Consider the following 57,137-nt stretch of genomic DNA (forward strand, 5'->3'; position numbering starts at 1 on the left):
TTCTGGAAGCTCTGCACCTGCATGTACTCGTACCCGATGTTCACCAGAGCCACCAGGAAGCCCAGGGCCACCAGCAGGGCGGCGATACGCGTCAGCCGCCGGGGCAGCCCGGGCAGGGCGTCGACCACGAAGGTCACGGCGATATGCCGCCCGCGCCGAAAGGCCAGGGTGGCGGCGAGGAAGGTGATCCAGATCAGCAGGAAACGGGCGACCTCCTCGGTCCAGCCCACCGCAGTGAAGAAGACCCGCGAGACGACCTGTAGGGTGATCACACCGATCAACGCCGCCATCGCCGTGAAGACCACGGGGGCGATGACGGCGTCGAGGGCGCGCTCACTCCACCGCAGCGGTCGCAGCAGGGAATGGGCGAGCGGGGACACTTACTCGAGCGCCTCCTGGATGCGCGGCAGGGTGTCGCCGAACTGCTCGCCGTACTTCTCGTAGACTGGCGCCACGGCCTCCTGGAAGGCGGCGATGTCGGGCTCCTCGACGATCTGCATGCCCGCCTCGCGAAGCTCGGCCAGCTGCTCGGCCTCCATCTCGGCGTTGACCTGGCGCTCGTGCTCGGCGGCCTCCTGGGCGGCCTGCTCGATCACCGCCTGGGCGGCTTCCGGCAGCGTGTTCCAGACCGGCATGCCCATCACGAAGAGTGCCGGCGCGTAGGTATGGCGCGACAGCGTCATGTGATCCTGGGTCTCGTAGAGCTTGAAGGAGTGGATGACGTTGACCGGGTTCTCCTGGCCGTCGATGGTGCCCTGCTGCATGGCGGTGAGGGCCTCGGTCCAGGCCATCGGCACCGCGTTGGCGCCGAGCTCCCGGAAGGTGTCGACGTAGACCGGGTTCTCCATCACGCGGATGCGCAGGCCGTCGATATCCGCCGGCGTCTCCACCGGACGCTCGCTGTTGGTGAGGTTGCGGAAGCCGCGCTCGGCGTAGGCCAGGCCCTTGAGGTTGACCTCGGCGAGGCGGTCCAGCAGCTCCTGGCCGATCGGGCCATCGAGTACCTCGTAGGCGGCCTCCGGGGAGGGGAAGAGGAAGGGCAGCTCGAAGACCGCCATCTCCTCGAGGAAGTTGGCCACCGGCCCGTTGGTGATCACGCCCATGTCCACGGTGCCGATCTGCATGCCCTCGAGCAGGGTGCGCTCGTCGCCGAGGCTGGCGTTGGGGTAGAGCTCGATGTCCACCTTGCCCTCGGTGCGCTCTTCCACCAGTTCCTCGAACTTCTCGGCGGCGATATGGAAGCCGTCCTGCTCGTTGACCACGTGGGCCAGGCGCAGGGTGACGGGATCCACGTCGGCGAACTCGGAGGCGTTGGCGCCGGCGGTCATGGCCAGCGAGACGGCGAGTGCCAGCGTGCTGCGTGAAAAACCTTTCATTGTCATTTTTCCTTCGGTGAGTCAGTTACTTGGTGAGCATGCCCGAGGCCGGTGCCGGGGGTCAAACGGCACGCCGGCGCGCCTCACAGCAGTCGGTACATCACATGGGCGTCCGTCAGGCCCAGCGCCGGGTGACGGAAGGCCCGGGGGAGGGTGCCGATGATCGTGAAGCCGTGCTTCTGCCACCGCCGGATGGCCACCTCGTTGCTGGCGACCACCAGGTTGTACTGCATGGCGACGAAGCCCAGCTCCCGGGCCAGGGCCAGGGAGTGCTCGCACATCTCGCCGGCGATGCCCTGGCCGCGGGCGTGGTCGGCGACCAGGTAGCCACAGTTGCAGACATGGTCGCCGGGACCGGGCTGGTTGGCCTTGAGGGTGTAGGTGCCGGTGACCTGGCCCGCGTCATCGACGGCCACGCGCACGGCGCGGGGCAGCTCGATCCACATGCGATGGGCGTCCTGCTCGCTGATGTCACGGGGTACCGCATAGGTCTCGCCGGCACGGAAGACCGGTTCGAGAATGGCCCACAGGGCTGGCCAGTCGTCGGGCTGGTAGGGGCGGATGCGGATCATGCGGTGGCTCCTTGCCGTAAGGGAAATCTGGGTCAGGCGGCCTGCTGCGCACGCAGCCAGGCGATCTCGTCGGCCCAGATCGTCGGGTCGATGGTCTCGAGGATCAGGGGCATCCCGTCGAGGCGCGGGTCGCGCATCAGTGTGGTGAAGGCGTCGAGCCCGATATTGCCCTGGCCCAGGCTGTGGTGGCGGTCCACCCGGCTGCCGAGTTCACTCTTGGCGTCGTTGAGGTGCATGCCGCGCAGGAAGTCGCAGCCGACCACCCGGTCGAACTCGTCCAGGGTGGCGGTGGTGGCCTCGGGCGTGCGCAGGTCGTAGCCGGCCGCGAAGGCGTGGCAGGTGTCGAGGCACACCCCGACCCGGGACTTGTCCTCCACCTGCTCGATGATCTCGGCGAGGTGCTCGAAGCGCCAGCCCAGGTTGCTCCCCTGGCCGGCGGTGTTCTCGATCACGGCGGTGACGCCGCGGGTCTCGGCGAGCGCCTCGTTGATCGACTCGGCGATACGCGAGAGGCAGTCCGTTTCGCTGGTCTTCTTCAGATGGCTGCCGGGATGAAAGTTGAGGCGGTCGATGCCCAGCTGCTCGCAGCGCTGGAGCTCGTCGAGGAAGGCGGCCCGGGACTTGGCGAGTCCCTCCGCCTCGGGATGGCCCAGGTTGATCAGGTAGCTGTCGTGGGGAAGGATCTGTCCCGGCCCGAAGCCGTGCTCGTGGCAGGCGGCGCGGAAGGCCTCGATGACCGCGTCGGATAGCGGCTTGGCCTGCCATTGGCGCTGGTTCTTGGTGAACAGCGCGAAGGCGTTGGCACCGATCTCCACGGCGCGCCGCACTGCCTGGTCGACACCGCCTGCCGCGCTCACGTGGGCACCGAGGTATTTCATGGCCGTCTCCCGCCGGGTAGATCAGTGATTCATGGTGCAGGGAAGTCTACACCAGCGTGGCGAGAGCGTGTGATGGCTGAGGCGACGAGGACGCCGATCCCGGCCCCTGTCGTCGACTAGCCCTGGTCGCTGGAGGGCGGGGCTGTGCCGTCCTCGTGATGGATCACGAGGGTGGTCTTCTGGTTGAAGCTGACCTTCCGGCCATAGGCCTCGGCCGCCTTCTTGGTGGCGAAGTGCCGGGTGGCTCGCCCGGAACTGCCCCTGTGCAAGCTCCAGCCCCCCTTGGCATTCGGCACTACATGGTGCGTCGACCGATTCATCGTCGTCCCTCCTGTGCGGTGGACGCTAGCGGGATGGTGCATTCTGTATTATAGCGTTCCCGTCGGGTGGCGAGGCGGTTTCGCCGCGGCGCATGACCCCGGTCATGCCATGGCGATCTCGCCTGGAAGAATGGCCAACGACGAGGGGACGGGGACGCGGCTACACGAACTCGGGATCCTCCGTCCTGACGGTGATCGCCTCCTCCTCACCGGGCACCATCACGGCGAACTCGCCCCCGCCGAGGTGGGTGACCGAGTGGCCCTCCCGGGTCCGGAAGCTAGGGAGGCCGCTGCGGGTCGCGCCGGCGTGCTGCAGGTCGCTGAGATCCCGGACGCTGACGAACATGTCGATGAAATACTCGTTGCCGGCCTGGTCGAAGGCCAGGATGGTTCTCTCGTTTCTGGACACGGGGGACACCTCGGATGGACAAGCCTGGGGTTCATTCTAGCCGTGGCCGGCGGGCGCCTTCCATTGCCCCGTGCCAGGGTGGTGATCCTCCCGGTGACAGCGGGTATCCTCACGGCGATGAATCGGGATGCGGCCGTCGCGCGCCGGCCCGATGCCGGGGAGCGGAGTGATCGGCCGCGGATTGGGATGGAGGAGATGCGCCTTGCGCCTGGACTATCAGGGGCTGCTGCCCGAAGCCGTGGGGTTCCTGTTGCTGCCGCGTTTCTCGATGATGGCGTTCTTCTCGGCGGTGGAGCCGCTGAGGATCGCCAACCGGATCACGGGGCGTGCGCTGTTCGAGTGGACGCTGATCAGCGAGGACGGTGAGCCGGTCACCGCCTCCAACGGCATGACGCTGCTGGCCGACCGTGCCATCGGGGAGGTGCATCGGCTGCCCTCGCTGGCGGTCTGCAGCGGCTTCGGTCCCGAGGACAGCCTGAGCCGTCCCCTGATGGCCTGGCTGCATCGCCTGGACCAGTCCGGCTGCGTACTTGGCGGGCTCGACACCGGCGGCTTCCTGCTGGCGGAGGCGGGCTTGCTGGAGGGCGAGCGCGTCACCCTGCACTGGGAGAGCCTGCCGGCCTTCCAGGAGCGCTTCCCGGGCATCGAGACCTCCGACGAGCTCTTCGAACTGGGGCGGCGGCGCTTCTCCTGTGCCGGTGGCACGGCGGCGATGGACATGGCCCTGGAGGTGATCGCCCGTCGCCATGGGTCGCGACTGGCGGTCGATGTCTCGGAGCAGCTGATCCACGAGCGGATCCGCACCCGCCGTGACCAGCAGCGCATGTCGCTGGCAAGGCGACTTGGCATCCATAACCGCCGCCTGGTGGAGGCCATCTCCCTGATGGAGCGCCACCAGCAGGTGCCCCTCTCGCTGGAAGCGGTGGCGAGCCGCAGCGGTGTCTCCCCGCGTCAGCTGCAACGCCTCTTCGAGCAGCATCTCGGCACGTCCCCCCGGGCCTGGTACCTGAATCTGAGGCTGGCGCGTGCCCGCCACCTGCTTGCCGAGACGGACAGGGATGTCCTATCGGTAGCGCTGGCCTGCGGTTTCACCTCGGGCTCCGCCTTCTCGCGAGCCTTCAAGGCCCGCTATGGCCTGTCGCCGCGGGAGTCGAGGCGCCGGCAAGGAGAGGCCGAGGCACTGTCGAACAAGCCCACGTCGGGCGAGCGCGGGTGATGGTTGTCCCCCGGCAACCAGATGTCGTGGGGCACGCGTTTTCGACGCCACTCATGGCGAACTGGCGGTCTCCGTCAGCGGGTCGAGCGCCATGACGGCCCGATGGAGTTCGGCCTTGCGTGCCTCCAACGAGTCGAGCCAGCCGAGGCATTCCTTTCGCGCGCTTCCTGAAGGACCGGCATCGGACAGCGCCTCGACGCATGCCCGGATCCAAGCCTGCTGGGTGCAGAGATCCTGAAACTCCCCGAGCAGCGTCTGGCGCCGTTTAAGGCCGGCGAGGAAGGCGCGGTATCGCCGGGGAGCCAGCTCCGCCAGGTAGCGAATGCGCTTGACGGCCTTGCGCAGTTCATGGAGTGACGTGTCGGGCGAATCGTCGGCAAGGGCCGCCAGGGCGGCGTCATGCTGCAGGATCCGCTCGGCCAGCACCGCCCCTACCTCACCCGGCGTCAGTGCCCGAAGCGCCTGGCGGAAATGCTTGTCCGAGAGCAAGCGCTGCCACCTCGCCATGTCGTGCGCGTAGGCCGGCTGTGCCATGGCGTGGGAGAGGGCCGCGTGACGCTCCCGGCCCTGATGCTCCAGCCAGTCATGGACCGCCGTGAGGGTCTGCTTCGATACCGACGGTGGCTGCTGGTCCAGGGTCTCGAGGAACACGTCGAGGTCCCGGAGATCGCTGGTGGCCCGGGCACGCTGTTTCAGGCGCTTGAGGACCCTCTTGAGGCCGGGCACCCGGCCGATGGCCCGCACGGACTCCCCGATGGCGCGGCTGCGCCGCAGGTTGACGCGGTACTGGTGCAGGAACTCCGGGTCGAAGCCGGCAGTCACGCCGGGTTCCAGGGCCCTCACCATGCGGTATTGATGGGTGAGCAGGCCGAGGACCCGCTTGTCCATGCTGGCCAGGTCGAGGTCGGGTGGCCGGGGAGCCTGTTTCCTGAACAGCGCGTGGCTCGTCTCGGTCGGCGTCAAGCGAGAGACCCGTTCCCCCTGGTGTTTCCTGAGTTCCTGCCAGCTGTCCACGGGAAGGGAGAGACCGAGCAGTCCCCCGGTGGGCAACTCAGTGGGCGCCTGCTTGAAGAGCCAGCGGGCGAAGCCGAGCAGGGCCGGGTTGTGACCGATCAGGATGATCCTGTCGCAGCCCGGTGGAAGGGCAGTGATCCATGTCCGTAGCGACTTCCAGTCGAAGGTGTGAAGCTCATGCGGGTACCGGGCCCGACCGGCGAGAGATGACGCAGGCAACTGCTCATCGAGGGCCAGCAGGGTCTGGCGGGTGCGGGTCGTCGTGCTGACGTGGATCTCGCCCTCCAGGGCACCCAGGCGTTGCAGGGGCCCTGCCATGGCCGCCATCTGGCGTTGTCCGCGTCGGCTCAGGGGGCGGTGACAATCCTGCATGCCGCCGCTGGCGCGCTTTGCCTTGGCGTGACGCAGCAGGTACAGCTCTTTCATTGGCGCCTCCCCGGCAATGGCCTTCATGGCTCAGCCTAGGCGAAGGTCGCGGCGCAGGCGTTACTCGTCTTTCAGATGACGCGGTCGTGGACGCTGAGCTTCCCTGTCACGACGCCGTTGGCGGGCCAGGGCGTTGCCGTTGGCCAACTGCACCAGGAACTCGATTTCATCGTGGCTGAGTGGCCGACGCCTTTGCGCGGACATGACATACCCTCCCCGGCAGGATGCCTCTGATCGAGGCTAGCGTCGGAAGATGTCAGTCAGATGACGTCCAGGGGTCAGCTTGATGACACGCAACGAAAAACCGCCACCCGGCGTGACCAGTAAATGGCTTTTTCTCATGATGTTTCTGGTCGGAGCGACAGGATTCGAACCTGCGACCTTTGCAACCAAGTTGCCAGAGCGGATCGCGGAGCAGCGTGGTGGTGTTGCCGAGATCGATCCAGCCCATGACCCGTTGTAACACCACGGTGCGGAGTTGACTGGCCAATCTGTGGCAGACGCGATCCGAGGGCGCGCTGGTCGACCAGATGATCCTTGAGGGCGGCGATCATCCCGCTGCTGTCGAGTGCTTCGCGCAGCAGCAACGCACTGCTGTCGCTGGTGGTGCGCTGGCCGTCAAGCTCAACGCGGATGGACCCGTGAAAGGTTTTCACCCATGGCCAGTAGTCCTGTTGAATCGTTTTCTGGCAAGAACATCTTGATGCTACAAGAGAAACTGCTCGCCATCTCCTTTTATACCTCAGCCCGGTGAATGAGGAGGGGTAACTCTACTGCTTAGTTTGCGGGGCATTACACTAGGTAAGTGTCTCGTATGAATTGCGGCGGCGGTTAAACCTCCTACACTTCTGAAACGGTTCGTCACGGGCAGCGGAACCGACCGTCTGCGCAAGATGTTGTCTGTCGCTAAAGGTGGTCCGATGTCCGATTTCACTTCTGTGATGTCCGGTTTCATCTCTGTCGATGTTTCCTGTTCGGTGCGCTGGACATCAGGATCGACGGGTAACCGAACGGTGACGCGCCTGGAGGCCCGACAGAGCGCGGCGCAACCTGCCCGCGAGTCGTGGCGCATCCGGCCATGATCCCCGGCTGAATGACTGTGCCCATACAGGGCGCAGAATCCGCGGTCCGGCCGATTCGCGAGCGCCGGGGAGGGGGCCCGGCCAGCAAAAGGCGAGGAGAAACCGGCATGTCCAACTACATGCATCCGGGCGTCTATATCGAACATGTGCCATCAGGCCTTCTGGCCATCGAGGCGGCCTCGACCTCCGTCGCGGCCTTCATCGGTCGGGTAAATCGCGGGGCCCTGGTGACCGACGACAAGGAGGACGGCAAGCCGGTCTTCGTCACCAGCCAGGCGCAATTCGCCAGTCTCTTCGGCGAGTTGGACGGTGCGGCGGGAGGCTTGCGCAACATGGGCAGCGCCCCGGACAGTTTCGGTTTCGCGGTGCAGTCCTTCTTCGCCAATGGCGGGGCCAAGGCCTATATCGTGCCGGTCGGCGACGGCAATGGCGAGGCCTCCAGCGCCGCCTTCACCGACCCGGTCAATGCGGGGATGGGGTTCTATTTCACCGCCCGTTCCGAGGGCGTCTGGGCCGACGGCATGGTGCTGAGGATCAGCCGCGCGGTGGAGGATACCAACCCGCTTCTGGCGACCTATGATGTCGAGATTGGCGTGCCGGACGGGCAGGGCAGACTCGACCCGATGCTGGAAACGCATACCGACATGACGCTGGACCCGGCCAGCGGGCAGTTCCTCGCCGCGACCATCGACCAGGCCAGCATGCTGGTCTCCGCCCGGCATGAAACCGTGGCCTCTGCTGGTGGTGGCGCCATCGAGGGGTTCGAGAGCGGCGATCTGTCGGGGCTCGACCCCACAGCGATCTCCAACGGCGACACGATCGAGCTGAGCTTTACCGGCGATACGGTGAGCGGCCAGCCGGTCGTCGTGACCTTCCCGGGCGGCGCGGCGACGCTGGCCGATCTCGCTGCCGCAATCCAGACGCAGGCCCGCGGCGCCTCGACTGTGAGTGCCCGTGCCAATTTCGTCGCCGCCGTGACGCGAGACAACACGATTCTGCTTCTGCCCGGGCAGAGCGCGACCGCCGGGACCGTGAATACCGTCACGGTTTCGGGCGGCTCGGCGGAGACGGCGCTGGCCTTCGATACCGGATCGGCAGTGCCGTACCCGTCGCCCTGGCCCGCCCACCCTGCGGCGCTGCTGGACATCAGTTTCGCGGGCGGAGTCGATCATGGCGCGCCGGCCAATGCCGATTACACCAACGCGCTGATCCATCTGCGCGACTACCGCGACATCTCCATCCTCATGCTGCCCGGCAAGGTCTGGACCTCCGGCGGCGACAACGGCGCCCTCGAGGCCGCCATCACCCATGCGGAGTTCATGCAGAATCGCATGGTCCTGATCGATCCCCCCGACCCCGTGGGGGCCGCGCGCCTGCAGAGCCCCACCAACGTCAAGGACCTGGGCGCGCCGACGTCGCCCTACACGGTGCTCTACTACCCGTGGATGGAGGTGGCGAACCCCTATTACGACCCCGATACAGCGGCCAACCTGCCCAAGACATTCCGCGTTCCGCCGGGGCCCTTCGCCGCCGGTGTCTGGGCGCGGATCGATTCCCGCCGGGGCGTGTGGAAGGCCCCGGCGGGGCTCGAGGCGACGATACGCGGCGCCGTGGGCCCGACCATCGATATCGGCGCGGACCTGCAGGACAACCTCAACGAGTTCGGGGTCAACTGCTTCCGGGCGATCATCGGGCCGACGGTGGTCTGGGGCGCACGCACGCGAGCGACCAAAACCAAGCCTGAATACCGCTACGTCCCCGTCCGCCGCACGCAGAACATGATCGGCGAGAGCCTCTATGGCGCGCTTCAGGCAGTGGTTTTCGAACCCAACGACCACAAGCTCTGGTCGAGCCTGAGAGCCAATGTCGGCGCGTTCATGGATACGCTGCATCGTGCGGGCGCCTTCCAGGGCGAGAAAGCCTCTGACGCCTACTACGTGAAGTGTGGACTGGGATCGACGATGACACAGGCCGATATCGACGCGGGCGTCGTGCGTGTGGTGGTGGGCTTCGCAGCTCTGAAGCCCGCCGAGTTCGTCGTCGTCCAGATCAAGCAGATCGTCGGTCAGTCCCGCTGAGGCCTGACCCGCCGCAACCAGATAGCAGGAGGGCCCAATGCCTGCCCCAACCTTTCCCGCGAATGCGCATCGCTATGATCCGTATCGCACCTTCAAGTTCCAGATCGTCATCAACGGCAAGACCGTCGCCGGTCTGACCAAGATGGGCGCGCTGAAACGCACCACCGAGGCGGTAAAGTGGCGCTCCGCAGGAGATCCCTCCTACCAGAGAGTGATCCCGGGCGGGTCGAGCTTCGAGGCCGTTGCGTTGGAACAGGGCCTGACCCACGATCCCATCTTCGAGGAGTGGGCCAATGCCGTGAACAACGTTCGAGACGGTGACGCGGGGATGAGCCTCGTGAACTACCGCCGCGACGTCGTGATCAACGTGCTGAACCTGCAGGGCGTGCCGGCGATCAGCTACCAGCTGCGCCGCGCCTGGGTGTCCGAGTTCCAGGCGCTGCCCGAGTTCGATGCCAACAACATGAACACCGTGGGTATCCAGACCATCACGTTGCAGCATGAAGGTTTCGTCCGGGACGAGGCCGTGGCCGAGCCGTCAGAGACCTGATCCGTCATGGACCGGGCCCCCGAAACCCTGGCCAGGGCATATCCGCCAGCGCGCTATCGCGCGCTGGACGGGCATGCCGAACTTGCCGTGGCCGAGGCGGCGGGCAGCGCAGGTTCGCGACCGGCGCGGGTCACGACGATCCTGGCGGCGCTCTGTGCCGGGTTCGGGGAGGTCTCCGCGGATCGGGGAACGGCGAGGCGGGTCTCAGCGGCGGGGCGGGAATGGCTGCTCCAGCGCGCGGCCCTGAGGTTCCATGGCCAGTGGGAATGGTATGAAGCACCGTGCGAGGCCTGCGGTGCGCGTTTCGACCTGCGTCTTTCCCTGACCGACACCCCGCGCGCCGATGCGGGACCGGGTTTCCCCGTCGCGGAGGTTTCCACGAGTCTCGGGCACCGCCGTTTCGAGGCCCCGAATGGCGGCCACGAGGAGGCGCTGGCGGGCATGCGCGACGTCGAAGATCCGCGTCGGGTCTTTGCTGCGCTCTGTGGGCTGTCGGAGGCGGCAGAGGCCGAGGCGATCCGGTTCGACCTTCACGACCTTGCACGGATCGACGCAGCACTGGAGGCGGTCTCGCCCGATGTCGCGGACAGCGTCGACGCGGTTTGTCCCTATTGCGGGGCGGCCAGTCACGCCCGGATCGATCCGCTGACCTTCGCGTTTCCAGGTGTCGAGACGCCCCTGCGCGAGGTTCACTTGATCGCGTCCGCCTATCGCTGGACTGAACCCGAGATCCTTGATCTTCCGGTTGCCCGCCGCCGCGCCTATGCCGAGCTGATCCGCGCCGAACGGGGTACGCCGCCGTCACGAGGGAGGCGGGTCTCATGAGCTTCCTGGCCCGCCTTGCTGCACGGTCCGCGCCGTCCCGCACCGGCATTGCGCCGAAGGGCATCGTTCGCCGTGCGGCGACCGCGGAGACCGAGCAGGACGCTGAACGTCAGGCGGTTCGCCGCCAGCCGCAGGAGGAAGAGGACAAGATGCAGGCCCTGCGGCGGCAGCCGGAGGAAGAGGATGAGAGGCACGCCCTCCGACGTCGGGCGGAGGAGGAAGATGAGCCCGTGCAGATGCTCCGCTGCGCGGAGCGAGAGGAGGAGCGAGACGCTCGCCCCCTGCGTCGTCAGGCCGAGGAAGAAGAGGAGGAAATGCAGGCCCTGCGCCGGCAGCCCGAGGACGAGGAGGAGATGCAGGCCCTGCGCCGGGAGTCGGAGGACGAGGAGGAGATGCAGGCCCTGCGCCGGGAGTCGGAGGACGAGGAGGAGATGCAGGCCCTGCGCCGGGAGTCGGAAGAAGAGGACGAAATGCTAGCCCTCCGGCGCCAGACGGAGGAGGAAGAGGGGCCCGTTCAGATGCTCCGCCGTGCCGGATCGCGGCTTGGACTTGACCCGGAGACTGCGCCCTTCCCCGAGGAGATGCGCGAGGAGGAGGAGCCTTCCACCCTTACCGCGCTGCGCCGTGAGGATGCGGTGGCGGACGGGACGCCGCCGGCGCTGCCACCGGCCTTCGATCCCGTCGCGATGCCGGGAACGCCGCCGATCGAGCCACCGCACGGTGACCGCTTCAAACGCCCCGATGTCCATATCGACCAGCTCGACGTGCTGATCCACGAACCCGCCGCCGCGCCCGGCGCGGGGCGGAATGCCGACCGCAGCCGCGCCATCCGCGCGCGTTACCTCAGGAGGCTCTGACCCGATGCCGGTTCCAGTCTCGTCCCTCTCGGTCGCGGTGCAGGGCATCGCCGATTTTCTCGACAGCCATTTCGGGGAGGAGGTGACGATCACGGTGGCGCATCCGCAGCGCGCCTCGGAGATCGCGCGCGGGGCAGGGGTGACGGCCCATGTCCTGAACATCTTCGCCTATCGGGTGGCGCCCTCGGGCTTCCACGCCGATCTCGGTGCCGACCAGACTCAGTTCATCCGTATCAACACGCTGCTGACACCGTTCCCGGCGGATATCGACAACGCCACCGACGATGCCGACATGCGGATCCTCGGCCATGCCATCCGGGCCCTGCAAAGCCATCCCGTCCTGCCGATCGCCACCGAGGAGCCGCTGCCCGGCGCGGCGATCACCGAGCCGCCCGACCGCAAGGAGTATCGGCTCGAGGCGATCATGCAGGCCCCGCCGATGGAGGAGATCAACCATATCTGGACGACGCAGGGGGGCGAGCTGGCTTATCGGCTGTCGGCGGTCTACGAGTTCGCCCTGATCCCGATCGAGCCGCTGGAGCCCAGGGACATGGCCGCGCCGCCCGAGACGCTGATCATCGACACCCTGCCGAACTTAGCGAGGGCGCGGGCGGGTTTCCAGGATATGGGGCCCGATAGCCACGCCGCGCCAGTGGGCGATGGCGTGACGCCACCGCCGGTGAATTGGACGCCGGTGCAGATGTTCGTCGTGGGGGGCACGCTCATCAACGCGATCTCGGTGCCGGGAACGGCGACCGACGCGACCGTGGCCGTGGCGGGACCGGCTGGGGGCGAGGCGGCGCTGCAGGTGATCTGGCGACTGGGTGACGACAGCGAGAGCCCGCAGGCAGTGCAGATCATTCCCGTCGGCGCTCCCCTGCTCGACGACCCGGACGCACAGGCGGTGCTGACGCTAGCGGTCCCGGCCAGCGCGGTCACCGGGACAGTGCGGGCACAGCCGGCGGCCAGCGGGGCGCCCGTGCCGGATAGTCCCTTCGGTAACGCCCTGACCCTGACCGTGACATGAGGTGGCGATGACCTGTCAGCAGGAAAGCACGGACTTCGACCTTCGCGGCCTCGACATGGAATGGGCCCGGATCGGCATGATGCTGACGCTGGCGGAGGCGATGCGCAACGGGGCCGAGATCGGCGAGGCGTTCTCGAAGGGGTTCGCCGAGGCCGGCACGGCCGTGGCGGAGAACCGCGGACGCGGCGTCTGGGCCGGTCTTGCCTCGCTGGTCGACCCCGGCCTGCTGCGTGGATTCCTGCAGTTCGACCTCGATCTCCTGGCGCTGGCGCTGGCCCCGGTGGCGCGCCCGGCTTACGGTCCCCGCCTGCAATCGCTGCAGCCGCAGGTGAACGCGCCCTGGCCGAGCCTTGCCCTGGCCCAGGAACTGCTGATGCTCGATGACGGGGCCGAGATTGGCGTGCTCTACAACCGGCTGGACGCGACCGCGCCGCTCGTCGCCGCGGGGCTCGTGCGTGTCACCGGCGAGGGTCCCTATCAGATGATCCAGCCGACGCCCGTCGCGCAGCGTGCCGTGCTGACACGCTCGGGCGAGGTCACCGCGCCGCCGGGGGCCAATCTGGAAACCCGCAGGGGGCGATGGCCGGATCTTGTCCTTCCCGACAAGACGATGCGGTCCTTGCGCGACTTCACCGCCTGGCTGAAGCGGCGCGACCAGATCGCCGACTGGGGAGGACGTGGAGTGGGCGGGCCGCTGGCGCTGTTTTCCGGCGCGTCGGGGACGGGCAAGAGCTTCGCCGCCGTGGTCATCGCCGGGGAACTTGCCGAGGCGACGGGCAGACCCTGGGCGCTCTACACGCTCGACCTGGGCCGGATCATGTCGAAATATGTGGGCGAGACGGAGGAGAACCTGAACCGCCTGCTCGACGCGCTGGACGGCAAGTGCGCGATCCTGCAGATCGACGAGGCCGACGGGCTGCTGGGCAAGCGCGGCGAGGTCACCGATGCCCGCGACCGGTACGCCAACCTGGAGGTCAGCCACCTGCTGTCGCGCCTCGAGCGGCATGCGGGGCCGGTAATCCTGACGACCAACCTGCGCGCCAATATCGATCCGGCCTTCCTGCGCCGCTTCCAGATGGTGATCGACTTCCCGTCGCCGGATGCGGACGCGCGTGCGGCGCTGTGGTCCACCCTGCTGCCGCCGGGCGCGCCGCGCTGCGCGACGCTGGACGTGGAGATGCTGGCGGGGGCCACGCGGCTGTCGGGCGGCGCGATCCTCAACGCGGCGCACTATGCCGCCGTCCTGGCCGCCGAGCAGGACGCGCCCATCGCCCCCTGTCACCTCGCCCGAGCCATCTGGGCAGAATTGGGCAAGGAGAATCGCCAGATCCGCCGCAGCGAGATCGGCGCGCTGGCCACACACCTGGAGGAGGACGCATGACCCGCATCCGCCGCATGACCGTCACCCTGCCGCCGCGCCTGCGCCACCTGGCGGAACACGAGGCACGGCGCATCGCGCGCGAGGCGGCTGCGCAACTGGGTGACGAGGCGCCGCGCCGCCTGTCGGTCACGGTCGAGGGGCGCGGCACCTCGGGCTACGGGCTCGCCGCCGCCGTCGGGCGGGGCGTTGCCACCAGCACGAGGGGGAGGGGCTGATGGCGGTGGCGACCAAGGGCGTGCTATTCGAATACGGGCTGTCGATCCCTCCGCTGGCGCTGGTCTTCGACTTCAACCCGCAGTCGATCTCGCGTTCGCGCACGGTGACGATCAAGACCGGCGACGCACCCGGCAACCGCACCGGCTACGACTTTCTTTCTCCGCTGGAGACCACACGCGTTGCGCAGGGCGTCGAACTGGCCGCCGAGGGGTTTTCCATCGATATCCTCCTCGATGCCACCGACAGGATGGCCGCGGGCAACGATGTGGCCGCGATGTTCGGGGTGCAGCCGCAGATCGACACGCTACGCTCGATGGTGGAGCCGAAATCGCAAGGACCTGGGGGCCTGCAGACCCTGTCCAGCCTCGGGATCGGCGGCGCGCGCGCCTTCGAGCGGCAGGAAACGGCCTCGGTCCTGATCTTCGCCTGGGGGTTACAACTGCTGCCGGTCTTCCTGACCGGGGTGACCCAGAAGGAGGCGCTGCACCTGCCGAACCTGATGCCCTACCGCGCGGAGATGGGCCTGACGATGCAGGTCATCGAGAGTAACAATCCCTTCACCATGGCCGACAAGGTGCGTCAGACCGCGATGACTGCCCTGAACGCCGCGACTGGGTTCTGATGGAGGCGGGGAATGGCTTTCTTCAAGGGATCGGACTACGAGTTCACCCCGCTATTCGAGCGGTCGGAAACAGCTGCGGAGGTCTTCCGCGGCCTGCGCGCCCGACGCATACGACATCCCGATCCGGTCCTGGAACATACCGTGTCGCTGAAGGAGCGGCTCGATAGCGTGGCGCATGAGTATTACTCGGAAAGCCGGGATTGGCGCTGGCTGGTGGAGGCAAACCCCGACATCCTGTTTCCCGAGGACCTTCTGTGGGACACGCGCCCGCGGGCCTATGACGAGGACGGCGACATGACCGATCGTGGCACGATGGATGAGAACGGCCGCGAACGTATCGGCCACGTCATCATCGTGCCCAGGCGCGGGGAGGCGGGCTGATGCTTTCGCTCTCTGCCATCGGCGGGCTTCTGGACCCGGGCTTCCGCAACCCGGCCTCCTGCCTGATCGAGGCGGGGGCGGGCTATCAGAACATCGGCGCCATCGCGCCCCTAGTGGCGACGGTCGATCTGCAGATGAGCCGCGAAGAGGCCGGGACAGGCACCATCGTCATCGAGGACCGGCGCGGCAGCGACGGCAAATGGGTGGCGGCCGATAGCGGGCTATTTACCCGCTGGGCGCCGGTCCGAATCAGCGCCGATTTCGGCACGCGCCAGGACGTGATCCTCACCGGCTACATCCTGCGGTTGAGCCCCGAATATCCCGGCAACGCCGCGGAGGCCAAGCTGACATTGGAGGTGCAGGACGAAAGCGCGATCCTGTCACGCGAACAGATGCGCCGGGTCTGGGGCGAGGACACGCCCATGCCTGACCTCGAGATCCTGCGCGAGCTGGCCTCGGGCGTCGATCTGGCCGTCGATCCGATGTCGGGGCAGGGGCAGTCCAGCCGCGCGCTGTCGCAGGAGGGAACCCCGATCCAGTTCCTGCGCGAACGCGCCCGGGCGAACGGGTATGAACTGATCTTCCGCGAAGGCCAGGTCTATTTCGGCCCCAAGCGGCTGGATGGCACGCCCCAGGCGCCGATCATGGTCTATGCCGGACGGGACACGAATTGCCGGACCTTCAACCTTGGCGATGCCGGGGATAGTCCCGACCGGGTCCGTGCCGACCAGGCTCCGCGCGAGGAAGGCTCGACGCCCGAGGTCATCACGCTGATCCCGGACGAGCCGGTCCTGGGCACGACGCCCGCCGGGGCGGAGGGCGCCGGTCTGGGCGCGCCGTCGGTCTGGCGGGTGGGGGCGGAAGGCGACGAGACGGTCGAGGAACGCACCGCCCGCGCCCGGGCGCTGGTCAACGAGCATGCCTTCAAGCTGCGCGGCTCGGGCGAGTTGGACGGCTCGCTCTATGGCCATGTCCTTCTGCCCGGCGCGCTGGTGACCATTGACGGGCCGGGGAGGCGATACGGCGGCCTCTATTACGTCGACAAGGTGTCCCATGCCTTCAACACCGAAGGCTATACCCAGACGTTCGACGTGATGCGGAACGCCACCGGCGAAAGCGCCGCGCCAACCAGCCCGCTGAGCGGCGCGGCCTCGGCCCTGGGTGGCCTGTTCTGAGGAGAGTGCGATGGACGAATTTCAGCTTCTCGAAGATGTCGCTCGCCGGCAGGCCACGAAATACTGGGGCAAGTACCGTGGCTTCGTGACGAATACCGACGATCCGGAAAACCGGGGCCGGGTGAAGGTGACGGTGCCGTCCGTGCTGGGCGAGAGTGAATCGCAATGGGCCGAACCGGCCTTCCCCTATGGCGGGGGCGCGGCCTTCGGCTTCGTCGCGGTGCCGCCGGTCGACAGCGCGGTCCTGGTCGAATTTCTCGAAGGCGACGCCTCGGCGCCGATCTGGACAGGGGCGCTGTGGCGCACGGCCGCCGAGGTACCCGAAGAACATGCCGGTCAGGAAACCAAGGTCTGGAAGACAGAAAGCGGCCATCGGCTGGTCTTTGATGATACGGACGGAGCGGAGAAGGTCACGCTCCATTCCGCCGCCGATGCGGTGGTCGAGTTGAACCACGAGGGATCCTTGGCCCTGACCGACGCCTCAGGCGCCCATGTCACCATCGACACGGCGGCGGGCGAGATCGTCATCGAGGATGCCAACGGCAACTCGATCACGCTGTCATCGTCGGGCATCGCCTGCGCCGACGCGGCCGGGAACGAGATCGTCACGACCGCGGGCGGCGTCGAGGTCAAGGGCACCACCGTCAAGATCGAGGGACAGTCGGTCAGCCTGGGCGGGGCGGGTGGCGAGCCGCTGATCAAGGGGCAGACCTTCATGGCGATGTTCAATTCGCACACGCATCCCTGCACGGCGCCCGGTTCACCCTCGGGCCCGCCGCTGGTGCCGCTGACGCCTGCCGCGCTGACCATCAAGACGGGGGCGTCATGACGGTGCAGCACGACACCCGGCTGCCGCGCGTGGCCTACATGAAGTTCCCATTCCGGCTGGAGCGCGCGGGCCCGGCCACATCCACGCGGATGGACCATATCCGTGAGCAGGTGATGCAGGTGTTGTTCACCAGTCCCGGCGAGCGTGTCTTCCGCCCCGAATTCGGCTTCGGCGCGCGCAGGCATGTGTTCGAACCCAACGCTGCGCCTTTGTGGGAGCTGGCGCGCAACCGGTTGTTCGGATCGCTGGCCGAGGCGCTGGCGGGCGAAGTCGATCCCAAGACGTTGAAGGTGGAGGTTGGGCCGGGTCCGAACGAGCCCGAGGTCCTTCTGGTCAGCATCACCTACACCCTCGCAGCGTTGCAGAAGGAGGAGAGCCTCAGCTTCACCTTGTGAAGCGGGCATCAAGATCATGGCAGAGCTTCCCCCCCCCAAGCTCGAATTCGATCGCGGTTGCCCCGATTGCGGCGAGCGTCGCGCTGTGCTTCCGCCGCCGCTGCCCGGTGTTCCGGACGATTTCGACTGGAAGGCCCGCGACTACGACAGCCTGCGGCTTTTCCTGATGCAAGAACTGGCGCATCGCTTCCCGGCCCGCCGCCGCTGGACGCCGGCCGACATGGAAGTGGTCATCGTCGAGCTTCTGGCCGCCGCCTTCGACCGCGCCTCGCACGCGCTGGATGCGGTGCAGGGCGAAAGGTACTTGGCCACGGCGCGGCGCCCGCCATCGGTCCGCAGGCTGCTGAAGCTGATCGGCTACGACGCCGCCGAACGGGTGCGCGACGAGGTGCTGGACCGCCTGCCGCCCCCGCCCGAGGGGGTGACCGAGACACGCGAGGAACAGGTAGAACGTCTGTGGCGGCTGGAGCCGGGAGTGATGGAGGCCGCGCGCGCCGAAGGTCCGCGCCTGATCGCCGAACAGCGCCGGATGGTGACGCTCGATGACCATGAGACAGCGATGTCCGCCCATCCGCTCGTCGCCCGTGCGCAGGCGCGACTTGTCTGGACGGGGGCGTGGAACACCATCCTCGTCTCCGCCCTGCTGGAGGCCGACCGTAGCCTGGACGAGCCGCTGCCGCTTCCGGAGGAGGGCGGGGAGGCCGACCTCGTCTGGCGGCGGATCGAGGATTTTCACCACGACCAGAATATCCCTCTGCCGACTGCCGGCGGGCCCGTCACGCCCCGGCATCTCCTGAGGTCGCTGATCGAATTGCGCAGGATGATCGGGGCGGAGGTGGTGCTGGAGGATGCGAAGCCTGCCGCCATCACCTTCACCCTCTCTATACGCGCCAAGCCCGGCTACTTCCGCTCGGAGATGAAGCAGGCGCTGGCCGATGTCTTTTCCGCAGATGAAGGCGGCTTCTTCGAGCCCGGGCGGCTCGATTTCGGCGACGACCTGTTTGCCTCCGACATCATCGAGGTGGCCATGGCCGTCGATGGCGTTGCGGTGGCCTGTCTCAACCGGTTCAAGCGTGTGGGCTCCGGCTGGCCAGGCCGCAGCGCGCAGGGCTTCATACCGGTCGAGGCCGATGAATACGTCCGCTGCCTGAACATCCGCGGTGAGCCGGAGAAGGGCTATTTCCGCCTGATCGTCAATGGGGGAGAGACCGGATGAACGACAACCCGGACCGCCTGGACAAGCTTGCGGATCTCACACGCTGGAACAGGGCGGGGCTACCGCGGTTCGAGTATGTCGATGGGGACGCGGCGGTCTGGCTCGAAGAACTCCGGATCGCCATGATGGGGCTGGTCGCCCGTGGCGCGGAGATGGAGGAGCGCCTCCCCGAAACCTGGCGCGGTCGCTTCTCCCTGGACATGGACCAATGGCCGGATCCGGCAGAACGAGAGGCCTTCGTAGAGGCGCTTCTCTGGAAAACCCTGGCCCGTGCGTTCCCCGACCGGCCCGAGACTGCGCGGCGGCGCAATGCCCGGCTACTGGACCAATATGCGTTGAACAGCGGTGACTACGGCTGGGAGATCATGCGCGCGGCGGCACGGGCGTCCCATGTGCTGCTCGGTCATCTGAACGCATACGCGAACGAGGGGTATCTGCGGACCGCGAGCCAGTGGGAGAACCTCGTGAGGCTGACCTCGATGGTCAATTACCAGCCGGCGCCGCCGACCTCGGCCGTGACTACGGTGGGATTGATCGTCGAGCCGACGGATGACGGAAAACCCGTGGAAATCGGCGGCGGGCTGGCGATGAAATACACGCCGCCCGAGGGCGGCGCACCCGTCCTCTTCGAGACGCTGCAGCCGATCAAGGTTCACCCCGATCTGAACGCTGCCCGGGCGATCGGGTGGAACAGCGATCCCGATACGCTGCAGAACAGGGATGACTGGATCGATGACTCCGAGGCCGATATCGCGCCCGGCTCGGTGGCAGTGCTGGCCGGTTCCGGCGCCTCACAGGCGGTGGCGGTCATGCGCGCCGAGCGAAACGAGGAGACCGGAGTCGCGGATATCACGCTGGACGCGGCAGGACCGATGCCGACCCGGGGCAGTGCCCTCCTGCATCTCGGCGCGAAGGCCGTGACACGGGGCTCACCGAGGTCCACGAAGGGTGTCCTCGTCGTGAAGCTCGAAACGTCATCGAATTATCCGATTGCGTCGATCATCAGGCTGCATGACGGAACGAACTCGATCAAATGCCCGGTCCTAGGCAATGCCGATGGCCATCTGAAGCTCGACGTGGCGGACGACTATGTCCTGGCGCATGGGGCCAAGGTCATCATCGAGACCCTCGTCCCGGCTGGTCGGGCAGGTCCGGGCGTGCTGGTACCAGTCTTCCTCGGTCTCTGGTTCAACTACCTGACAGAGGACGGTGAGTTGAAGCATGCCAAGGGCAGCTACGAATACGCGAAGAATGAGGATGGCGACGAGCTGAACAGGGTTCTCGGCGTCGATGTCAGCAACATCACGGATGCGGTTGGAAACCTGTTCGCCGATTCGACCCAGGACAGCGAAGGGTCCAAGCGCGAGGCCGCGATCGTGGTCGCGATGCCCCCGCCGGTCCTGGAGGACGACGATCCGCAGGCGGCCCCGGTCAGCTTCCTCGGGAAGCCGCCGAAATCGCTGGCTGTGGGAGCGGTATACTACCGGCGGGCCCGGAAGAGGACGGGCGATCCGGAAGATCACGGAGTATCCGGGTTCGACGCGCCGCTGACGGTTGCCGGTGTCGCAGTGACGGCCGACGGCTACACGGTCCAGTTCTCGGACCTGGTGGCGGACGATCTCGATCTTTTCCGACCAGATGCGCATGACTTTCACGGCCCGATGATGCGCAGCCTTCGCCCCGTGGACCACGATCGTAACCCAACCCCGGCCTTCGACGGATCCGAGATCATGCTCCTGCCCATGGCCGCCCCCGCACGGGAACTGATCCGGCTGGGAAAACCCTGCCTTGTGGAGGACGAGCGCGACCTGATTCCGCCGGTTCGCGCCGTCCTGGTCGAAGCGGTGGAGGTCTCGGGGGCGTTGCAACTGTTGTTCGAGCCCGCCGACGGCCTGTCAGGTTTTCTCAAGGGCTGGACCACCCTGAACCTCAACGCGGTCGAGTGCAGCCACGGTGAAACGAAGAGTCCCAAGGTCCTTGGATCGGGCGACGCCGAGAAGGCCGCGCAGCGTTTCCCCCTCGGTGCGCGCGAGGTCAGTTTCATACCCTCGACGGTGGCGGAAACCGGCGTGGCGCCGGACATGGACATCTCCGTTGACGGAGTGCGTTGGTCCTATCGCGACCTGATCGACCCGACGGCGGACGGCACCGAAAGTTACGCGGTGTCGATGACGGAGGAAGGGCGGCTCTTGGTCCATTTCCGCCGCCGCCTGCCCACGGGCACGGACAATGTCGTCGTCAGCCGCTACCGCACCGGGGTCGGCCCCAAGGGGGCGGTTCCGGCGCGGGCCTTCGCCAAACCGATGAAGAAGCATCGCTACGTGCGCGCTCTTACGCAGCCTTTTGCGGCGACGGGCGGCGCGGATCGCGAGCCGGTCGGCGATCTACGCGTCAATGCGCCCGCGCGACTGGCCGCGAATGGCCGGGCGGTGTCGCTGAAGGATTTCGAGCGACTCTGCCGACGCCGGTCGGATGTCTGGCAGGCCTGGGCGCGGCCGGTGGTTCAGCCGGGTGCCGGACGCCGCGTGGCCATCGTCATCGTGCCGGCGAATGGCGGGACCATCGGCCCCACCTTGCGAGAGGTCCTGACGGAGTTCGTCGAGGCGCGCGCCTTGCCCGGTATCCGGGTTGATCTGGAGGCTTACGGAGCAATTCGCCTGATCGTCACCGCCAAGATCCGTGTCGATATCGAGAAGTGCGACAAGACGGAGATACAGGCGGCGGCCCAGGCCGCGCTGATCGCCGAGTTCGCACTTGAGCGCCGGGGTCTCGGCCAGCCCGCCTATATCTCCGAGGTGGCAGCGGCGCTGGAGCGGGTTGCGGGGGTGGAAACGGCAACCGTTCCCGGCTTCGCCGTCCAGCCCGCGACCGCCATCCGCCGCACGGCAATGACCGGCGGCGCGCCCTCGGCCTTCTTCCCCTTCGAGAACCAGGTCATCTTCGCGGCGCCGGAAACCGCCGGTGCCGACATGACCGTGCAGGTGGAGCCGATGTGATGGAACCTTCTGACCTCAAATCCCGTGCGGGCCAGCTTCTCTACCGCGAATTGCCCGAGGAGTATCGCTATCGGGACCCGGCCCCCGAACCGGGCGAGTTGGGAGATCTGGAAGCCTACCTCCACGGTTTCGGTCACCTGCTGGACCTGATCCGCGGCACGACCGAACAGGCCTATGCCGACGCCTTTGCCGAACCCACGGATAACGGCCGCGAGATCCAGGCATGGCTGATCCCATACCTCGCCGAAATGGTGGGCGCGGAGCTCCGCGCGCCCGACCCGGTGGCGCGGCGGCTGGAACTGAACGAGACGGTCGGCTGGTACAAGTCCAAGGGAACGCTGACCGCCGTCGACGAGATTTCGGACGTGATCAGCGGGGCCGAGGCCGTGGTGGTCGAGGGCTGGCGCCGCACCCTGACCACGCCGCGCATGACCCTGCCGCCCTTCACCGCACCGTCCGCCTCGATGGGCGACGGCAGCCTGATGGCCGCCCCCGGCCTGCCGCAAGGGACACCGGATATCCGCTACGCGAACCGTGCAGTGATCGACGAGGACGGCGCCAATCCGCTCTACGCGGTCCGTGTGCCACAGCGCGACGATTTCGGCCGCGAGATCGAGCCCCTCGTCCTTCATTGGCGGCCCAGGAACCGGTGCGGAGTGCCCTGCTTCCCTGGCGCCTACGACGATACCTCGCTGCGCACGCCCGACCTGCGCGCACCCACGGTCCGCGACGTCGGCCCCCATCCGAACCGCACCATCGTCCATGTCCGCCCGCCCGAGGGGTTTTTCGCCAGCGAGCTGAACGGCAGCGAGATCGCACCCACGGTAGAAGATATCCAGATAGACCCGGACGAGACCGCACAGCAACCCTTCGGACCGCAACAGGTCTTCGAAGCGCTCGGGTTGCTGGACGACGAAGCGGCTGGGGCCTTGATGATCGACGGCGAGATCGTCCTGCCCGACACGCTGGTGGTAGAGGGCAACATGACGATCCCGGCGGGCACCGACATCCTGTTTCACGACCTGGTCTTCACCGGCGCGCTTACGCTGGATGATCCGGAAACCCGCCTGACCATGAACCGCTGCGCCGCAGAGCGGGTGGTGTTGAATCACCTGACGGACGACCCGGCGCTCACCGCAACCGACTGCCTGTTCAACGCGCTTAGCGGCGGAGTGGGGTTTGCCCAGCTCATCTACTGCACGGTGATGGAGAGTACGGAACTGGAGCGGCTCTGGGCGTCGGACTGTATCTTCAACGGGCCGATGGTGGATCTGGATTGTTCGGGCGACGACACCTGCATCCGCTATTCGCGCGTGCCGAGCCTGACCGAACTCGGCGATTGCGGCGCCGACAAGTCGCCCACAAACACCGATGACGACCCGAACTTCATCCGGCTGTGGTTCGAGGCGGGCGACGACTGCATCTTGCGACCCGCGCTTTACGGCGAGCCGGGGGCTGGGGTGCTGGACCTCACCTCCTCGGACCTGCTGCGTGCCGAGGACGAGGGCGAGATGGGCGCCCATCATCACATGTTCCACGTCGCATCCATTCGCGCACTCGAACTGAAGCTGACCGATTACCTGCCGCTGGGGCAGGAGATCTCGATCCGATACGACCCTTATCTTTCGCGCCCGTCGGTCCGGGTCGAATAGCAAGGAGGCCGACCGATGAAAGGCAATATCTCGCGTGACAGCCATCGTCCGGGGAAACGCTATTCCGGGGTCTTCCAGGTTCAGGGCGGCATGGTCACCGATGCCGATCTGGGTGAGCAGGCGAAGATTGCCCGCGGGCGCACCGATGGGCTGGGCCATGACGCCGCCGGAAGCGGCGTTCCGGTGGATGGCGGCGCGGTGGATCAGGACGGCCCGCGGCTGGTTCCCGGTGTCGTCTATGCGCAGGGGCGGTGCGGCGAGGTGCAGGCAGCCGAGGAGGTGTCCGGTCCGCTGGAGCTGTATGGCGTGCAGGTCGATTTCCCGCATGCCCCTCCGATGCCCGAGGACGGCGAACACATCGTCTACGCCGATATCTGGGACCGAATGGTCAGCCAGTTGGAGGAGCCGCTCCTGTCCGATCCCGGCCTCCATGGGGCAGAGACGGCCTTCCGCGCACGCACCATGGCCCAGATCAAGTTCGCTCCGCTGGATCAGGCCGACGCGCTCGGCCAGCCGGACGGACCGATCCCCGAAATCGGCACGGGCGAGATGACCGTCACCCCGGCCGACCCCGAGACCATCGCCGACGAGTGCGACCCTTGCGCCGACACCGTGGCGGCCGCGCAGACCGTGGCCAACGCGCTGTTCCGGATCGAGGTCGTTCATGTCTTCGGCGATCCTCAGAACCCTGACAGCATCCGCATCGCCTGGTCGGCGGAAAACGCCGCCGCCATCGCGTCGGCCGCCGTCAACACCGAGGATTTCGGGCGGGCAGGCGCGGTCTACGAGTTCTATTCCACCGTCACCGAATGTCATCTGGGTGTCCATGAGCAGAACGGCGAAATGGCTCGGTCGAGCTTCGCCACCAGTCTGACCGAGGGACCCGAAGAGCCGGCCCCGCCGGAGGGGGGGGACTGGCCCTTCGTCCGTCGCTGGGACGGAATGGCGCTGATCGATTTTGCCAACGGCCATGCCGAGGACGAGGGCAACGGAACCGTCAGCCTGACGGGCAACACGGTCAGCCTCACCAATGACCTCTTCACCGCACAGATCGACTTTGACGGACGGGCCATTGTCGTGGGCGACTACTGGCTGATCGAGTTGCGCCGCTTCGCCGATGAACCCGTACGCGCCGTACAGGCCCTGCCCATCGGAATCCGCCACGGCTACTGCCCGCTGTTCCGGGTCACGGACGGTGCGATTGAACCACTGACGGACGCCGAAACTCGCCGCTTGTCCTTCCCGGTGCTGGCGAACCTGCCGGCTACACATGTCGGGTTCGTCAACAACTGTCCGACGCTATACGACGCCGCCGAGAACGTGCAGGAGGCGCTGGATAATCTGTGCTCGATCGAGGCGGCCGATATTGCCTTCGATCCCTCGGGCTGCCCGCACCTCTATGACGAGGTGGACAATGTTCAGGACGCGCTGATCAACCTCTGCCGCGTCGATTTCGGCAACGAACGGCTTCTGCGACTCCTGCATGACTGGGGCGTGGTCTGCGGGGTGATCCCCCGACGGGTCACGCAAGGCCCGGCAATGGTTGACATCTCGGGGGGCGCGATCCTCGACCGGGGTGGTGTGCTCGGTGATGTACGGGCGCAGACGGTAGAGCTCAACGAGATCCTGCGCGGCGACAGCTTCCATTTCGACGGGATCGAGGCCTTCCAGCGCGCGCTCCGGCAGCGCGACGTGTGCCTTGCCTTGTCCATCGGCGAGGGCGGCGTGATCCGCACCCATCTGGCGCCACGGTCCCGTGCCTTCGGGGCGAGCGATCCGACCTTCATGTCCGTCCTCGACCAGTGCCGCCAGTCCCGGCCGCCCTTCGACATCAAGGATGACCTGACCAATCGTAGCGAGGGCGAGCGCGCCACGCTCGACAAAGTCTTCTACGGTGCGGCCTATTCCAAGATGGCTGCCACGCAGCGGCTGAATTCCCGCGAACAGCAGGTCGCACGCGCCTATAACGACGATCTCGTGAAACGCTACAGGACGCATCTGAACGACGAGGCGGAGGCGGCGCAGTTCGACCGGAAAATCGCCGCGATCGACGAGGAGATCCGCCCCGAGGAGGCCGATGGCGAGGTGCGTGAGACGCGTTTCATGATGCGCGAGGCGCTGGTCTACCGTGCCGTGCAGGAAACCGAGGCCGAACACTTGCGCCGCTGCCTGTGTGACGCGCTGATCCCGCGCTGCCCGGAACCCGGCGAACGCCCGTATCTCGTGCCTGTCGCCTGCGTCGAGGGCTCGATGGAAGGCAATACGTTCTTCCTGAGCGATATCTGTGTCTGGTGCTGCCGGAAACAGGCAATGTCCTGGCGCATGGTGCAGTACTTCATCTCGGAGACGCGCGACCGGTTCGCCGGGCAGCTGCGCGAGCTGTGCTGTCCGGAGAAAGGTGATGGCGGCGTGGATTTCGAACGGCCGAACGATTTCGTGGCGGTGGCCGAGCTTGACCGGCGACTGACGCCCGAGCGCGCCTGGAGGGATGTTGAACGCGGAGCGCGGATCCTGACTGGTCGCAATCCGCCCAGCGACTACGCCGTCCAGCCCGATATCGGCAATCTCGGGCTTGACCAGGCAAGGGCGGCGCTGGCCGGCAACGGAATCGAGGTGGCCGAGACTATCGATGCAGGCGATGCCGAAGCCATCGCCAAGATCAGGGGCGCGACCGTGGGGCTCGACGCCCGTGACCTGGTGGCCGACCGCGGCGAGGTGATGCCCGGCGACAAGGTCGCGCTGATCATGCAAGAGGGCGTCGCCATCGACTACGTCAAGGTCGAGACGGGCGGCGGAAAGTTCAGCTTCGAGCGACCGGCGGCGCGCGGCGCGGATTTCAATCTTTCGGAGGAGGTTCTGGCCCAGGCCGTCGCCCTGGTCGAACGACTGTCGGGACGCATAGCCGAGGCCGAAACCGCCGCTTCGGACCTGGAAGCCGAGTGGACCGCCGCCTCGGCCCGTCGAAACGAGGAACTGGCCGCGCAGACGGCCGAAGTCGAGCGCGGCCTTGACGGCGTGCGCACGGCGCATGCGGAACTGTCCGGCCAGGTCGAGGCGTTGCGCGCGGAGCTCCAGCAACTCGAAAGCGACCGCCAGACGGCGCAGACGCAGATCGAGGCGGCGCGTGCGGATCTTCGGCAGATCGAGGACGACCGGCAGACCGCACTGACACAGATTGAAACCGCGCGCGCTGATCTTGCCGCTTTCGAGCGGGAACAGCGGGTGCTGCTGGATCAGACGGCGCAGGAACGCGATACGATCCTGACCTCGCTGCGCCGGGAGATGCCTGTCTCGGCGGTCGTGGGTGAAGAGACGAACTTCATCGCCGCCCTGACGCGCAGCGGTGTAACGAATGTCGCCGGCTTTGCCGAAATGTCCGGTACGCAGCTTCGCGAGGTCGCCAGCAGTGCCGGGCTGAACTTGAACACTGCTCGACGGCTGCAGCGCGAAGCGGCGGCGATGCTGGAGGGCAGGCCGAGATAGGAGGCGGATCATGAAGACCAGACTGCGCAGACGCATCGCTCGGCGTTCCGGTGCCGGAAAGCCCCGCCGTCATGCCGCGCCCGGGACCGCGGCCGCGCGAACCGAGGCCAAGAAGGGCGCGCGAGATGAGGGCGGCATACTGATCGGCGGTGCCCAGGATCCGGCGGAGAAGGCCGCCGACCGGATGGCCGCGCAGGCGTTGGACGGCGGGCCGGTTCTCGCCTCTCCTGCGTCCGCGCCATCCGTTCATCGGAAATGTGCCGAATGCGAGTCCGAGGACACGGAGAAGGCAAAGCGCAGTGCCGCCCCCGGCGCCGCCATCGCGCCCGGCCGCGCGACCGCGCCAGCCGGGCCGGCGGCCAGCCACGCGATACGGTCCCTGGATGCGGGAGATCCCTTGTCGCCCGTGTCGCGCGCGTTCTTCGAACCGCGCTTTGGCCGGGATCTCTTGGGTATCCGCGTCCACGACGGCGCCGCCGCCGACAGGGCCGCGACCGCCATCGGTGCGAGGGCCTTCTCCTATGGCAGGGACATCACCTTCGCCAAGGGCGAGAAAGAGAAGGGCGGCGTACCGCTCATGGCGCACGAACTCGCCCATGTCGCGCAGGCCGAAGGACAGACACGCCGCGCCGTCCGGCGCGCGACACTTGCGGCATCTGACGGCACCGGCGACTACAAGGCGGTCCCCGCCGCGCATCACGCACGGGTCAATGCCGCGCTGGACCTGATCAACAACGCTTTGAACACAAGACGTTGCAGAGATTTCTTCGAGGACAATTGCACAGGTGGCGCCGCCACTTCGGCGCGTGACACGTTCAATGCCGCCACGGTCTACTACCTCGAGGATCACAGCGAGCGTTTCGGTCTCAGCGATATCCGCAGCGTCGCCGCAGATCCCCATGTCGTGGCCTATAACGACTACGCCTACGATATCAGCCACTGGGAAATCGCCTCGACGCTGCTGCACGAGCTGTTCCACACTTGCGACATGGTCGAGGACAACCTCGACGAGGTGCTGGCCGAAACCTCGACCGAGACGTGCGGTTTCTACAGCCCGTGGATTTTGGAAGCCAGTCCGACGCAGCTCGATGTGGGTGACACGATGAGCGTGCGGGGCTTCCAGTTCGGCCTGACGCAAGACTCAAACCACTATATCGAGATGGGTGGGTTCGACATTGCGTCCTACGACCGGTGGGAATTCGACCGGAGTTCCTCTTGGGTCAATGTCGAGTTCGAGGTGTCCGAGGCCGTGAATCCGAACCTCTTCTGGTCGAAGGATGTGGATCTGGTTGCGGTGAACCATGGGACGCGCAGCAACATCAGGACGATCAATGTAGACCCGTGAGGAGCGGCGATGGGCGATGTAAGTGCAACCATCCGCACGAAGAAGCCCGCACGCCCCGCCAGGACCTCCAGGGTTCCGGTGCGTCGTCCGGCGCCGGCGGTTGTTCACCGTCACGAGGCAGCCCGGATCCAGCCCGCGCTGAAGGTCGGTGCCGCGAACGATCCCATGGAACACGAGGCCGAGGCCACGGCCGAACGCATCGTCACGATGTCCGCACCCGGCCACGACACCGCGGCCCCGCCTGCGCAGGGCGGCCTTTCCGCCGAGGCGCGGCGTTTCCCCAAGGTGGATCAGGAGAGCCAGCCCGACACCGACGCCTTCGAAAGCGAGCCCGCGATCCCCGCCGACCACCAGGATCCGGATGTCCCGTCGGGTGAGGATGTCGATACCGCTGGGCTGGCGAACGACGAGTTCGCCGAGGTCGAGGCTGGCGAGCCGGACGATCCCGACGGTGCGGCCCGGATGGCACCGGGCGAGGCCGCGGCGACAGGACCGCAGGGTGGCGACGCGCCTGCCAGTGTGACGCGCGTGGTTGCTCAGCCGGGACCGGGTGGCCCGTTGCCCGCCTCCGTCCGAACCTTCATGGAGCCGCGTTTCGGTGTCGATTTCTCCGATGTCCGCATCCATGATGCGCCGTCAGACCGCCGAGCGGCGGACCGGATCGGCGCCCGCGCCTTCACCCACCGCCATCATATCTGGATGGGCCAGGACGAGAGTGTCGATAACCGCCGCCTTATGGCACATGAACTGACCCATGTTGTGCAGCAGACGCATCGCGCGCCGGTCCGGACCCCTGAGCGGCCAGAGATCGAGGGCGAAGACAGCGATCCGAGCCTTCAGCGCGGCTGGGTCGCAGACAAGGCCGAGAAGATTGCCCGCAATGTGCCGGGTTACACGCTGCTCACGGTAATCCTCGGCAAGAGCCCCATCACCGGCGACAGGGTGGAACGCAACGCCGAGAACCTGATCGGCGGGTTCTTGGGACTTCTTCCGGGCGGCAACCTGATCTTCGAGCGGCTGAAGGAAACCCGCGCGCTGGAAAGGGCCTTCGAGTGGGTGTCGACGCGGCTGTCGGAACTCAACATCACCTGGAGCCGGATCAAGGGGCTGGTCTCGGACTTCATCGACGAGATGCCCGCCTGGTCGCCACTGAAGATCGCCAAGCGCATCTTCCAGCCGCTCGTGGACGACATCATCACCTTCATCTCCGAGATAAAGGACAAGATCCTCGAGTTCATCATCCGTGGTGCGCTGAAGCTGGCCGGACCTTATGGCGAAAAGGTCTGGGCCGTGATCGAGAAGGTCCGCGACGTGATCTCGCTGATCCTCAGCGATCCGCTTGGCTTCGCCAAGAACCTTGTCCGCGCGGTGGTGAACGGCTTCAAGCAACTCGGCAACAACATCTGGCAACATCTGAAGAAGGGCCTGATGGGCTGGCTCTTCGGAACGCTTCAGGGGATGGAGATCGAGCTGCCCGCGAAGCTAGACTTCAAGGGCATCATCAATATCTCGCTGCAGATTCTCGGCCTGACCTATGCCAGTTTCCGCAAGACGCTGGTCAAGCGCCTCGGCCGCGGCGGTGAGAAGAAAGTAGCCTTCCTCGAAAAGTCCGTGGAGGTCGTGAAGATCCTCGTGAAGGAGGGCTTCCTGGGCATCTGGCAGCGGGTGCTGGAGATGATCGAGGGATTCAAGACCACGGTCATTGACGGAATTCGCGACTTCGTCATCAACACGATCGTCATGGGTGCGGTGTCCTGGATCGCCGGGTTGTCCAATCCGGTAGGTGCCATCGTCAAGGTCGCTCTGTCGATCTACAACATGATCAAGACCTTCCTTGAACGTCTCGATCAAATCATGGAGATCGCGAACTCGATCTTTTCCAGCATCGGCGCTATCGCCAAGGGAAAGGTCAAGGACGCCGCCGACTTTATCGAGAAGACGATAGCAGGGGCCATTCCCGTCTTCCTGGCCTTCGTCGCGGCGGTGATCCCTGTGACCGGGATCACAAAGACGATCCGCACCATCATCAAGAAGCTGCAGGCGCCGGTGAAAAAGGCGATGACCAAGATGGTGACCTTCCTGGTCAAGAAGGCAAAAAAGCTGTTCTCCAAGATCCTTGGAAAGATCAACCGCAAGCGCAAGCTGCCGGAGGCGGGGTTTGTCGTGGGCACGGAGCCGCACAAGCTGAAGCCGGAGAAGAAGGGCAATAAGTTCACGCTCAAGATCGCCTCGGACACCCCGCGCCCTGCCGACCAGGTTCAGGCGGAGATGAACAGCGAAGGCAAGAAGGCCGCCGATTTCGGCGACGATTCCACATGCATGAACGCGTTCGAGAAGGCCTTCATGACCGAGATCGACGAGGCGGAGACCGCGCTGGCGAAGGTCAAGCCCGAGCAGCAGAAGACCTCGACCAAGAGGACCGGTGACAAGGCCATTGCCGAGGTGAAGGGTGCGGGCGCAAAACTGGCAAAGCTCGGACCCTGCATCGCCGACAACCCGTTCCTGGAAGACGAGCCGCAGGACGGCGCGATCATCCGCGCGCGAGAGCCTCGTCTACCGGAGATCGAGGGCGATGCCGGTTGGTATGCGGATCGGGGCAAGATTACCTCGCAATCCATTGACGCGGTGTCCCAAAAGGCGGGGCTGGGACCCAAGGGCAAGCAGCGCCTGTCGAACTATTACGAGAATGACCACATTCCCGAAAAGAGTCTCGGCTTCGAGGTGCAGACATACGTTCAGGGCAAGATGAACGAGGAGATCGCCGAAGGTCAGCGCGACGGCAAGGCGATTCCCGATCCTCTGCTGGGCGAGATCGACACCCGTGCCACCGGCAAGCAGGGCCAGCAACTGCCCGCGATCACGATCTACCGCCCGGCGCACCGGCAGAAGACGGCGAAGGACGCGGGCCGGCGCAACCACGGAAAGATCATTTCGGATGCCAGCGCCGAGACTGCGGCGGCCGGCAAGATCGCCAGGCTCCGCGCCGGTATCAATGCCGAGATGCAGGCGGAGTTGGAAAACATCGCCGGGCTCTACAGCAGCGATCCGGCAGCGACGAAGGCCATCCGGGGCAAGATCCGCAAGGGAATACGTGCACTTGGCGATCTCAACAAGACGCTCTACGGTTTCGAGCCTGGCAAGGCGCCCACCATCAAGCGCGGCTCGGACGGTGCGGAAGGCTCCGACTTGCCGATGGGGGGCGATCCCGCCAGCGGTCTGCCTGATTTCGCCAAGCTCGAGGGGGCGCAAGCGATCTACAAGGCCAAGCCCAAGGGCGTTGGCAACTACCTGGAATACGACCATGTCGTCGAGGCCACACTTGCCGAGAAGGCGCGCGATCTCACCCTCTCCGATCCGGCATTCTCCGGCGGGCTGGAGGACGCGGTGCTGGCAGGCGCCAAGGTCCGCGCCGATACCGCCGCGGCAGATGCCGGATCGCCGCCGGAACCCGGGACGGACCCCGTCAAGAGGGCGCGGCCCAAGACCACTGAGCAGATCACGAAGGACGCGATGGCCCGCCTGTCCGGGTTGTCCGGTCCGGCCTTTCCGGGCAAGGGAGTCGCTGGCTACAACCGCGAAACGGCAGGCACCGTCGCGCTCTATCGCCCGGTTCACCGCGAGGTCACGGCCCAGCAATCGGGGATCCGGGGCAGCATCCTCGAAGGTGTCGACCTGACCCAGGCGCGCGAAAAGCTGGTGAACTGGGCGCTGTCGGTTCCGGAGGACCGCGCCCAGAGAGAAGGCGCGATCTCAGATCTTCAAGCCGGTATCCGCAAGCGCTTCACCGGCGAGATCGAGGCTCATGCCGGGCATATCCGCGATGCCTATCAGATCGAACTGAAGGAGTTCATGGCGATCAACCGCTCAAGACAGGCCGCCGCGAAGATGTGCGCGGTGAACGAGCGAGTTGGGGCGAGTTTGCGGACGCTGCGGCAGGAATCGCTGTCACTGATCGAATGAACGAGGTGACGGCGACCCTGGGAGAGGCAGGCGGGCGTCGAGCTCGGGGCTGATGACTTGGCCGGCGAGCGTGAGCCGGTAACCGGGGGCACGGGCCGGGCGCGGCTGCTGTTGTGAAGGGCTCATGCCAGCGGCCCCGTGGCGACCCAGGCCAACGCCCCGGTGAGGCTGCCCAGCAGGTCGGCGCGGTCGCCGTCGACGCGCTGCAGGGTGAGCGAGAAGCCGATGCGCTGGGCGCCGCCGTCGCGCATCTGGTGGCTCTTGATCTCGCAGAGCGACTCGATGACGTAGAGCCCGTAGAAGGTGCCGTTGCCCTCGATCAGCGGCCAGGCGGCCCCCTCGGCGGCCATCTGGCTCAGCTGTTCGAGGCTCTGCTGGCCGCCGGTGAAGTGGGACAGCAGTCTGTCGGTGAGGGGGTCATCGCTCGTGCCGAGGAACTGGCGGGCCGGCCGCTTGCCGACGCGGCACTGGCCCTCGTGGCGCCAGGCGCTTCGGCTCTCTTGCGCAGCAGCTCCTGGTAGGGCGCGGCGTTGAGAGGCAAAGACGAACATGCCATAGGTGGTTTGAAATGCGGTCGGCCAGCTTGTCGGGACCATACACCTAGATCTAACCGCTTCAGGAGACCATGCGTTTGGCAACGAGGCCGTCCATGCTTGTACTCACCGGCGAAACCGACGAATACCTCTGGATCGCCGAGGACCACGACGCGGACGTCCTCTACAATCTAGGAGAGGTCTCCACAATCCCTCGCCAGTGGCGCCGGTTCTCCCATTGACGTCGCTTCACTGCCACGAGTGCTGCGCCGCACCTTGCCCACGGACTCCAGGAGAATGCGATGTACCTGTCTTACCCGCGAGCGATACTGATCGGCGTCGGCCTCTGCACCGCCGGGGCCACCCTCGCGGAGACGCCAGCGTCTCCGGCGTCGACGGTTCAGGAGGTTGAGGCTGAGGAGCTTTTTCCTCTGGTCCCCAGTGAAAGCACGTTCGAGGTGGTGGACGGAGACGGCGAGGGACGGCAGGTCGTGATGGAACTGAGTTCAGCAGACGGTGAAGGCCGCTGGGAAGTTCGATTTGGCGACTACAACATCCTCCATCTATCCAAGCTCCGGGATGGCAGCGTGCTGCTCACCGGTCTGGACGTGCTCACGCAAGGCCAGACCGTGCAGTACGAGCCACCCGTGGTACTGCTACCCAACAGGATCGTGCCCGACAGGACATGGAGCGCCTCTGGCAGGGCTACGGTCGTTAACAAAGAGACGCGAGAGGTCGAACACACGGGGGAGTACCAGCACCGAGTCATGCCCATCACTCGAGAACGGTATGTGACTCCGGCGGGTGATTACGAAGGTTTCCTGGTGCCGCTCGAGCAGACCATCGATCTTGAGGCTCAGGCGGTGATCCGGTTGTGGCTCGACCTCGGCTTCTTCCCCGGCAAAGGTCTGGTGAAACGTTCGATGAAGTTCGTCGTCGACAAACCCTTGTTTTTCGGCTCGACCACACGGCGCACAGCAGAGCTCACCCGTTAGGGCCAGGTTTTGGGAGATCAGGCAGGGATTAGCAGCCATTAATCACAGGCTGTAGAGGAGTCTTCCGTATCACCCGGACGATTGTCTTAGATTTTCTCGCTCTCCCGCAAGAAGGTGGAAAAAATACCTTCCTGATTACGCATACGGTTCAGCTATTTTCAGGAACCGGTACGGCATCGGTGGGGTTCTCACCGCCACCGTGAGAAAGCGCGGGATCATGGTCTTGAGGTCATAGCGCCGATTGAAAAAAACTGAGCCCTTGAGCGCCGAATTCGACTGAAAGGCGTACCAGCGAGGATGAAAAGGAATCTCCCATCATGACGCAAGACCGGCTGTTTCCCGCCTCCGCCATGCCGGACAGGGACTGGTGGCATACGCTTTGGCCGAACCCTGACAGGGTGGTCAGGGCCTTGTGCATCGGACAGGGGATGACGGTCGTCGATCTCGGCTGTGGCGATGGATATTTCACTGCAGCTATCTCCCGGCAAGTTGGCGAGGGGCGTGTCATTGGTTTCGACATCGACCCGGTCATGCTTGAACAGGCTCAAGCGGCGTGCGGTGGGATGTCGAATTGCAGCTGGCTGCTTGGGGATGCCATGGCGCTTAATCATCTGCTGGTTGCGCCGGCAGACTATGTGCTGATCGCCAATACCTTCCACGGCGTACCTGACAAGATGGCATTGGCTCGCGAAGTCGCTGCGGCCTTGAAGCCCAATGGCCGCTTTGCCATCGTCAATTGGTACCCCCTGCAGCGGGAAGAGACGACCGTCCTCGGCCAGCCGCGAGGCCCAAAGACCGAAATGCGCATGTCGCCGGAACAAACCCGCACGATGGTCGAGCCGGCGGGCTTCAAGCTGGAGACGCGTGTCGAGCTGCCTCCCTACCACTATGGGGCAATTTTCATTCGTATAACGGCATAATTATGGCGCTTATCGTTTCAGGCTCGGTTACCTAGAGGCATGGTGCCGACCTTACCTGGGCGTCGTGGCGTGGTGTCTGACCTTGGTCGGGTTTCCTGTTTGGGTCACAATGTAAAGAAAACCAACGTTTCTCGGTTATCCGATGGAGGCTGCGATGACGAATCGACGCGATACGCCACATGAACGGCTACGGGGGAGCGTCATCAATATGAGGCCCCGGAGGAGCCTGCTGCAGAAGAAGAGGATTGGGCGATGCTCGGCACTGATGAGCCGGAACAGCACATCGCAATCGCAGTCTGGCGGACGGCTATCGAAATGTGTGGGGGGGGGGGATAGAACAGCGGCAGACCGCTGCTTACACCATAAGGCCATGGGACTTGGGTGGAAGCGCCCCATCGATGTCATGCAAGAAGACCCTCAGCAGCTACTAGATCCGATAGGCAGGATAGAGCATGGGGTTTACACCTGATCCGAGCCAGACGATGGCGTAGCAACCAAAAGGTATCCACCAACCCTGGCCTTGTCTGCCAATCAGCGAGGATCCTTGGTTGCTCATAGGTAGTGTGCCAGCGGCCACGCGATCACGATGCGAACCCATGACGTAGATGTTCCAGTAGCTCTTCCGCAGCAGCCTAGCCCTGCGGTGTTGCGCTAGCCTCCAGGGCGCTGATACCGCCCAGGGTCCGACGCGGCTTGCGTAGCCACCTAGTGGCTTTCTCCCGGCTACCGAAGATCTCTTCGGCAAGCAGAGTGATCCGGTATTGAGCATTGATCATGGTGCCTTCTCCGCTTGAACTGGTCATGACATGACCGCTGAGATGATGATCTGGTCAGGCTGAACCGAATTGTTCAGCGGTTCCTAAAGGCTGCTGGTTCACAATAGGACTAAAAACAACATAGTGAAGAAGTACAGAGCAAGGGTAGCTATAGAGATTGTAGATGCAGTACTTCTAAGAAACTGGAGATGGACAGTCTTTCTGCGATAGGTATACTGCGATTGTATATACATTGGTCTCGCCCAAGGATGCCCATGGCCAGCACGCCGCCTCTCTATCAGCAGATCCAGCAGCACCTGCTCGACAAGATCACCAGTGGTGAGTGGCCAGCCCATCACCAGATTCCCCCGGAGGAGCAGCTGGCCCGGGATTTCCAGGTCAGCCGCATGACCGCCAACAAGGCGATTCGCGACCTGGTCCAGAAGGGTTACCTGACACGCCAGTCGGGGCTTGGCACCTTCGTCACCGATCGCAAGGCAGAGTCATCACTGGTCGAGGTGTACAACATCGCTGAGGAGGTACGGTCTCGGGGGCATCGGTATGGCAACGAGGTGCTGACCTGCGAAGCGATCGACGCCGATGACGAGGTGGCGCTACGTCTCGGAGTGCGGCTCGGCAGCCGTGTCTTCCACACCCTGATCCTTCACCTCGAGAACGATGTGCCGCTCCAGCTCGAGAGGCGTTTCGTCAATCCGCGCTGGGTCCCGGATTATCTCGACACCGACTTCTCCCGCCACACGCCCAACGAGGTGCTGGTGGCCGCCTGCCCCATCACCGATGTGGAACACATCGTCGAGGCGGTCCTGCCCGACCATCAGGCTGCCGAGTGGCTGGCCATCGATACGGTCTGCCCCTGCCTGAGCATGATTCGGCGTACCTGGTCCGGTGAGCATCTGATCAGCTATGCGCGGCTGCTCCATCCTGGCGAACGCTACAAGCTGCGCTCTTCGATGCATCGCGCGCCGAATTGAGCGGACCGTCATTCATTACCAACGCAAACGGCCGGGATTCCCGGCCGTTTGCGTATACGCGATTGACGGCAGTGTCAGCCGGCCAGTGTCTGCACCAGATAGCCGGTCGGGACTGCCAGCAGCAGGCTCAGGGACACACGGATGAACCACACCACCAGCATGCGACCCACCGACAGCGGAATGCTGGTGGAGAGGATGCAGGGGATCGAGGCCGAGAAGAACAGCACGGCGGACACCGACACCACACCGGCGGCGAAGCGAGCCGCAAACTCGGCCTCTGCCATCAGCAGCGCCGGCAGGAACATCTCGGCGAGTCCGGCGGCGGAGGCTTGCGCCAGGGCGGCCGCATCCGCCACGCCCCACATCGCCACGATGGGGTAGAAGAGCCAGCCCAGCCATTCGAACAGCGGCGTGTACTTGGCAGCCAGCAGGCCCAGCAGCCCCACCGACATGATCGATGGCAGGATGCTGATCGCCATCACCAGCCCTTCCTTGAAGTTGAGTGCCACGCTGCGATGCAGGCTCGGGGCCTTCTCGGCGACTTCCAGGCCGGTCTGCCAGGCCGTGGTGAGGCGCTTGCCGGGTACCGCTTGTGGCTCGCCATCCGCGGCGCTGTCATCCATTCGTGAGAGCGGCGGTAGCCGCACGGTCACCGCGGTGACGATGAAGGTGATCAGCAGGGTCAGCCAGAAGTAGAGGTTCCACACGGCCATCAGGTCGAGGGTCTTGGCCACGATGATCATGAAGGTGGCCGAGACCGTGGAGAAGCCGGTAGCGATGATGGCCGCCTCCCGCGCCGAATACTGCCCGGCCTGATAGACCCGGTTGGTGATCAGCAAGCCGATGGAGTAGCTGCCCACGAAGGAGGCCACGGCGTCGATCGCCGATCGGCCCGGCGTGCGCCAGATGGGGCGCATCACCGGCTGCACCAGCACGCCGATCAGTTCCAGAAGGCCGTAGCTGATCAGCAGCGCCAGGAAGATGGCGCCGATTGGCACGATCAGGCCCACCGGAATCACCAGCTTGTCGAACAGGAAGGGCAGCATGTCCGGCTCATGCAGGAAGGCCGGCCCCCATCCTGTCAGTGCCATCACCGCGGCGACGACACCGGCCATCTTCAGCACCGTGAAGATGCGCTCGGTGAGGTTGCGGTTCCAGTAGCCGCGGACCAGCGGATAGGCCGCGCCGGCAACAATCAGCGCCAGGGCATAGAGCCCGCTGGCCTCCCCTAGCAGTGCGCGTGCGCCGGTCACCATATGGTCCAGGGGGATGGTGCGCTTTCCTGAGATTTCGATGGGTATGAAGAAGATCAGGATGCCCAGGGCACTGGGCAGGAAAAGCTTGAGAAGGGTGGCGGCAGCGGCGGGTTGCCGTGCCAGGGGGTCCAGGCGATTCATGGGCATACCTCTTGTCTTGTGACGTGCGGTGACTGGGTCGGGATAGGCGTCCTGCCTCGATATGTATATACAATAAAATAAGGCAAGCCGGTGCCTCCGCCTAGCTATCCAAGCTAGACATTAGTCTAATGCCTGATCGATGACAGATGGGGTGTAGCTCGAGAGTCCTATTCATGATTATGTTTATAAAGGGTTATTTAGGTTTTCGCCTTTTCGAGCGCGCCGCTTCTCCCTGTTGGCCTCTTGGGAAGGTGGCTTGACGTGCTCCCGCGTGCTGGGCTTAATTGTATATACATTGAGTCTGCATCTGTTGAGCCACCCGGAGGAGGCCTCCATGTCGAATACCACCCCTACGCGTCGTCTATGGCGCGAGATGAACGTCTTCGATGGGCTGCACACGCTGCCCGAGCCCATGGCCGTCATCACCGACGGGGCGCGGGTCGCGTCGCTGGTGCCGATGCGGGAGTTCGATGAAGGGCTGGCGGAAGGTTGCCACGACATGGGCCGCGGCGGCGTGATGACCCCCGGCCTGGTGGACTGTCATACCCACCTGGTGTTTGGCGGTTCCCGTGCCGATGAATTCGAGGCGCGCCTGGAAGGGGCCAGCTATGAAGAGATCGCCCGGCGTGGCGGCGGCATCCTGAGCACCGTGACAGCCACCCGGGAAGCCAGCGAGGACGAACTGCTCGAGCTGGCCAGGCCGCGCCTCGAGGCGCTGATCGCCGACGGTGTCACCACCGTGGAGATCAAGTCCGGCTACGGCCTGACGGTCGGCGACGAGCTGAAGATGTTGCGCGTGGCGCGCCGTCTCGGCGAGGCGCTCCCCGTGCGAGTGGTGACGACCCTGCTGGGTGCCCATGCGCTGCCGCCGGAATTCAAGGATGACAGCGACGGCTATATCGACCTGGTGTGCCAGGAGATGGTCCCGGCAGCCGCCAGCGAAGGCCTTGCCGATGCCGTCGATGTCTTCTGCGAGAAGATCGCCTTCTCGGTGGCGCAGTGCGAGCGGGTCTTCGAGGCCGCCGAAGCGCATGGCCTGCCGATCAAGGCCCACGCCGAGCAGCTCTCGAACCTGGGTGGCACCGCGATGGCGGCCCGTCACGGGGCACTCTCCGCCGATCATATCGAGTACCTCGATGAGGCCGGGATCGCCGCCATGCGCAAGGCCGGTAGTGTCGCCGTGATCCTGCCGGGGGCCTTCCACACCCTGCGCGAGACGCAGCAGCCGCCCATCGCGGCACTGCGCGAGGCCGGCGTGCCCATGGCCGTGGCCACCGACGCCAACCCGGGCAGCTCGCCGCTGTTCATGCCGACCCTGATGCTCAACCTGGCCTGCACCCTGTTCCGCCTGACGCCCCAGGAGGCACTGGCCGGCATGACCGCCCATGGCGCGACCGCCCTCGGACTCAGGGGAGAGGGGCGGATCCAGGAAGGGGCCGCCGCCGACCTGTGTGTCTGGAATGTCGACACCCCGGCCGCACTGGCTTATGCCGTCCAGCCCGGTCGCCTGCGTCAGCGTCTGTTTCAGGGGGAGCTGACCCATGCCGTCTGATACGTCGCTTCACCAGGATTTCGACCGCACCTTGTGGCAGGGGCGCACCGATCACGAGCCCGGCAGCGAGCGCTGGCACCAGAAGATTCAGCCGCTGGCCGAGGGCGGCACCCCCGGCTGTGCGCTGCTGGGGTTCGCCTGCGATGCCGGCGTGGCGCGCAACCAGGGGCGTGTGGGTGCCGCCGATGGCCCTGCCGCGCTGCGTCGCGCCCTGGCGCCGCTGGCCTGGCACCGACAGGGGCCTGCCTATGACGCCGGTGACGTGCGCTGTGAAGGCGACGCCATGGAAGTCGCTCAGCAGGCGCTGGCCGACCGCCTCGCCCCGCTGCTGGGCGAGGGGCACCTGCCCATCGTGCTGGGTGGCGGCCATGAGGTGGCCTATGCCAGCTGGTCAGGGCTCGCCCAGCATCTGGCGGCCAACGGCGAGACGGCGCCACGCGTCGGCATCGTCAACCTGGATGCCCATTTCGATCTGCGCGACCCCCGGCATGTGCGCTCTTCGGGCACGCCCTTCGCGCAGATCGCTGAAGACTGTGCTCAGCGCGGCTGGCCATTCCGCTATGCCTGCCTTGGGGTGAGCCGGGCGGCCAATACGCGAGCGCTGTTCAACCGTGCCGACGAGCTTGGCGTGATGGTGCGTGAGGATCGAGACATCACCGCGCCGCGTCTGACCGACATCGAGCAGGACCTGGCGGACTTCCTCCGCGACTGCGACCACCTCTACCTGACCATCGATCTGGACGTGCTGCCTGCCGCCGAGGCCCCCGGGGTAAGCGCCCCGGCCGCCCGCGGCGTTGCGCTCGCCCTGATCGAGCCGCTGATCGAGAGCATTCGAGATAGCGGCAAGCTGCGCCTGGCCGACCTGGCGGAGCTCAACCCCGGCCGTGATATCGACGGCCGCACCGCCAGGGCGGCAGCTCGCCTCGTGCATCTGCTGACCCTGAATGACTGAGAGCCGACGGCTCCACGACCACGACAATCCATCGAGACTCCAGAGGCCATACGCCATGACCCAGCAAGACAAGCGTCACGACCCCTCCCGCAAGATCGCCGCTCCCACCGGACCCGAGCGCAGCTGCAAGAGCTGGCTCACCGAGGCCCCGCTGCGCATGCTGATGAATAACCTGCACCCGGACGTGGCCGAGCGCCCCGAGGACCTGGTGGTGTATGGCGGCATCGGCCGTGCCGCTCGCGACTGGGCGTGCTACGACAAGATCGTCGAGACCCTGCAGCGCCTGGAGGATACCCAGACCCTGCTGGTGCAGTCGGGCAAGCCGGTGGGCGTCTTCGAGACCCACAAGAACGCGCCGCGCGTGCTGATCGCCAACTCCAACCTGGTGCCGGCCTGGGCCAATTGGGAGCACTTCAACGAACTGGATCGCAAGGGCCTGATGATGTATGGCCAGATGACCGCCGGCTCGTGGATCTACATCGGCTCTCAGGGCATCGTGCAGGGCACCTACGAGACCTTCGTCGAGGCAGGGCGCCAGCACTATGACGGCCAGCTCAAGGGGCGCTGGATCCTGACCGCCGGCCTCGGTGGCATGGGCGGTGCCCAGCCGCTGGCCGCCACCCTCGCCGGTGCCTGCTCACTCAACATCGAGTGCCAGCAGAGCAGCCTCGATTTCCGCCTGCGCACTCGCTACCTCGACGAGCAGGCCGAGGACCTGGACGATGCCCTGGCCCGCATCGAGCGCTACACCGCCGAGGGCAAGGCGATCTCCATCGGCCTGTGCGCCAATGCTGCCGACGTGCTGCCCGAGCTGGTCAAGCGGGGCGTCAAGCCGGACATGGTCACCGACCAGACCAGCGCCCACGACCCCCTGCATGGCTACCTGCCCTCCGGCTGGACCTGGGAGGAGTATGTGGCGCGCGGCAAGGCCGAGCCCGAGGCCACCGTCAAGGCCGCCAAGCAGTCCATGGCGGTACATGTCCAGGCGATGCTCGACCTCCAGAAGATGGGCGTGCCCACCTTCGACTACGGCAACAACATCCGCCAGATGGCGATGGAGGAGGGCGTCGAGAATGCCTTCGACTTTCCGGGCTTCGTGCCGGCCTATATCCGTCCGCTGTTCTGCCAGGGCATCGGCCCGTTCCGCTGGGCGGCGCTCTCCGGTGACCCCGAGGACATCTACAAGACCGACCAGAAGGTCAAGGAACTGATCCCCGACGACTCGCACCTCCACAACTGGCTCGACATGGCGCGCGAGCGTATCAGCTTCCAGGGCCTGCCGGCGCGCATCTGCTGGGTCGGCCTCAAGGACCGCGCCCGCCTGGGTCAGGCCTTCAACGAGATGGTCAAGAACGGCGAGCTCAAGGCGCCGATCGTGATCGGGCGCGACCACCTGGACTCCGGCTCGGTGGCCAGCCCCAACCGCGAGACAGAGGCGATGCGGGATGGCTCCGATGCCGTGTCCGACTGGCCGCTGCTCAATGCCCTCCTCAACACCGCCGGTGGCGCCACCTGGGTGTCGCTGCACCATGGCGGCGGTGTAGGCATGGGCTACTCCCAGCATTCCGGCGTGGTGATCGTCTGCGACGGCACCGATGACGCCCACGCCCGCGTGGGCCGAGTATTGCGCAACGATCCGGGTACCGGCGTCATGCGTCACGCCGATGCCGGCTACGAGATCGCCAAGGAATGTGCCCGTGAAAACGGCCTCGACCTGCCGATGCTGAACAACTAACAGGAGACTTCCCGATGGCCCATCTCGAGATTCAGCCCGGCACGATGACCCTGGCGCAGGCGCGCCAGGTCTTCCAGGAGCCTGTCAGCGTCAGCCTGCCGACCAGTGCCGATGCTGATATCGGCAAGTCGGTCGACTGCGTCAACCGGGTGATCGCCGAGAACCGCACTGTGTATGGCATCAACACCGGCTTCGGGCTGCTGGCCCAGACCCGTATCGCCAACGAGGACCTCGAGGCGCTGCAGCGGTCCCTGGTGCTCTCCCACGCCACCGGTGTCGGGGTGGCCCTGGATGACAGCCTGGTGCGGCTGATCATGGTGCTCAAGGTGAACAGCCTGGCGCGCGGGTTCTCCGGCATCCGTCGAGAGGTGCTCGATGCCCTGGTCGCACTCATCAATGCCGAGGTCTACCCGCATATCCCGGTCAAGGGATCCGTCGGGGCGTCAGGGGATCTCGCCCCCTTGGCCCATATGAGCGTGGTACTGCTGGGAGAGGGAAAGGCTCGGTATCAGGGCGAATGGGTCTCGGCTCGAGACGCTCTTGAGATCGCCGGGCTCGCCCCGATGGAGCTCGCTCCCAAGGAGGGTCTGGCCCTGCTCAACGGCACCCAGGTCTCCACTGCTTATGCACTGCGCGGTCTCTTCGACGGCGAGGACCTGTTCGCTGCGGCCACGGTATGTGGGTCACTGACCGTGGAGGCTACCCTGGGCTCTCGCTCGCCTTTCGACGCCCGGGTCCATGAGGTCCGTGGCCAGCGCGGCCAGATCGACGCCGCAGCAGCCTATCGGCACCTGCTGGGGGAGGGGAGTGCCATCGGCGATTCCCACGCCGACTGTGACAAGGTCCAGGATCCCTACTCGCTGCGTTGCCAGCCCCAGGTGATGGGTGCCGTTCTGACCCAGCTCCGTCAGGCGGCCGAGGTGCTGGCGGTGGAAGTCAATGCGGTCTCGGATAACCCGTTGGTGTTTGCCGAAGACGACGACATCATCTCCGGTGGCAACTTCCACGCCGAGCCGGTCGCCATGGCGGCCGACAATCTGGCACTGGCCATCGCCGAGACGGGCTCGCTGGCCGAGCGTCGCATCTCGCTGATGATGGACAAGCACATGTCCCAGCTGCCGCCTTTCCTGGTGGAGAATGGCGGGGTCAATTCGGGCTTCATGATCGCTCAGGTCACCGCGGCGGCGCTTGCCAGCGAGAACAAGGCCCTGGCGCACCCCCATAGCGTCGACAGCCTGCCCACCTCGGCCAATCAGGAGGACCATGTCTCCATGGCGCCTGCCGCCGGCAAGCGCCTCTGGGAGATGGCCGACAACGTGCGCGGCATCCTGGCGATCGAGTGGCTGGGCGCCTGCCAAGGGCTCGACATGCGCCACGGCCTGACGAGCACCGAGGCGCTGGAGCGGGCCAGGCAGCTGCTTCGCGAGCGGGTTAGCCACTACGAGCAGGACCGCTTCTTCGCCCCGGACATCGAAGCCGCCAGTGAGCTGCTCGCCGCCCGTACCCTGAGCCCTCTGGCTCGCCCCGGCACGCTGCCCAGCCAGCACTGATACGCCTGGTGCTGCTCCACGGCACCGGGCCGTGGAGCAGTCATCGCATTCAACTCCAACGACAAAGCAGGTTTTCCATGAATGCAATCGTCCTGGCCATCCTGGTGATGGTCGGCCTGAGTCTTGCCCGCGTTTCCGTGGTCTTTGCCCTGATCGTCGCCACTCTGGTGGGCGGTCTCTATGCTGGCATGCCGATCAATGAGATCCTCGATGCCTTCAACGATGGCCTAGGCAACGGCGCGACCGTGGCGCTCGCCTATGCCGTGCTGGGCGCCTTCGCCGTGGCGCTTTCTCGTTCGGGGATCACCGAGGTGATGGCGAATCGTGCCATTCGCCGCTTTCATATCGACGAGTCGGGCAGCAGCCGGCGCATGGTGACCTATACGCTTCTGGCCGCGCTGCTGGCCGCGGCGGTCAGTTCCCAGAACCTGATCCCGGTGCACATCGCCTTCATTCCGGTACTGGTGCCGCCGCTGCTCAAGCTGATGAACCATCTTCAGCTTGATCGTCGCTTGGTCGCCTGCGTGATCACCTTCGGCATCACCGCGCCCTACATGCTGCTGCCGGTAGGCTTCGGTGCCATCTTCCTCAACGACATCCTGCTGACCAACCTCAATGAGAGCGGCGCCGAGCTGGGTCTTGAGGTGACGCGCCAGATGGTGCCGATGGCCATGGTGATTCCCATCGGGGGCATGGCGCTGGGCCTCGCCGTAGCAGTGCTGATCAGCTACCGGAAAGGGCGTAAGTATGAAGACCGTGACTTGGCGCACGGTGACGAGACGCCTGCCGAGGCGGCGCAGCATCTGAAGGGCTGGCAGAAGGCCGTACTCGCCATCGCGCTGGTCGGCACGGTAGCGGTACAGCTCTACACCGGCTCGATGGTGCTGGGCGGTATCTTCGGTTTCGCTGTGCTCTCGTTGAGCGGTGTCTTTCGCTGGCATGAGCAGGACGGCATCTTCACCGAAGGCATGCGCATGATGGCCTTGGTTGGCTTCATCATGATCACCGCGGCCGGCTTCGCCAGTGTGATGCAGGCCAGTGGTGAGGTCGAAGGATTGGTAACGAGCTCCACCGAGATGATCGGTGACAACAAGGGACTGGCGGCGCTGATCATGCTGCTGGTCGGCTTGTTCATCACCATGGGCATCGGCTCGTCCTTCTCGACGATTCCGATCATTGCCTCTCTCTACGTCCCATTGGCGCTCAACTTCGGCTTCTCGCCGCTCGCTACCGTGGCCTTGGTTGGCACCGCTGCCGCTCTGGGGGATGCCGGTTCGCCCGCCTCGGATTCGACGCTTGGCCCCACCGCCGGCCTCAATGCCGATGGCCAGCATGATCATATATGGGACAGCGTGGTGCCGACTTTCCTGCACTACAACATTCCGCTAGTGGTCTTTGGTTGGGTTGCGGCCATGGTGCTGTGATCTGACCAATGCTTCTCGCCGCCGCGTGTGATCCACCGGCGGTGATTTAAACAAGCTCCAGGTGTCGATCCTCTTGGGGCTGAATACCGCAGGTGCTGCGCTTGTTGCTTGAATTCAGGATCACCAGGCTCACCACATCCGCCTTGAATTCATCGGAAAACCGACGTCGAGTCTTCTTGGTCATGAATGCCTTCATTGCCTCCATTATGAGGCTTATAGGGGTGTCCGCTCCAATTGGAGCACTTCACGCTGCACTCAAGCCCCAGAAGTCAGCAATGTGACGCGTGGAAGAGATATTCACATCAAGCATGAACGCGCCTCTCGAGCCGTAACTCTTTTTACCATGCGTTTTCAGCGGTGTGCCGTGTCCCATCCCGCTAATATTGTATTCTTCAATAAGATCGTGACCCTCGACATCACTCCATACTCGCCGGGGATAGCCATTGATGATGTGTGTACTAGATGGCTTTTTCTCAAGATCATGAAGCGCTCGCCACTGCCCGAGGATTGCGTTGGCGTTCGAGGCATCAACCGTATGGTCACAGCTTCCATGCCAGACCGACAGTGTTGGCCAAGGCCCCTCATGCGCCGAGGCATTACGCAGCCGTGTTTCAAGCTGTTGTGCTGTCGGGGATCCGCGACCCTTCATTCGGCGTAGTGCCGCCAAGGTTGTGTAGGCACTGCCATAAGGCAAACCGGCGATGATGGCGCCGCCAGCAAAGATTTCCGGGTAGGTCGCAAGCATGACCGACGTCATGGCGCCGCCTGCGGACAATCCTGTGATGAAGATACGCTCGGGGTCGATGCCATGATCTCTGACCACTTGTTCAACCATATGAAGAATGGAGAGTGGCTCGCCAGCGCCGCGATTGCTGTCGCTAGGCTTGAACCAATTGAAACCTAGAAGCCAATTGTTCAAGCGCCGCTGCTCGGGAAAAAGCAATGCAACGCCATATTGGTCAGCAATTTCAGACCAGCCGGCACCCTCGTCGTACTTCGCTGCTGTCTGTTTACAACCATGTAGAACGACGACGAGCGGTGCACCGGCGGGCAAATCCGCCGGTATATATATCTTGGCATTCAGTCCGCCCGGGTTTGACCCGAATTCGTCCAAGTCTGCCAGATGGTTATTATTGCTAGCACCTCCGAACTCATACGCACTTAGATCCATAAGATGTGACATCACCTTCTCCTTCCGAATGATGAAATTTCCTGTAACAGGCAGTCCCTTCACAATATTTGATGTCACTCTACGCAACCAATGGCGGCTCATCTGTTCGTAAGCGAACATAATGCTTTAGTCTACCGGACCTTCTGCCGGAATGGCCGCTTACGCTGGGCATGATGCCGACGTGACCTTGCTCGACAGCGATCTTCATCCACGCCAAACCTTCACCGCCGGTCGAGGCGCCTAGCGGGCGGGAAATCGGGGAACGTCCCTAAGGGATCCCTAGGAATAAAATGAGAAAATCAGCATATTAAGTTTAAAAAAAGTCTATATGGGCAGGCATGTTGTTAATCGCCAAACCATCATTATGCCGAGGAGCCCATGCAGATGACCCGAATTGCACAAGATATTGTCGGATTCAGCCCAGGTCATCCATTCCCTTCGCCTGAACGCTGTTCTTGATAGCGTGCAGGCACTGCTGGCTGGACAGCGCCTGGGGCTCACCGCCTTGGGGCGTCATCTACCGGGCGACACTACTCCCAAGCATGCCATTAAGCGCATGGATAGATTGCTCGGCAATCCTCATTTTCAGCAGGAGCGACCGTTGTTCTATTGGCATGTGGCGCGCCTGTACATCGGTAGGATGAGGCACCCACGTATCCTGGTGGACTGGTCACCAGTAGACTACCGAGGCCGATATTATGTCCTGCGTGCGGCGAATCGAAATTTTGTTGATGATCGCCATGTTGCCCAGCCTAGTGATACTAGCGTGCGGGCTGAAGGTCCGACATGATGGACAGAGTAAGCAGTTTCAGATCAACAGCATTAGATCGCGCTCGATCTTATCGCTCTGGCGTGTTGGGCATGAAATAATATTGCATCTGCCGTGTCTGCCATCTGGATCGCGGCTCCATGATCTGGCCGACCTCATCCAGCAAGAGGCCAGTGCTCAGCATGAAAGTGGTGGATATCGATGAATTCGTGGGGATCCCTCAGGGCTAGCCCCCCTCCGACCCGATACATCCTGCTGACCGAGCTGACCGAGCTGACCAGCAACACCGCCACGGCGTCCGTCTTGTTCCCGATCATGGGAGGCATTGCCGTCGGCCTGGGCATCGAGCCCTTTTTGATGACCATCGTGGTGACCTTCGCCGCCAGCTGCGCCTTCATGCTCCCAGTGGCGACACCATCCAACGCGATGCCCTTCGCCGCCGGGGATCTGCCGATCAAGAACATGTTCCGCGCCGGCATCTGGCTCAACGTGATCGGCCTGCTGGTGATCATGGTGGCGCTCTACACCATCGTCCCGCTGGTGTTCGACGTCTCGTTCTGACGCTCATGCTGCAGGCAACACCACCGATGCCTCTCACCTGAGCGGCGTCATCGTCTTGGTGGGTTGCCTCGCCAGAGGCTGCGTCGCCTGATGTACCCGTCCACGATTGCTGGCTGATATCAGGGCTTAGCTCGCCTGTCAGGTGGTTCAGCGAATGGGGGCCACCGCAGGGAGGGCTTGGCCCCCTCAGTCGGCGTTGGCTTTCAGCCACTGCCAGTAGTCGCGGATGCCTTCGCGGATGTCCGTGAACTTGGGAGTGAAGCCGAGTTCCTGTTGGGCCAGGGTGATGTCCAGCGGCGTGCCCCTGACCACGAAGGGGCCAGGGCCGAGCGTGACGCTGGCGCGCTTGCCAGTGATATCGGCGACGTGCTCGACGATTTGCAGGTGGTCGACGGGGACCCCGCTGGAGATGTTGAAATTGCGGTGGACGACGCTGTCCTTCTCGAACAACTTGACGATGCCGGCCGCCGTATCGTGCACATGGGTCCAGTCCAGGGCCTGCTCGGAGCCGTTGGGCGCCTGGATATCGTCAAGCCCTTCCAGGGGGCCGAATAGCGCCTGGTAGACCTTATGCATATGAGACGGACGCTTGCCGGGGCCGTAGACAAAGAACAGCCGCGCATTGCGCACGTCCATGCCATAGGTGTCGCTGTACTGCAGGCCGTAGAGCTCAGCCGAGATTTTGGTAGCGCCGTAGAGATCCGTAGCCTTGTAGGGGGTCGCTTCGTTCTGTGGCCCCGGGGCATCGCCATAGACTGCACCGGAGCTCATGTTGACGACTTTGTCGATGCCCAGGATGCGACAAATCTCGAACACGTTGAGGGTGCCGGTGGCATTGATCGAGATGTGCTTGAAGGGGCGCTGCTGGAAGTGCGGCCCGGCGATGACAGAAACGCCGTGGATCACGCCTTCTAGATCGTCGCGATGGCGCAGCATTAGCTCAAACATGCTGTGATAGTCGAGCACGTCAACACTTTCCAGCACCAGCTGGTCGCGCACCTCCTCCAGGTAGTCGAGCCCCAGGCGGTCGAAGTGGCCGGCGGCCATGTCGGCGATGATGATCCGCTTGCCTTGCTTGGCCAGTTGGTAGGCTACCCAGGAGCCGACGTGGCCGAGTCCTCCCGTGATCAGTACGGACATGGGGTGAATCTCCTTATGGTTTCAGGTCGTGGAGTCAGTTAGTTGAGTACCAGGTCTGGAAGGAACATCACCACAGCTGGGAAACAGATGATGATAAGCAACACCAGCAGCAGCGGGATGTAGAACGGCAGCGTCTCTCGTACCAGGCCGGCAAAGGACATGCCGGTGATCTTCTGTATGGTGAACAGCACGGTGCCGACGGGCGGCGTGATTAACCCGATCATCAGGGTGAAGATCATGATCACCCCGAAATGCACCGGGTCGATGCCGTACTGCACCACCACCGGGACCAGTAGGGGAGTGAGCAGGAATAGCGCCGGCACCGAATCGATGAACAGTCCGATCAGCAGGATGAACAAGGCCAGCAGCAGCAGCAACGAGAGCGGGTTGGTCACGGTGGCGAGCAGGAAGTCGGCTACAAGGGCGGTGACCTGGTAACGTGCCAGGACCCAGCTGTACAGTGCACTGCCGGCGATGATGAACAGCAGCGCAGCAGTATCGATGGCGGTGGCGCGCAGGATCTCCAGGAATTCCCGGATGCTGATCGAACGATAGACCAGAAACGAAATGATCAGGCAATAGAGCAGTGCGACAACCGAGGCCTCGGTGGGGGTGAATACGCCCGAAAGAATGCCCACGATAATGATAAGAGGCGTCAGCATAGGGAGCAGCCCCCGCGTGATGGCGAGGGTGAATTCGCTCAGGCGCGCCCTGGGCCGGGTGGGGAACCCGCGCCGATGCGAGATGATGGCGACCATCGCCATCAATCCCAGCCCCATGAACAAACCGGGGATGATCGAGGCCAGGAAGATGGCAGCAATCGAGGCATTGGCCAGGGCCCCGTAGATGACGGCGGGGATGCTGGGCGGAATGATCGGGCCGATGGTCGCCGAGCTGGCGGTGACGGCGGCGCTGAAGCCGGTCGGATATCCGTCGTCTTCCATCGCCTTGATCTCCAGCGCTCCCAGCCCGCCGGCATCGGCGACGGCCGAGCCCGACATGCCCGCGAACAGCATGCTGGCGACGACGTTGACATGCCCCAGTCCACCTTTGAGGTGGCCGACCATGGTCCGGGCGACATCGAAGACGCGATCGGAGATTCCGGCGCTGTTCATCAAGCGGCCGATGAGCAGAAAGGCGGGGATGGCCAGTAGGGTGAAACTGTTGACCCCGTACAGTGTGCGCTGGGAGATCATCTCCATGGGGATGGCGTCGAAGCCGCGGGTATAACCCAGTACCAGGGCCGAGGAGGCGATCATGGCGAATGCCACCGGTACCCCCAGCATCAGCAGAATGATCAGGCCGACGAACATGATGACGAAGACTTCCATGATTAATCACTCCTGCCTTCTTCGGTGATGGTGGGGCCGCCAGCGATTCGCCGGTAGAGGTCGCCGAGCAGCAGCCCGATCATCAGCAGCGCGGAAATCATCTGTATCAGGTAGATGTAGGAAAAGCTCATGCGAAAGGTGCTGGCCATGACGCCGGCCGTGCGGTCCATCATGTTCCAGGCTCCGACCACCAGCATCAGCAGCACCAACAGGCAGATAACGTCCGCCACACTGGCGGCGATGTTGCGCAGTGACGGGCTAAGGATGTCGGTGACGATGGTGATGCGGATGTGTTCCTGGTAACGCAGCGCGAGCACCGAGCCCAGGAAGATTTCGGCCAGGAACAGGTAGCGCGAGGCTTCGTCTGTCCATGACACTGCGATGCCTAGGACGTAGCGCGAGATGACTTGGATGGCCATGATGACCAGCATCAGAGCGAATGCCGTCATGACCACGCCGGTCAGCAATTTCCAGAAAAGGTCGAGGGCACGGGTAATGCGATCCGTGGTTTTCACGGGCGCCTCCGAGAGCGGGGTGCGTGATTATGGGGAGGGGGCGACCCACCGGTGGCGGCGGATCGCCCTGCTGTTCATTCGACCAGTGACAGCACGTACTCGCGTACCGCGGGGTGATAGCTTTCAGCGATGTCGCGAATGGCGGGTTCAGCAGCGCTGCGGAAGGCGGCCACATCCGGCTCGACCACGGTCATGCCGAGTCCCTTGAGTTCCTCGTAGAGCTCAGCCTGGCCATCGGCAACCATATCGTTACCCCAACTGGTGGCCTCTTCTATTGCGCCAATGATGATTTCCCGGTTCTCCTCCGAAAGCCCTTGGTAGAAGTCCTCGTTCATCAGCCAGTGGAAGAAGGAATAGACATGCTCGGTGCGGTTGATGTGGCTCTGCACCTCGAAGATCTTGCCGGCATGGATCAGGTCGACCGGGTTCTCCTGCATCTCGATCACGCCGGTCTGTAGCGAGGTGTAGACCTCGGGCCAGGCGATGGGGCTGGGCAGGGCGCCGATCTCTTCCCAGATCTGGATCCAGGGGGCGATCTCAGGCACCCGCATACGTACCTCTTGGACGTCCTCCGGCGTCTCGACAGGGAAGTTGGACGTCAAATTGCGAGGGTTGCGTGCGGATAGCCCAACCAAGCGCATGTTGCCGTTGGCGATCAGCTGTTCGTTGAGCAGCTCGCCGGTCTCGCCGGTGTAGACTTCGCGGGCCTGTTCGCTGGAGCTGTAGACGAAGGGAAGGTCGGCGGCGGCGAACTCCTCGGCGTACAGGGTCATGGGCATGGAGCCACCCAAGGCTATGTTGTATTCGCCGTAGCTGGCGCCCTCGAGATGGTCACGCTCTCCGCCCACTTCGGTCCCCAATAACGTGACCGAGAAATCGCCGTCGGTCTGTTCCTCGATGCTTTCCTTGAGTCGCTCGCCCACCTTGAACATGGCGTGCGAGGGTTCGACGTGGATGGCGATTGCAATGTCTTCGGCCGAGGCGTTGGCTGTGACACCTAAGGTGAAGAGGCCGGCGAAGGCGATGCCGCTTGCTTTTATTGTCTTCATGCTGGTTACCCTTGTGCGGTTGATGAGCTTGGTTTGCATGAACGCCGATTCATCCTGAAAACGGGCTTGGATAGGCCCGCAACGCGACCGCGAGGTCGGGTTCCTGTGTGGCGTGCTCCTCCAGTGTGGCACCGCTTACGGTGGCCTCCCAGGCGGCGCGAATGCTATGGCAGCCGGCGGCCACGCCACTGGGATGGCCCATGATGCCGCCGCCGCAGGTGTATATCAGGTCGGTAGAACGCAGCGCCGCGTAGGTGGCAGGCGCCTGATGGATGGTCTGGGCCGAAGAGAATACCGGCATGGCACGATCGTCGCGGTTCGACGTCTCGAGCAACGGGGTGAGGCAGGCCAAGGCCGAGTCGATCACTGAGCTATCGGCCTCGACGAACTTGCTGGCCAGGCCGTTGACATGCAGATGGTCGGCCCCAGCCAGGCGCAGCAATGCCTGGTAGGCGCGGTAGTCGATACCGAGATGCGGGTGGCGATAGAACAACCCCCAACCATTGCGGTGGCCGTGGATCGGCAGTTGCGCATGACGCCGCAACGCCACCAGTGAGCTCATGCCTATCCAGTTGACGCTGGCCATGACGCAAGTGCCGCCATGGTCGCGGACCAGGTCGTGGCGCCGGCGCATCTCATCGATTTCACCGGTGATGTTGAAGGCGTACATGGGCTTTCGCCCGGTGCACTGGGCGTGCTCCTCGATCACCCGCATGATCGCGGGGACACGCTCGGCCAGCGGCGAATAGGGGGGATCGGCGATCAGTTCGTCATCCTTGATGAAGTCGATACCGGCCTCGACCAGTTGGCGGACCAGGTCCGCCGTGTCCTCGGGCGATAGGCCCACGCTAGGCTTGATGATGGTGCCGATCAGCGGGCCGTGATCCACGCCGGCGAGGAGCCGCGTGCCAGGGATGGAGAACTGAGGCCCTGGCATCGCTTCGATGAACTCGTCCGGCAGGGCGACGTCCGTGAGCCGAAAGCCGGAGAGTTCGCGCAATTCGGTGAGGTTGCCGAGGACCGTCGCCATCAGGTTAGGCAGGCTGGCACCGATGTTCTCGAGCGGCCATGACAGGGTGACCTCGGCCCGCTGATAGGTCTCGCCGGGTAGAGCGCCGGGCAGTGACGGCGACTTCGTGGTTTCCAGCGGTACCACCGCTTCGACCCGAGCGGCGTGGCGTTCCCGCAGGGCGTCGGTCTCCCCGGCGAGCTTGAGAAAGGTACCGGAAGACTGCTCACCGGCCATGGCCGCGGCGGCACGCTCGGGGTCGAGCGGTGTTTCGACGAGATAGCTGGCGCTGAAGCGGGGCATGGCCCCTGGCGATATGACTGACGCCATGTGCGTGCTCCTCTGGAAACGCTGAATAACTGCCTGCGGGATGAATCGCTGCGTTGCCGCGGTGCTCGGCCGTCCCAGCTAATAACCATAAGCTGGGGCTCCTGCGCGCCCTGCGCTTCATTTCACGCGACGGTGTATTCAGTCCTTTCCCTCTTCCCAGGGGGAAGCGGTGATTGTCATTGTTCCAAGAAAGCTAGCACGGGTTATTTGGTAGCGCTACCATAATGTTCATCATAGGATAGACTGAAAGGAACCCGAGCCGGGCTGGAGGGGGGAAGCATGGCGACTGACAAGGAGGGCGCGCGGGGAAGGCGCCGGCATCGCGGCAACAACCGCGTGACCATCGAAGACGTGGCCAAGGAGGCAGGCGCCGCCCCGATCACGGTGTCGCGCGCCTTGAACACACCGGAGAAGGTCTCGGCTCGCTTGCGCGAACGCATCGACCGCGCGGTGGAGGCGCTGGGCTATGTGCCGAACCTGATCGCCGGCGGCCTGGCCTCGGCGGGCACCCGGGTGATTCCAGTGGTGGTCCCGTCGCTGTCGATCCTGACCTTTATCGAGGTGATACACGGCATTCAGCAAACCCTGGAGGCCGCTGGTTACCAGGTGTTGCTGGGCTCGACTGACTTTGATTTGGACCGCGAGGCGGCGCTGATCGACTCGGTGCTTGGATATTCGCCCTCCGGGGTGATCCTGACCGGGCTGCGCCATCGCGAGCGCGCCGCGCATCGGCTGAAGGCCTGGGGGCGCCCGGTGGTCGAGATCATGGAACTGGGCGAGCCGTGTATCGACATGAACGTGGGCATTGATAACGCCGGCGCCGGGGCCTGTATGGCCCAGCACCTGCTGGATCGGGGTTATCGGCGCATTGCCTTCCTGGGGACCGGCATGGGCATGGCGCGCGATTATCGTGCCCGTGAGCGTTACGAAGGACATCGCGAGGTGCTGGAGGCCGCCGGGGTGGAGAGCGGACTGCTGTTTCAGCATGACGAGCCCTCGTCGTATGAACTGGGCCGGCAGTTGTTCCTCGAGGCGCTGGAGGCGCGTCCCGATCTCGAGGCGATGCACTTCGCCAACGACAACCTGGCCGCCGGGGCGATCCTGGAAGCCAATAGGCGCGGCATACGGGTGCCGCAGGATATCGCCATCGGTGGCTATCTGGGCCTGTCGCTGGGCGAGCACCTGACGCCGCGTCTAACCACCGTGACAGTGCCGCGTTTCGGGATGGGCGTGGAGGCGGCGAGGTTGCTGTTGACGAGGCTTGAGGGCCGGTCGCTCGCCTCATCCCGTGTCGATATTGGATATGAACTGAGCGTGCGAGAGAGCACCTGACCCCCTGACTGGAGGGAGGCAACAATGACGCGACTGCTGGCGGCCTTCTATGGCGACGATTTCACCGGTTCGACAGAAAACCTGGCACAGTTCAGCCGCCATGGGTTGCGCGGCCGGCTTTTCTTCTCCAGTGCCGGGCGTGAGGCAATTCTCGATATGGCGCCAGAGCTGGACGTGGTCGGGCTGGCGGGCACGGCCCGCGGACTGGCGCCGGGGGCGATGACCGTGGAGGTCGAGCCGGCGCTGGCGGTCATCGAGGCGCTTGCCCCCCAGCTCATGCAGTTCAAGGTCTGCTCGACCTTCGACTCGTCGCCGACGGTGGGCAGCATCGGCCACGTGATGGAACTGGCCCGCCAGCGCTGGCCGGGCTGCGCCCTGCCGGTGTTGCCCGCCACGCCGGCCTTCGGACGATTCACGGCATTTTCCCACCTGTTCACGCGCTATCAGGGCGAGATCTGTCGACTGGACCAGAATCCGGCCATGGCCTATCACCCCTCGACTCCAATGACCGAGGCAGACCTGCGCCGCCATCTGGCCGCGCAGACGACAATTGCGCCGGCAGCGGTGACACTGCTCGACTATCGTCAGGCGGATGGGGGCTGGCAGGCGTTGTGGTCGGCCATCGAGGCGGAACGCTTCGCGGTCCTCGATGCCACCGATCAGGCTGAGCTGCAGCAGGCTGCCGAGTTGATCCTGCGCCTGGCCGATCACCGCCCCACGCTGGCGGTAGCCGCCCAGGGGCTGGCCGATGCCGTGGGCCGAGCCGTGACCCGCGACACGATGGAACGCCCCCCGTTGCCCACTACCTATCCCGGCGTGGCGCGGCTGCTGGTGCTGTCCGGCAGTTGTTCGCCACAGACCCGCGCCCAACTGGCGCATTTCGAATCGCTTGGCGGTGGTGTCCTGTCGCTGCCGCCCGAGGAGGCGTTACGCGATGCACCAGGCCTAGCCCGGCGGCTCGCCGGCCAGGTGGCGGCGATGTTCGGCGAGGGCCGCGATGTCGCCGTGGCGACCACGCGCAGCGAGGCGGATGTGATCGTTGATCTTTCCACCGAACGCCTGGCGACGGCCGTAGGTGAGGTCTTCGCCCGCCTGACCCGCGAGCTGCGAGACGCCGGCGACATTCAACGGGTCGTCTTCGCCGGTGGTGATACCTCGAGCCATGCCATGCGCCAACTCGGTGCCGATGCTCTGGAGCTGGCGGCCTTCGACGAGGCCCAGGGCGGCCATCTGTGCCGCCTGGTGGCCACGGACTCGCCGATCGACGGGCTGGAGGTGGTGCTCAAGGGCGGCCAGATCGGCGGGGAGGATCTGTTGGCGCGGGTCAAGCGCGGCACGTCCCACCCCGCTCCTTGAGGCGACGACAACAAGCAAAGCACTGCAACTCGGGAGGTAACCGCATGAGCATTATCCTAGGGGCGATCGCCGATGACTTCACCGGCGCCACGGACCTGGCCAACAACCTGGTGCGTGGCGGCATGCGCTGTGTGCAGGTGATCGGCGTGCCCAAAGGGGAGCTGGCACTGGGCGACGTCGACGCGGTGGTGGTGGCGCTCAAGTCGCGCTCCTGTCCTGTTGACCAAGCCATCGCGGACTCCCTGGCAGCGCTGGAGTGGCTGAAGAGGCAGGGCGCGCGGCAATTCTTCTTTAAGTATTGCTCCACTTTCGACTCCACCGACGTGGGCAATATCGGCCCGGTGAGCGATGCCCTGCTGGAGCGACTGGGCAGTCGCCAGACCGTGATGGTGCCCGCATTTCCGACCAACCACCGCACCGTCTATCAGGGTCACCTGTTCGTTGGTGATCGGCTGCTCAACGACAGCGGGATGGAGCACCACCCGCTCAACCCCATGCGCGACGCCGATCTGGTGCGCGAGCAGACGAGCCGCTGCTGATCTTTGCCTCGGCGTCGCCGGAGCGTGTCCAGCAGGCACAGCAGGAGCTGGGAACGGAGGCTGCGGGGCGAGTCGTCGAGGAGGCCATGGCCAGCCTGGCGAAAACCCTGATGGGGGAGGGCGTGGGGCGCCTGGTGGTGGCCGGCGGCGAAACCTCCGGCGCGGTGGTTTCTGCGCTGGGTATCAGGCAGTTGCGCATCGGCCATCAGATCGACCCCGGCGTGCCCTGGACCCAAGCGCCGCTGGCCGGACGTGCTGCGCCGCTGTCGCTGGCGCTTAAATCAGGCAATTCCGGGGGCGTCGACTTCTTCACACGGGCCTTCGAGGTGCTGACATGACCCAACATGACGAGAATCGCCTGCGCGAGCAGATCGTGGTGTACGGCAAGTCGCTGTTCGAACGTGGCTTGACCATGGGCTCTAGCGGCAATATCAGCGTGCGCACCGAGGACGGCGGCTGGCTGATGACCCCGACCAACGCCTGCCTGGGGCGGCTCGACCCGGCGCGCATCTCGCGCCTGGATCGCGAAGGTTGTCTGCTAAACGGCGACAAGCCGACCAAGGAGAGCTTCCTGCACATGGCGATGTATGCCGAGAGACCTCAGTCCGAGGCCATCGTTCATCTCCACTCCACCCACTCGGTGGCGGTCTCCTGCCTGCCCGATATCGACACTTGTGACTGTATCCCGCCGCTCACCGCCTACTACGTGATGCGCGTCGGCAAGCTGCCGCTGGTGCCCTACCATATCCCCGGCGACCCTACCTTGGGCGACGCCGTGGGCTCCCTGGCCGGTCAGCACAGCGCGGTCCTGTTGGCCAACCACGGGCCAGTAGTCGCGGGTAAGACGCTGGAAGCCGCGCTCTACGCCACAGAGGAACTCGAGGAAACCGCCAAGCTGTTTCTGCTGTTGCGCGGCCAAAACCCGCGCTGCCTGAGCCCCGAGCAGGTC

At 64.9% G+C, this 57,137-nt stretch carries 49 protein-coding genes and 3 pseudogenes (2 of these 52 running past the window's edge); 33 read left to right on the top strand and 19 right to left on the bottom strand.

Annotated elements, in window-relative coordinates; genetic code table 11:
• From QLQ86_RS06205 to QLQ86_RS06230, 6 genes are all read right to left on the bottom strand, one after another.
• Positions 1–380 carry the 5' portion of a TRAP transporter small permease gene (locus QLQ86_RS06205; protein ID WP_282816250.1) on the bottom strand. The gene continues 145 nt to the left of window position 1, outside the view, so the window shows 380 of its 525 coding nt (coding positions 1–380); its start codon is at positions 378–380; its stop codon lies beyond the left edge, outside the window.
• A complete protein-coding gene (locus QLQ86_RS06210) occupies positions 381–1,376 on the bottom strand; it encodes a TRAP transporter substrate-binding protein (protein WP_282816251.1) in 996 nt (331 codons plus the stop codon). It abuts the gene before it with no gap.
• Positions 1,377–1,459: 83 nt separating this feature from the next.
• A complete protein-coding gene (locus QLQ86_RS06215) occupies positions 1,460–1,948 on the bottom strand; it encodes a GNAT family N-acetyltransferase (RefSeq protein WP_282816252.1) in 489 nt (162 codons plus the stop codon).
• Between the two features lie 32 nt (positions 1,949–1,980).
• The gene (gene nfo / locus QLQ86_RS06220; protein ID WP_282816253.1) at positions 1,981–2,826 is read right to left on the bottom strand and encodes a deoxyribonuclease IV; all 846 of its coding nucleotides are present in this window, start codon (positions 2,824–2,826) and stop codon (positions 1,981–1,983) included.
• Between the two features lie 116 nt (positions 2,827–2,942).
• Positions 2,943–3,146 carry a DUF2188 domain-containing protein gene (locus QLQ86_RS06225; RefSeq protein WP_282816254.1) on the bottom strand — a complete coding sequence of 68 codons (204 nt, stop codon included), beginning with the start codon at positions 3,144–3,146 and terminating at the stop codon, positions 2,943–2,945.
• Positions 3,147–3,306: 160 nt separating this feature from the next.
• A complete protein-coding gene (locus QLQ86_RS06230) occupies positions 3,307–3,555 on the bottom strand; it encodes a hypothetical protein (protein WP_282816255.1) in 249 nt (82 codons plus the stop codon).
• A gap of 202 nt (positions 3,556–3,757) precedes the next feature.
• Between QLQ86_RS06230 and QLQ86_RS06235 the strand changes: the two genes are divergently transcribed.
• The gene (locus QLQ86_RS06235; protein ID WP_282816256.1) at positions 3,758–4,771 is read left to right on the top strand and encodes a GlxA family transcriptional regulator; all 1,014 of its coding nucleotides are present in this window, start codon (positions 3,758–3,760) and stop codon (positions 4,769–4,771) included.
• Between the two features lie 51 nt (positions 4,772–4,822).
• On the opposite strand, the gene QLQ86_RS06240 is transcribed toward QLQ86_RS06235, so the two are convergent.
• Positions 4,823–6,211 carry a CHAD domain-containing protein gene (locus QLQ86_RS06240; protein ID WP_282816257.1) on the bottom strand — a complete coding sequence of 463 codons (1,389 nt, stop codon included), beginning with the start codon at positions 6,209–6,211 and terminating at the stop codon, positions 4,823–4,825.
• A 373-nt stretch (positions 6,212–6,584) separates the two neighbouring features.
• Positions 6,585–6,910: pseudogene (locus tag QLQ86_RS06250) on the bottom strand (transposase); the annotation flags it as partial.
• 490 nt (positions 6,911–7,400) lie between these two features.
• Between QLQ86_RS06250 and QLQ86_RS06255 the strand changes: the two are divergent.
• From QLQ86_RS06255 to QLQ86_RS06340, 18 genes are read left to right on the top strand one after another with little or no spacing between them, the layout of a single operon-like run.
• Positions 7,401–9,371 carry a phage tail sheath subtilisin-like domain-containing protein gene (locus tag QLQ86_RS06255; RefSeq protein WP_282816258.1) on the top strand — a complete coding sequence of 657 codons (1,971 nt, stop codon included), beginning with the start codon at positions 7,401–7,403 and terminating at the stop codon, positions 9,369–9,371.
• Positions 9,372–9,408: 37 nt separating this feature from the next.
• Positions 9,409–9,921, top strand: a complete 513-nt coding sequence (locus QLQ86_RS06260; protein ID WP_282816259.1) for a phage tail protein — start codon at positions 9,409–9,411, stop codon at positions 9,919–9,921.
• A gap of 6 nt (positions 9,922–9,927) precedes the next feature.
• The gene (locus QLQ86_RS06265; protein ID WP_282816260.1) at positions 9,928–10,746 is read left to right on the top strand and encodes a hypothetical protein; all 819 of its coding nucleotides are present in this window, start codon (positions 9,928–9,930) and stop codon (positions 10,744–10,746) included.
• Complete coding sequence (locus QLQ86_RS06270) at positions 10,743–11,603, top strand: hypothetical protein (RefSeq protein ID WP_282816261.1); 861 nt, start codon at positions 10,743–10,745, stop codon at positions 11,601–11,603. Before QLQ86_RS06265 ends, QLQ86_RS06270 begins: the two co-directional genes overlap by 4 nt.
• A 4-nt stretch (positions 11,604–11,607) precedes the next feature.
• Entirely contained in the window at positions 11,608–12,630 is a 1,023-nt protein-coding gene (locus QLQ86_RS06275) for a Pvc16 family protein (RefSeq protein WP_282816262.1), read from the top strand.
• Between the two features lie 7 nt (positions 12,631–12,637).
• Positions 12,638–14,011, top strand: a complete 1,374-nt coding sequence (locus tag QLQ86_RS06280) for an ATP-binding protein (protein ID WP_282816263.1) — start codon at positions 12,638–12,640, stop codon at positions 14,009–14,011.
• Entirely contained in the window at positions 14,008–14,226 is a 219-nt protein-coding gene (locus tag QLQ86_RS06285; RefSeq protein ID WP_282816264.1) for a hypothetical protein, read from the top strand. Before QLQ86_RS06280 ends, QLQ86_RS06285 begins: the two co-directional genes overlap by 4 nt.
• The gene (locus QLQ86_RS06290; RefSeq protein WP_282816265.1) at positions 14,226–14,849 is read left to right on the top strand and encodes a hypothetical protein; all 624 of its coding nucleotides are present in this window, start codon (positions 14,226–14,228) and stop codon (positions 14,847–14,849) included. Before QLQ86_RS06285 ends, QLQ86_RS06290 begins: the two co-directional genes overlap by 1 nt.
• A 12-nt stretch (positions 14,850–14,861) precedes the next feature.
• Positions 14,862–15,230, top strand: a complete 369-nt coding sequence (locus tag QLQ86_RS06295; protein WP_282816266.1) for a hypothetical protein — start codon at positions 14,862–14,864, stop codon at positions 15,228–15,230.
• Positions 15,230–16,405, top strand: a complete 1,176-nt coding sequence (locus tag QLQ86_RS06300) for a phage late control D family protein (protein WP_282816267.1) — start codon at positions 15,230–15,232, stop codon at positions 16,403–16,405. The genes QLQ86_RS06295 and QLQ86_RS06300 overlap by 1 nt, the downstream gene beginning before the upstream one ends.
• Positions 16,406–16,415: 10 nt before the next feature.
• Complete coding sequence (locus tag QLQ86_RS06305; RefSeq protein WP_282816268.1) at positions 16,416–17,234, top strand: phage baseplate assembly protein V; 819 nt, start codon at positions 16,416–16,418, stop codon at positions 17,232–17,234.
• Positions 17,231–17,629: a GPW/gp25 family protein gene (locus QLQ86_RS06310; RefSeq protein ID WP_282816269.1), complete on the top strand. Its 399-nt coding sequence runs from the start codon at positions 17,231–17,233 to the stop codon at positions 17,627–17,629. Before QLQ86_RS06305 ends, QLQ86_RS06310 begins: the two co-directional genes overlap by 4 nt.
• Before the next feature lie 16 nt (positions 17,630–17,645).
• A complete protein-coding gene (locus QLQ86_RS06315; protein ID WP_282816270.1) occupies positions 17,646–18,845 on the top strand; it encodes a baseplate J/gp47 family protein in 1,200 nt (399 codons plus the stop codon).
• A complete protein-coding gene (locus QLQ86_RS06320) occupies positions 18,842–21,841 on the top strand; it encodes a baseplate J/gp47 family protein (protein ID WP_282816271.1) in 3,000 nt (999 codons plus the stop codon). The genes QLQ86_RS06315 and QLQ86_RS06320 overlap by 4 nt, the downstream gene beginning before the upstream one ends.
• Positions 21,841–23,493, top strand: a complete 1,653-nt coding sequence (locus QLQ86_RS06325; protein WP_282816272.1) for a hypothetical protein — start codon at positions 21,841–21,843, stop codon at positions 23,491–23,493. The genes QLQ86_RS06320 and QLQ86_RS06325 overlap by 1 nt, the downstream gene beginning before the upstream one ends.
• A gap of 15 nt (positions 23,494–23,508) precedes the next feature.
• Positions 23,509–26,976 carry a DUF6519 domain-containing protein gene (locus QLQ86_RS06330; protein ID WP_282816273.1) on the top strand — a complete coding sequence of 1,156 codons (3,468 nt, stop codon included), beginning with the start codon at positions 23,509–23,511 and terminating at the stop codon, positions 26,974–26,976.
• A 10-nt stretch (positions 26,977–26,986) separates the two neighbouring features.
• Positions 26,987–28,321: an eCIS core domain-containing protein gene (locus QLQ86_RS06335; protein WP_282816274.1), complete on the top strand. Its 1,335-nt coding sequence runs from the start codon at positions 26,987–26,989 to the stop codon at positions 28,319–28,321.
• A 9-nt stretch (positions 28,322–28,330) separates the two neighbouring features.
• Entirely contained in the window at positions 28,331–32,281 is a 3,951-nt protein-coding gene (locus tag QLQ86_RS06340) for an eCIS core domain-containing protein (protein WP_282816275.1), read from the top strand.
• 122 nt (positions 32,282–32,403) lie between these two features.
• On the opposite strand, the gene QLQ86_RS06345 is transcribed toward QLQ86_RS06340, so the two are convergent.
• On the bottom strand, positions 32,404–32,832 hold the full coding sequence (locus QLQ86_RS06345) for a phage tail protein (protein WP_282816276.1): 429 nt from the start codon (positions 32,830–32,832) through the stop codon (positions 32,404–32,406).
• A gap of 98 nt (positions 32,833–32,930) precedes the next feature.
• Between QLQ86_RS06345 and QLQ86_RS06350 the strand changes: the two genes are divergently transcribed.
• Together QLQ86_RS06350 and QLQ86_RS06355 are read left to right on the top strand one after the other, a co-directional pair.
• Positions 32,931–33,056 (top strand): hypothetical protein, encoded by a 126-nt coding sequence (locus tag QLQ86_RS06350; protein WP_282736074.1) that lies wholly within the window; start codon positions 32,931–32,933, stop codon positions 33,054–33,056.
• Positions 33,057–33,116: 60 nt separating this feature from the next.
• A complete protein-coding gene (locus QLQ86_RS06355; protein WP_282736073.1) occupies positions 33,117–33,809 on the top strand; it encodes a hypothetical protein in 693 nt (230 codons plus the stop codon).
• Positions 33,810–33,944: 135 nt separating this feature from the next.
• Here the strand turns inward: QLQ86_RS06355 and QLQ86_RS06360 are convergent.
• A pseudogene (locus QLQ86_RS06360) lies at positions 33,945–34,055 on the bottom strand (IS1595 family transposase); the annotation flags it as partial.
• Positions 34,056–34,126: 71 nt separating this feature from the next.
• Between QLQ86_RS06360 and QLQ86_RS06365 the strand changes: the two are divergent.
• Positions 34,127–34,729, top strand: coding sequence for a class I SAM-dependent methyltransferase (locus tag QLQ86_RS06365; RefSeq protein ID WP_282736072.1), 603 nt, complete (start codon positions 34,127–34,129; stop codon positions 34,727–34,729).
• 632 nt (positions 34,730–35,361) lie between these two features.
• On the opposite strand, the gene QLQ86_RS20135 is transcribed toward QLQ86_RS06365, so the two are convergent.
• The gene (locus QLQ86_RS20135) at positions 35,362–35,532 is read right to left on the bottom strand and encodes an MbcA/ParS/Xre antitoxin family protein (protein WP_407650049.1); all 171 of its coding nucleotides are present in this window, start codon (positions 35,530–35,532) and stop codon (positions 35,362–35,364) included.
• A 227-nt stretch (positions 35,533–35,759) separates the two neighbouring features.
• On the opposite strand from QLQ86_RS20135, the gene hutC reads away from it, so the two are divergent.
• Positions 35,760–36,476 (top strand): histidine utilization repressor, encoded by a 717-nt coding sequence (gene hutC / locus QLQ86_RS06370; protein WP_282816277.1) that lies wholly within the window; start codon positions 35,760–35,762, stop codon positions 36,474–36,476.
• A gap of 74 nt (positions 36,477–36,550) precedes the next feature.
• Here hutC and QLQ86_RS06375 read toward each other — a convergent pair whose 3' ends face one another.
• Positions 36,551–37,873: a YjiH family protein gene (locus tag QLQ86_RS06375; RefSeq protein WP_282736070.1), complete on the bottom strand. Its 1,323-nt coding sequence runs from the start codon at positions 37,871–37,873 to the stop codon at positions 36,551–36,553.
• A gap of 334 nt (positions 37,874–38,207) precedes the next feature.
• On the opposite strand from QLQ86_RS06375, the gene hutI reads away from it, so the two are divergent.
• From hutI to QLQ86_RS06400, 5 genes are all read left to right on the top strand, one after another.
• A complete protein-coding gene (hutI, locus tag QLQ86_RS06380) occupies positions 38,208–39,425 on the top strand; it encodes an imidazolonepropionase (RefSeq protein ID WP_282816278.1) in 1,218 nt (405 codons plus the stop codon).
• A complete protein-coding gene (hutG, locus tag QLQ86_RS06385) occupies positions 39,415–40,377 on the top strand; it encodes a formimidoylglutamase (protein ID WP_282816279.1) in 963 nt (320 codons plus the stop codon). Before hutI ends, hutG begins: the two co-directional genes overlap by 11 nt.
• 55 nt (positions 40,378–40,432) lie before the next feature.
• On the top strand, positions 40,433–42,112 hold the full coding sequence (hutU, locus tag QLQ86_RS06390; protein ID WP_282816280.1) for a urocanate hydratase: 1,680 nt from the start codon (positions 40,433–40,435) through the stop codon (positions 42,110–42,112).
• Positions 42,113–42,126: 14 nt separating this feature from the next.
• Positions 42,127–43,662: a histidine ammonia-lyase gene (gene hutH / locus QLQ86_RS06395; RefSeq protein WP_282816281.1), complete on the top strand. Its 1,536-nt coding sequence runs from the start codon at positions 42,127–42,129 to the stop codon at positions 43,660–43,662.
• Between the two features lie 77 nt (positions 43,663–43,739).
• A complete protein-coding gene (locus QLQ86_RS06400; protein ID WP_282816427.1) occupies positions 43,740–45,086 on the top strand; it encodes a Na+/H+ antiporter family protein in 1,347 nt (448 codons plus the stop codon).
• 46 nt (positions 45,087–45,132) lie between these two features.
• Here the strand turns inward: QLQ86_RS06400 and QLQ86_RS06405 are convergent, their stop codons facing one another.
• Together QLQ86_RS06405 and QLQ86_RS06410 are read right to left on the bottom strand one after the other, a co-directional pair.
• Positions 45,133–45,270 carry a hypothetical protein gene (locus QLQ86_RS06405; protein WP_282736065.1) on the bottom strand — a complete coding sequence of 46 codons (138 nt, stop codon included), beginning with the start codon at positions 45,268–45,270 and terminating at the stop codon, positions 45,133–45,135.
• A 60-nt stretch (positions 45,271–45,330) separates the two neighbouring features.
• On the bottom strand, positions 45,331–46,377 hold the full coding sequence (locus tag QLQ86_RS06410) for an extracellular catalytic domain type 1 short-chain-length polyhydroxyalkanoate depolymerase (RefSeq protein ID WP_282816282.1): 1,047 nt from the start codon (positions 46,375–46,377) through the stop codon (positions 45,331–45,333).
• Between the two features lie 850 nt (positions 46,378–47,227).
• Here QLQ86_RS06410 and QLQ86_RS06415 point away from each other — a divergent pair.
• Positions 47,228–47,587: an SLC13 family permease gene (locus tag QLQ86_RS06415; RefSeq protein ID WP_282816283.1), complete on the top strand. Its 360-nt coding sequence runs from the start codon at positions 47,228–47,230 to the stop codon at positions 47,585–47,587.
• A gap of 186 nt (positions 47,588–47,773) precedes the next feature.
• Here QLQ86_RS06415 and QLQ86_RS06420 read toward each other — a convergent pair whose 3' ends face one another.
• The 5 genes from QLQ86_RS06420 to QLQ86_RS06440 form a co-directional block, all read right to left on the bottom strand.
• A complete protein-coding gene (locus tag QLQ86_RS06420) occupies positions 47,774–48,727 on the bottom strand; it encodes an NAD-dependent epimerase/dehydratase family protein (protein ID WP_282736062.1) in 954 nt (317 codons plus the stop codon).
• A gap of 38 nt (positions 48,728–48,765) precedes the next feature.
• The gene (locus QLQ86_RS06425; protein ID WP_282736061.1) at positions 48,766–50,058 is read right to left on the bottom strand and encodes a TRAP transporter large permease; all 1,293 of its coding nucleotides are present in this window, start codon (positions 50,056–50,058) and stop codon (positions 48,766–48,768) included.
• Positions 50,059–50,060: 2 nt separating this feature from the next.
• Positions 50,061–50,573, bottom strand: a complete 513-nt coding sequence (locus QLQ86_RS06430; protein WP_282736060.1) for a TRAP transporter small permease — start codon at positions 50,571–50,573, stop codon at positions 50,061–50,063.
• 74 nt (positions 50,574–50,647) lie between these two features.
• A complete protein-coding gene (locus tag QLQ86_RS06435; protein WP_282816284.1) occupies positions 50,648–51,661 on the bottom strand; it encodes a TRAP transporter substrate-binding protein in 1,014 nt (337 codons plus the stop codon).
• A gap of 10 nt (positions 51,662–51,671) precedes the next feature.
• Positions 51,672–52,961 (bottom strand): ribulose-bisphosphate carboxylase large subunit family protein, encoded by a 1,290-nt coding sequence (locus QLQ86_RS06440; protein ID WP_282816285.1) that lies wholly within the window; start codon positions 52,959–52,961, stop codon positions 51,672–51,674.
• 279 nt (positions 52,962–53,240) lie between these two features.
• Here QLQ86_RS06440 and QLQ86_RS06445 point away from each other — a divergent pair, with 279 nt between their 5' ends.
• The 4 genes and pseudogenes from QLQ86_RS06445 to otnC form a co-directional block, all read left to right on the top strand.
• A complete protein-coding gene (locus tag QLQ86_RS06445; protein WP_282736057.1) occupies positions 53,241–54,293 on the top strand; it encodes a LacI family DNA-binding transcriptional regulator in 1,053 nt (350 codons plus the stop codon).
• Between the two features lie 24 nt (positions 54,294–54,317).
• The gene (locus tag QLQ86_RS06450; RefSeq protein ID WP_282736056.1) at positions 54,318–55,649 is read left to right on the top strand and encodes a four-carbon acid sugar kinase family protein; all 1,332 of its coding nucleotides are present in this window, start codon (positions 54,318–54,320) and stop codon (positions 55,647–55,649) included.
• A 44-nt stretch (positions 55,650–55,693) separates the two neighbouring features.
• Positions 55,694–56,526: pseudogene (locus QLQ86_RS06455) on the top strand (four-carbon acid sugar kinase family protein).
• Positions 56,523–57,137, top strand: the 5' portion of a protein-coding gene (gene otnC, locus QLQ86_RS06460; RefSeq protein ID WP_282736055.1) for a 3-oxo-tetronate 4-phosphate decarboxylase. It continues 33 nt past the right edge of the window; 615 of the gene's 648 nt are visible here — the first part of the coding sequence; the start codon lies at positions 56,523–56,525; the stop codon falls past the right edge of the window. Before QLQ86_RS06455 ends, otnC begins: the two are co-directional and overlap by 4 nt.

This window comes from Halomonas rhizosphaerae (assembly GCF_030012485.1).
GTDB classification, from domain to species: domain Bacteria; phylum Pseudomonadota; class Gammaproteobacteria; order Pseudomonadales; family Halomonadaceae; genus Halomonas; species Halomonas rhizosphaerae.

Coding starts and splice junctions, on each gene's coding strand:
- QLQ86_RS06210 (WP_282816251.1), bottom strand. CDS start 1,376: ATGAAAGGTTTTTCACGCAGCACGCTGGCACTCGCCGTCTCGCTGGCC.
- QLQ86_RS06215 (WP_282816252.1), bottom strand. CDS start 1,948: ATGATCCGCATCCGCCCCTACCAGCCCGACGACTGGCCAGCCCTGTGG.
- nfo (WP_282816253.1), bottom strand. CDS start 2,826: ATGAAATACCTCGGTGCCCACGTGAGCGCGGCAGGCGGTGTCGACCAG.
- QLQ86_RS06225 (WP_282816254.1), bottom strand. CDS start 3,146: ATGAATCGGTCGACGCACCATGTAGTGCCGAATGCCAAGGGGGGCTGG.
- QLQ86_RS06240 (WP_282816257.1), bottom strand. CDS start 6,211: ATGAAAGAGCTGTACCTGCTGCGTCACGCCAAGGCAAAGCGCGCCAGC.
- QLQ86_RS06255 (WP_282816258.1), top strand. CDS start 7,401: ATGTCCAACTACATGCATCCGGGCGTCTATATCGAACATGTGCCATCA.
- QLQ86_RS06260 (WP_282816259.1), top strand. CDS start 9,409: ATGCCTGCCCCAACCTTTCCCGCGAATGCGCATCGCTATGATCCGTAT.
- QLQ86_RS06265 (WP_282816260.1), top strand. CDS start 9,928: ATGGACCGGGCCCCCGAAACCCTGGCCAGGGCATATCCGCCAGCGCGC.
- QLQ86_RS06270 (WP_282816261.1), top strand. CDS start 10,743: ATGAGCTTCCTGGCCCGCCTTGCTGCACGGTCCGCGCCGTCCCGCACC.
- QLQ86_RS06275 (WP_282816262.1), top strand. CDS start 11,608: ATGCCGGTTCCAGTCTCGTCCCTCTCGGTCGCGGTGCAGGGCATCGCC.
- QLQ86_RS06280 (WP_282816263.1), top strand. CDS start 12,638: ATGACCTGTCAGCAGGAAAGCACGGACTTCGACCTTCGCGGCCTCGAC.
- QLQ86_RS06285 (WP_282816264.1), top strand. CDS start 14,008: ATGACCCGCATCCGCCGCATGACCGTCACCCTGCCGCCGCGCCTGCGC.
- QLQ86_RS06290 (WP_282816265.1), top strand. CDS start 14,226: ATGGCGGTGGCGACCAAGGGCGTGCTATTCGAATACGGGCTGTCGATC.
- QLQ86_RS06295 (WP_282816266.1), top strand. CDS start 14,862: ATGGCTTTCTTCAAGGGATCGGACTACGAGTTCACCCCGCTATTCGAG.
- QLQ86_RS06300 (WP_282816267.1), top strand. CDS start 15,230: ATGCTTTCGCTCTCTGCCATCGGCGGGCTTCTGGACCCGGGCTTCCGC.
- QLQ86_RS06305 (WP_282816268.1), top strand. CDS start 16,416: ATGGACGAATTTCAGCTTCTCGAAGATGTCGCTCGCCGGCAGGCCACG.
- QLQ86_RS06310 (WP_282816269.1), top strand. CDS start 17,231: ATGACGGTGCAGCACGACACCCGGCTGCCGCGCGTGGCCTACATGAAG.
- QLQ86_RS06315 (WP_282816270.1), top strand. CDS start 17,646: ATGGCAGAGCTTCCCCCCCCCAAGCTCGAATTCGATCGCGGTTGCCCC.
- QLQ86_RS06320 (WP_282816271.1), top strand. CDS start 18,842: ATGAACGACAACCCGGACCGCCTGGACAAGCTTGCGGATCTCACACGC.
- QLQ86_RS06325 (WP_282816272.1), top strand. CDS start 21,841: ATGGAACCTTCTGACCTCAAATCCCGTGCGGGCCAGCTTCTCTACCGC.
- QLQ86_RS06330 (WP_282816273.1), top strand. CDS start 23,509: ATGAAAGGCAATATCTCGCGTGACAGCCATCGTCCGGGGAAACGCTAT.
- QLQ86_RS06335 (WP_282816274.1), top strand. CDS start 26,987: ATGAAGACCAGACTGCGCAGACGCATCGCTCGGCGTTCCGGTGCCGGA.
- QLQ86_RS06340 (WP_282816275.1), top strand. CDS start 28,331: ATGGGCGATGTAAGTGCAACCATCCGCACGAAGAAGCCCGCACGCCCC.
- QLQ86_RS06345 (WP_282816276.1), bottom strand. CDS start 32,832: ATGTTCGTCTTTGCCTCTCAACGCCGCGCCCTACCAGGAGCTGCTGCG.
- QLQ86_RS06350 (WP_282736074.1), top strand. CDS start 32,931: ATGCTTGTACTCACCGGCGAAACCGACGAATACCTCTGGATCGCCGAG.
- QLQ86_RS06355 (WP_282736073.1), top strand. CDS start 33,117: ATGTACCTGTCTTACCCGCGAGCGATACTGATCGGCGTCGGCCTCTGC.
- QLQ86_RS06365 (WP_282736072.1), top strand. CDS start 34,127: ATGACGCAAGACCGGCTGTTTCCCGCCTCCGCCATGCCGGACAGGGAC.
- QLQ86_RS20135 (WP_407650049.1), bottom strand. CDS start 35,532: ATGACCAGTTCAAGCGGAGAAGGCACCATGATCAATGCTCAATACCGG.
- hutC (WP_282816277.1), top strand. CDS start 35,760: ATGGCCAGCACGCCGCCTCTCTATCAGCAGATCCAGCAGCACCTGCTC.
- QLQ86_RS06375 (WP_282736070.1), bottom strand. CDS start 37,873: ATGAATCGCCTGGACCCCCTGGCACGGCAACCCGCCGCTGCCGCCACC.
- hutI (WP_282816278.1), top strand. CDS start 38,208: ATGTCGAATACCACCCCTACGCGTCGTCTATGGCGCGAGATGAACGTC.
- hutG (WP_282816279.1), top strand. CDS start 39,415: ATGCCGTCTGATACGTCGCTTCACCAGGATTTCGACCGCACCTTGTGG.
- hutU (WP_282816280.1), top strand. CDS start 40,433: ATGACCCAGCAAGACAAGCGTCACGACCCCTCCCGCAAGATCGCCGCT.
- hutH (WP_282816281.1), top strand. CDS start 42,127: ATGGCCCATCTCGAGATTCAGCCCGGCACGATGACCCTGGCGCAGGCG.
- QLQ86_RS06400 (WP_282816427.1), top strand. CDS start 43,740: ATGAATGCAATCGTCCTGGCCATCCTGGTGATGGTCGGCCTGAGTCTT.
- QLQ86_RS06405 (WP_282736065.1), bottom strand. CDS start 45,270: ATGACCAAGAAGACTCGACGTCGGTTTTCCGATGAATTCAAGGCGGAT.
- QLQ86_RS06410 (WP_282816282.1), bottom strand. CDS start 46,377: ATGTTCGCTTACGAACAGATGAGCCGCCATTGGTTGCGTAGAGTGACA.
- QLQ86_RS06415 (WP_282816283.1), top strand. CDS start 47,228: ATGAATTCGTGGGGATCCCTCAGGGCTAGCCCCCCTCCGACCCGATAC.
- QLQ86_RS06420 (WP_282736062.1), bottom strand. CDS start 48,727: ATGTCCGTACTGATCACGGGAGGACTCGGCCACGTCGGCTCCTGGGTA.
- QLQ86_RS06425 (WP_282736061.1), bottom strand. CDS start 50,058: ATGGAAGTCTTCGTCATCATGTTCGTCGGCCTGATCATTCTGCTGATG.
- QLQ86_RS06435 (WP_282816284.1), bottom strand. CDS start 51,661: ATGCAAACCAAGCTCATCAACCGCACAAGGGTAACCAGCATGAAGACA.
- QLQ86_RS06440 (WP_282816285.1), bottom strand. CDS start 52,961: ATGGCGTCAGTCATATCGCCAGGGGCCATGCCCCGCTTCAGCGCCAGC.
- QLQ86_RS06445 (WP_282736057.1), top strand. CDS start 53,241: ATGGCGACTGACAAGGAGGGCGCGCGGGGAAGGCGCCGGCATCGCGGC.
- QLQ86_RS06450 (WP_282736056.1), top strand. CDS start 54,318: ATGACGCGACTGCTGGCGGCCTTCTATGGCGACGATTTCACCGGTTCG.